The following is a 57,671-nucleotide window of genomic DNA, read 5'->3' on the forward strand; positions in this document are numbered from 1 at the left end:
TTGTATATCAGCGAACACTTATAAGTCTTTGGGTAACAGAATAGAGCTTGATACGTAGGAAAATCCGTAAGATTTACGTGATGTAAATCTAGCACATACCAACAGGACGTTGGGTTTATGTGCGTTAGGATTTTACAAGTATCAAGCTCTAATTCTGTCCAAAGCTTATATTGTGTGAGTCGGTATACAAGGTTAATGCTCTTATGTAGCTATAGTCACAAAAGTACTTCAAAGCCCTTCTCAATCCTATGAAACTTGGCTGTATATCCCTAGCCTATCCCCGTTTACCTCTAATGTACTCCTGCAGCATTTCATCATAGCCCTTCATAAGTGCCTTGATTACTTGATTGTCGGCTGAGTCAAAGTGCATATCATCAATTGTACTGATTGGGAGAAGCTTTGGAGAGGTGCCTGTCATGAAAACCCCATCCATATCTCCAAGCATAGAAGCATTTATGGGCTCTTCCACTATTTCAATTGCCAGCTTTTCGCAGAGTTCAAATACGCATACACGGGTTATCCCTATTAATACACTGCCCTTGGGAGCTGTATATACTATGCCGTTTTTGACGAAGAATACGTTGGAACGGCTTCCTTCGGTAACCTGATTTTCACGATTGACCAGCAAAGCCTCATATGCTTTAGCACTGGACAAAGCGTCAGCTACCTTTTCCTTAAAGCTTAGATTCACAACCTTTGCATTGGGGTTAGACCGCTCCTCATTGAAAAGTATGGCCGGGACTCCCCTTTTATACTCATCTGCTGCCGGATAATTGCTTTGTATGAAATATGCCATATAATCAGGGAGGATGTTTTCCAGGTTGTATACTATGATTTTTATATTCTTGTTGGGACTGTCATTAGCTTTAATCAGCTTATGGATACTGCTTTCAACATTGTCTGCTATTGAGCCAACAGTACAGCCAGTGAGCCTTGCTGAAGCCTCCAGCCTTTTCAAATGCCTTTCGAGGAAAAGCGGAACTCCGGACAATACCCTTATTACCTCATAAATTGTCTTGGAGGAACCTGCAGAAAGTGCGCCGACTTCAGATGCCGACACGATTCTACCGTTGGTTATAACATAATCTTCAATTATTTCGCTGCTCATCAATCTGGCTCCTGTCTCCATATATTTTGAATAAACTCTACAATAAAAACTTAACACTAAGTATATTATAATTCAAGAAATTATATTATATAACACAGGAATAAATGAGCAATAAGTCGAATAATGTATGAAATTGGATATTATATGATAAAGAGGTGGAGACTCATGCCTGATAATATGGAGCTGCTTTTAAGACTTACCCTTGCCTGTCTGTTCGGGGGGCTCGTCGGCATCGAAAGGGAACGGAACAGACATCCTGCCGGCTTTAGGACACATATACTTGTATGCGTAGGTTCCACCCTGGTTATGCTGTGCAATATCTTTATTTTTGAGCGCTATAAGAATTATGCCAATATTGATCCGTCACGCTTAGGAGCTCAAGTAATAAGTGGAATCGGTTTTCTGGGGGCGGGCACGATATTGAAGGAAGGGGTTACAGTAAAAGGCTTGACAACAGCGGCCAGCATTTGGTCAGTTGCTTGCATCGGGATTGCTACAGGATTGGGCTTCTATACTGGTTCGATATTTGCGACTGCACTTGTTCTTGTAACGCTGGTAGTCTTTTCAAGAGCTGAAGGTCGTTTGTATGGGAGAAGAAAAAGCACACTACTGAAAATTAAGGCCGTGGATAGACCGGGGCAGATAGGGAAGATAGGTACTGAATTGGGCAAATGTGGTCTGCAAATCTGCGACATTTCCATGGAGGTTTCGGATGAAACCTCTGTTCTGATAAAAGTCAGGATTAGCAGTGCAAGACAGGATATCGACATGGAGGTAATGGACTGTTTATCGAAAATAGATGGCATTTTATATGTTGAGGTTTGCGAATGACGTTTTTTTTCTGTATAATAATATTACGTCAAAAATAACAATGGGGGACTAGTTTTGAAAAAAGGTAGTAATTTTCGCAATTATTTATGGTTTACGATTTGGTTTGGAGCTCTATTCGCAGTTGCTTTTATTCTTTTATATCCGACCACCCATACTTTGTTTGTGACAGCAACAAAGACGCATCCTTATATCATGGGTTTTGTAAAGGTAGCAATCCTGGCTACAATGGGTGAGCTTATGGCACTCAGAATAGTTACAGGTGAATGGAAAAGGCCCGTAGGCCTACAGTACAAGGCATTTATATGGGGACTTCTTGGTGTGGCTTTTGTATTAGTATTTGATATATTTGCTACAGGCGTTGCTGGCTCTATGAGCAAGGCGCTGCTTCCATTCAGTGGAAATAAAGCGATTGATCAAGTGTTGTTCGCTTTTTTCACCAGTGCATTAATGAACCTTATATTTGCACCGACCTTCATGCTTTTTCACAGGGTGACAGATACCTTTATAGACCTTGGAAACGGCAGGCCCTCGGAGATAATGAAAGTAAAACTGAGAGGTGTAATTGCTAAGATAGACTTTCACGGCTTTATTAGCTTTGTTTTGATAAAGACAATTCCGATATTCTGGATTCCTGCTCATACTGTAACCTTCATGCTGGCACCGGAATACAGAGTACTTATGGCATCTTTCCTTTCAATTGCCATGGGAGGAATACTGGCTTTCGCTAAGAGAAGAAAACCAACAGCTGCCTGATAAAGGCAGATTTTAAATAATTATAAACAAAAGGCAGGTGGAGTATCATGAAGCTAAAGCTAGGAATAATCACTTTGCTTTCCGCATTACATGATGCTACTAAAGTTGAAAATTCCCACTATAATTTCATTTCAGGGCTAAAAAAGGGTTTTGACATCTCCTTCATAGACCCTGAAGATTCCGGCAGCGTAGATTTGTCAATTGTGTTTATTGGCTCGGGAGGTACTGAAAATTATTTCAGGAATATTTACGATAAACTCCCAAAGCCGGTGTTGATGTTGACAGATGGTATGCACAATTCCCTTGCTGCATCAATGGAAATACTGGCATGGGTCCAGGAGCTTGGGGATGAGGCTGTCATACTGCACGGAAGTATTGATGAGATGATTTCACAGATAAATTACAATTATAGAGTACGCATAACCAGAAGTAGATTGAAGGAAGCCTCTATAGGAGTTGTGGGTTTTCCGTCAGATTGGCTTATCGCAAGCGATGTTAGCTACATAGAAGCCCAAAAGAAGTGGGGCGTCTTGTTTAAAAATGTCGAACTGGATGAACTCAGTCAGAAGTTAGAGCGGATAAGCATTGATGGCGCAAAGAGAATCGCAGAGGACTTTATGAAAAGGGCTGCTGGGTTAAGGGAGCCAAATGAGAAGGATGTAATTGAAGCAGCAAAGGTTTATTTGGCCTTAAAGGCATTGCGTGAAGAATATGACTTTGACGCTGTAACTGTGCGATGTTTTGATTTACTTGCAAAGCACGGAACAACAGGGTGTATTGCACTATCCCTTCTGAATGACGAAGATGTGATCGCAGGTTGTGAAGGGGACTGCCAAGGGATGTTCTCAATGCTGCTAGTGAATTTGCTTACGGTCAGCAGGTCCTTTATGGCAAATCCGGCTTATATTGATATTGAGAAAAACGATATAGTTTTTACGCATTGTACCATCCCAACTAAAATGACGGAAAAATATATTGTAAGAAATCATTTTGAATCACATATCGGAGTAGGCATACAGGGAATTGTTGAAGAGGGTCCGGTCACAGTGTTTAAATGCGGCGGAAGTAAGTTGGACAAGTACTTTGTGACATCAGGGCAGCTTATTGAAAACCTTGAGGATGACAATATGTGCAGAACCCAGCTGAAAGTGCATTTGAACTCAGATACAGACTATTTCCTGAAGAATCCTATAGCCAACCATCATTTAGTGATAAAAGGGGATCATTCCAGCCTCATAGACCGCTTTATGCACGATATGGGCTGCAAGAAGATAATGTAAAAAAAGCTGCTAACCAGTGCTTATTAACATAACAGATATCCAGTCAATCAAAATGTTAATAATGCACTTCATTGATGTTGTGCCCTGCTGCTAGAAATGGATTCTATTACAGGGCACCTCTGAGGTTAGCAGCCTTTTTAACTTTTAGATACATATTTGTTTCCCTCTATAAAGAACCTCCAGGCCTTGTGAGTGTATTCCTCTGCATAGTCTATGTTAATCCTCGGGGAGCTTTTTATGCTGAAGGGTTCACTCTGGGCATTGCATATGTAAAGCTTGCTGCCGCAAAGGTCAAGCCCATTATCTGCCTTTCCGATACCCATCGACATGCATAGCTTCCCGGGTCCATTGCACATTCCCAGCCTCTGTTTTGGGGACAAAGAAGAGAGATCCATGCCATATCTTAATTGCGCCATATGTGCTTCACCATCAATTGGCTCAACAGCCCTCACCAACGCAGCTGAAGGTTTATCTTCCTGCTCTGTTACTACATTGAAGCAGAAGTACATGCCATAAATCAAGTAGACATAGGAAGTACCTCCAATTTGGTACATGACCTCATTTCGTTTGGTTCTTCTCCCTCCATAGGAATGGCTGCCTTTATCTTCTGGACCTATATAGGCCTCTGTTTCTACTATCCTGGCTGCAATTCTGTAATACTGGGTTTCATGCACCAGCAGCTTGCCCAGCAAGTCTTTTGCTACAATCAAAGTATCTCTGAGATAAAAATCCCTGTCGAGTTTATTCATAAGTTCTCCCTAAAGGTGAATTTGGAATTAGTAATGTTGCTACAAAAATACCACAAGCCTCTAAGGATGTCAAAGTTATAAATTTAGGAAAATGTCGATTATTTTACATATTTAGATTATTGCTATATAATAGTTTTAAGTTAAATAGGTGAAGTGCAATAGGTTAGAATATCCATGAATAGTACGGTTGCACGTTATGCACAACCAGATATTAGGAGGGGAAATTATGCAGGATAACAGTAATATAAGCTCAGAGGACAGGGATAAGTTCTATAAGATAATGCTTGTGAGATTGGAGGGCTTGCTTGCGAGTGAAACAGACTGGCTTGCAAACCTGTCAAATGCTGCGGCATTGCTTTATGCAAACCTTAAGGATATCAACTGGTCAGGTTTTTATTTTATAAAGAAGGATGAGTTGGTTTTAGGACCCTTTCAGGGCAAAACAGCTTGCACAAGAATAAAGCCGGGCAAAGGAGTATGTGGTGCTGCTGTGGTAGAAATGAAGACTCAACTCGTGCCTGATGTACATTTGTTTCCGGGACATATTGCCTGTGACTGTGCTTCAAATTCAGAAGTGGTGGTTCCGATAATGAAGGATGGAACAGTGTATGGAGTATTGGATGTAGACAGCCCGATAAAAGACAGATTTGATGAGCTGGATGCAAAATACCTTCAGCTTTTTGTGGATAAACTCAATAAATACATAGATTGGAAACAAATAAGATAAATGATGCGTCTTAAGCAACGGGGAACGGGTACCACGGTTTTCCTTCGGAAAAACACTGAAATCCACTAAACACACGGTGGGAAAAAATATTCTGAAACATAAGTAATAATCGATAAAGAGTAAGTATCAAAACTCTTTAATGTCGCTATATATTATATAAAATTAATCGTGCAATTCCGTAGGAATCCGTGGAACATCCGTGTGTTCAGTGGTACCCGTTCCTCCGTTCCCCTGTGTCACATTATTCTACTTATGCGTTATATAGCTTTTCATAATATTCCTTCAGCATTCGCTCCATTGAGAATTCATATCTTGTGGAGTTAATGCTGTTTTTCATCATTTCTACCCATTTTACCCTGTTGCTGTAGTAAGTGGGCAGCACCTCATCCAGCAGCACTTTGTAAAGTGACTGCAAGTCATGCCTATCCTGCTCTGCCACATCGCTGCTCTCGAAACCATCACCTATCTGCCAGCCGTTGATTTCATGCTGGCAGGCTTCCGGCCACCAGCCGTCCAATATGCTGAGATTCAATACACCATTCATGGCTGCCTTCATACCTGAGGTACCGCTTGCTTCATTAGGCCTCCTTGGGTTATTCAGCCATATGTCGGAGCCCCTTGTCAGCATTTTTCCTATTTCCATATCGTAGTTTTCAAGGAAGACAACTGCGTTAGGATACTTCTTAGACATAGATACAAGGTTTACTATAATCTGTTTGCCCATATCATCAAGAGGGTGAGCTTTACCTGAGAACACAATCTGCAGCTTACGGTTTTCCAATAGTGGCCCAACTATACTCTCATCACTGAAAATGAAGTTGCTTCTCTTATAGGGGGCAGCTCTTCTTGAAAAGCCTATAAGCAATATATCCGGGTCCAGTATCGCTCCAGTACGTTCCTTAACAAACTCAGCCAGATTTCTTTTATTCTTCATATGAGTGTCCCAAAGGTTTCCACTGCCATCAGCTGCAGCCAAGATCTCAGGATCCACCCAGGTAGGTACATGAATGGCATTTGTTATCCCGACTATAGGCTTGGGATAATCTACATGCTCCCACATCTTGTTGGCTGTTTCGGCATGCAGGGCTGCTACAGCATTTGACCTCTTGCATACTCTTAATGCTGCAACTGTCATATTAAAGGGATTGCCTCCGATATGCACCATTTCCTCCGAAGTAAGACCATTAAAGGCTCCCATGTATTGAAGTCTGTCCAAGTAATGCTCTTCATTCCCCTGTCTTATAGGAGTATGAGTCGTAAACACTACTTCCTTTCTTACGGTATCCAAGGCTTCTGGAAAGTTCATGCCACTCTGCTGCAGCTCCTTAATAAGCTCAAGAGCTGCAAGCACTGCATGACCTTCGTTGAAATGATATATATCAACATTTATGCCCAACATTCTCAGGGCTTTAACACCACCAATGCCGAGAACCATTTCCTGAGCTATTCTTTCTTCTCCAAACCATCCATAGAGCTGCCCGGTTATCCAGGCATCCTCATTCTCGGGAAGGTCAGTGTCCAGGAGATAGATATCGGCATTCCCAAATTTGTTGACTTTCCATACCTTGCAGGCAACATCTCTCTGTCTTATATTCACTGAGACCTTAACACCTGTGTCCTCGAGAAAGTCATAGCTGTAATTATGATATGCATCAAAGGGCTTGCTGTCCTTCCCTATTATTTGATCTCCATAGCCTTGCTTCCATTTAAGACCGATGCCGATAATAGGCATGCCGATGTCTTTTGCACCTTTCAGGTAGTCTCCGGCTAGTATCCCGAGACCTCCGGCATATATTTTAAAGTTAGTATCCAAGCCATATTCCATACAAAAATATGCAACAGCTGGAAGTTTATTGTCCATAGTCAAAATTACCTCCCTGATTATATGTTTTGCAATAAACATTTTTACATAATAATTCAATATTGCAAAATCGTATTCCTTGATTAAGGCTTCGTCGCCGAAGGGACAAAGCCCATAGGTTGCCTAATTCTTCCTTGAACCAGCTTTAATGCAACCTATATAGATAAATAAATTTAATTATTCCCATTATATACTAAGAATAAATATTGTACAAACGTTTGCACAAGAATTTTACAGAGATAATTGCAGCAAATATCTCCAATAGCATTCATATGCACTACTAATAATATTGACACTGTCATGCATTTATAATAGTATTATAACTGAATTTGCATTATTAATAGCAATAATGCGCAAACGATTGCACTTGTTTGGAGGTAATAAAATGAAATTCAATAGAGAGAGCGGGATACTTCTGCATCCTACCTCGCTGCCTTCGAAATATGGTATTGGTGAATTGGGTAGAGAAGCATATGCTTTCGTGGATTTTTTAGTAGGAAGCAGGCAAAAGCTATGGCAAATACTGCCCCTTGGACCGGTAGGCTATGGAGAGTCTCCATATCAGTGCTTCTCTGCTTTTGCAGGCAATACTATGATTATAAGCATTGAGAAGCTTATGGAACAGAAGCTTTTATTTCAGGAGGATATAGATGTATTGCCTGTCTTTAATAAAAAGCTCATTGAGTTTGAAAGAGTAAAGGTCTTTAAATCAGCTTTATATAGGAAGGCATTTGGAAGATTCAAAGCTGCTGGTGACAATGTAGAATATGACATATTTTTGAAGGAGAACAATTACTGGCTTGATGAGTTTTCTTTCTTCATGGCATTGAAGGACCATTTCGGTGGAATTGCATGGAACCTCTGGGATAAAGAAATAGCTTTCAGGAATCCTAAGGCTATGGAAAACTACAGAAATATTCTTGCCCATGAAATTGAATATCAGCGGTTCCTTCAATTCGTATTCTTCAGCCAATGGCTGGAGCTGAAAGCTTATGCAAACAATAAGGGAGTGAAAATAATAGGGGATTTGCCTATTTTCATTTCCTATGACAGCAGTGATGCATGGTCTCAGCGTTCCTTTTTTGAACTGGATGCTGCTGGGAACCCTTCAAAGGTTGCGGGAGTGCCCCCGGACTATTTCAGTGCAACAGGTCAATTTTGGGGAAACCCCCACTACAAATGGGATGAAATGGAGAAGGATGAATTTAAATGGTGGAGAGACAGATTGGATATGTTGCTCAAGGTGGTGGACATTATCAGAATCGACCATTTCAGAGGCTTTGAAAGTTACTGGGAAATACCTGGAGGGCAGAAAACCGCACAAATCGGCAGTTGGGTAAAAGCTCCAGGGAGAAAGCTTTTTCAAACCCTAAAAGCATACAAAAATGATATGCCTATTATTGCTGAAGATTTGGGCGTAATCACCAAGGAAGTGGAAGAACTGAAGAATGAGTTTGAATTCCCGGGTATGAAAATACTGCAGTTTACTTTTGGGAGAGGTTCGGAGGAAAGGTTTCTGCCGCACAATTATGAGGAGAACGCAGTTGTGTATACCGGGACGCATGATAATGATACCACTGTAGGCTGGTATCAGAAGACTAAGGAGACAGATCCCGAGTCAATTGATGAAATGAAGAGGTATTTCAGCATTACGGATGAGGTTGGGGAGAAGGCTATATGCTGGATGCTAATAGAGAATGCCTTGAGCAGCAGAGCCAATACTGCGATATTTCCTTTACAGGACATTCTTTGTCTAGGGAGCGAGGCAAGAATGAATATTCCCAGCACAATAGGCGGGAAGAATTGGGCATGGAGGCTTGAAGGGGGACTTCTGACATCAGAACTGGAGGAGAAGCTTGCAAGTCTGTCAGTGCGTTACAATAGGAATGCTGCAATTACGGAGGTATAACAATGACAGCTGGTTCAAATAAGAAGGATGTTGCATCAGCACTTTTTAGGGTTGCTTCAGTATTTACCCTTGATTTTATTATAAATATTGCTTGGTCATTTGTTGCATTAATCATTTTTGGGGCTTTTTATTATTCAAAAGGCACTTACGGTAACAGCAACGAAATTATTGACCAAATGGTAAGAAGTCCGGAATTCTTGTTCATCACCTGTATTTACAATATATTTGTTATAATGGTGACCTACCTGGTCTGGAAGTTTGTAGATAAGCGGGATACAGAGATTATTGGACTAAAGTGGAAGAAAAACAGCTTTAAGCTGTTTGGACTGGGTTTGGTTGGAGGCACTCTGGAAATTGCGCTTATTATGCTGCTGTCTCTTTTCATGGGAACCCTATGGTTCCAAGAATCTGGATTAACCATATTCAGCAGCGCTGAAATACAAAGGTCTCTATTATATGGTGTTTTGGCCTTTCTGCTGGTAGGCTTCGGAGAAGAAGCACTTTTCAGGGGCTACATACAGAAAAGGCTAATGCTTGCCATGGGTAACAGATGGGCGTTGTTTATAAGCTCACTGATTTTCATGGCGGCTCATATTCTGACCTATGGAAAGCTGCTGGATTTTATAGATGTTGCATTAGGGGGCGTAGTGTTAGGCTACCTTTACATACTGACAGATTCCTTATATATCACGGCTGCCTATCATTTCATATATGACCTTATACAGGTCAACATAGTAAAACTGCAGGATTACGAGCACTTCAAAGGCGCAGTGCTGTATGTGTTCAATAACTCTGGCGATATAGTGGTTTCAGGAGTCAATTATGGGAATATTATCGAAGTCTCTTTTATAATTGCAGAACTCATTGTTTTGATGCTGCTTTATACATTCAGGTATAAAATCAGGAAAATGAGTACAGAGAGTAGTAGATGATAATAATTGTAGCCGGGAGGGCATATAAATGGCAATAACAATAAAGGATATTGCAAGGTTAGCAGGAGTTGATCCATCAACGGTCTCGAGAGTTATTGCGGATAACCCGAGGATAAGTGTAAAAACAAAGGAAAAGGTCCTTAAAATAATGGAAGAGCTGGACTTTTACCCTAATGCCATAGCGAGGAGTCTTGCAAACAGAAGTACAAAGACAATTGGAGTTATTATGCCTCACTCCACGGAACAGGTTTTTGTAAACCCATTTTTTACCGAAGTCATGAGAGGTATAGGGGTAAGTGCCCTTAAACAAGGCTACAACGTCCTTTTCTCTACTGGCAGCAACAGCGAGGAGGAATATAAGGCTACAAGCCGCCTAGTTAATGAAAAGAGGGTGGATGGCCTTATACTGCTGACTTCAAGAATTGGGGACAAGACAATAGACAGCTTGAGGAAAAAGCGTTTTCCATTTGTTGTTGTTGGCAAACCCGCAAATATGGAAGATGTAAACTGGGTGGACAATGATAATCAAGAAGCAGGCTTTTTGGCTACTGAATACCTTGTAAAACTGGGTCACGAAAGGATTGGCTTCATTGGTGGTGAATTCACCTATGTATTTATGGGAGAAAGGTTCAAGGGTTACAAAAAAGCGTTGGATTCCTACAGTATAAAGTTTAGTAAGGAGCTTTTGAGCCTTGGTGAATTCGTAGAAGAAGGAGGATACAACGCAGTAAAAAAACTTTTAGCACAGAAAAACCGTCCTACTGCAATTGTTGTGGCAGATGACCTTATGGCTTTTGGAGCTATGAGGGCTATAAAGGAGCAAGGGCTTACAATACCTGATGATATCTCTTTAATAGGCTTTAATGATACCCCGCTTGCCAACTATGTAGACCCGCCTCTGTCCTCTATGGAGATTTTCGTATATGATCTTGGCTACAATGCCAGTGAGACTCTAATCAATCAGCTGCAGGAAACAGATGGGCATAAAAAGCACATCATCATACCAGCAGCACTGAGAATCAGAAAGTCAACAATAAGCATTAAAAAATAGGCATAAAAAAAGAAAAGCTTTGGATAGGATCCAAAGCTTTTCTTGTATTGTTTTCCCAAAATGACGTGTAGCTATAATTTGACACCTAGCTCTCGCTAGGGGGGTACCCTGATATGGGTTTCTACCTTCCTCTGCTGCTGACAGATTGTAAATGAGGCATGATATCACGTCATATACGCAGGTTCCCGTTTTGGCTCTGTAGGTTCAAATATAGGCATATCGTACATCCCAGGCTTAATACTCTTAATTTAATTTTATATTAACATAAAACATTAACATAGTCTATAGAATTATATGCCGCTGCTTGTATTTTTATCTAGAGACTGAGGATATATAGTATATAATGTTCATTCTATATGGGTATTATCTGCAATGAAAAATAGATTTATGTATATTAGAAATATTTCATTTTAACGCATATTGTTGACCGAAGCAGGTATAATTGTATATACTAAAAAAAAGGGTAATTGTGGATATGCAGGGGGGATTTCTTTGAAGCATACAATTCTGGATTTTGAAGCAATGATTGAAAGCGTGAGGAAAGACGGAAGGATACATGATTATAGGATTCAGGAACTGCGGGTTTATGAGAATTACCTATATTACAACAGGAGATATGTCGACCATAAGTATCATGAGTCTGTTGAGTACAATCTTTTTCCTAATGAGAACATCGGCATCTACAAGCTGCACCAATCCAACAAGCAGCAGTTTGATCCATCGGAAGTGTATAAATACTATGTGGATATGGTAAGTGTCTCTAAGGAAAAGAAGCTTTGGAGAGCAAAGGATTTATACATAGATTTTATTGTCAAGGGCGATGGAAGATATTATGTGGTAGATATCGATGAGTTTAATGATGCTATAAGCAGCAAAGAGCTTAAGGAAAACGAGGTAAAGGATGCCCTTAATGGTTTGGATAATATTCTTAAGGGTTATTATGAAAGCAATGATCTGGAATATTATATAAATAGTCTTAGGGAGCAATACAGCGGGATAGGAAAGCTTTTGCTGAGTAAAAAAACAGCTTGACATATATTGTAAGTTAATATATAGTTATTCTTAATAAATAATTAATATAAGTAATGGGGGTTTTATTATGGATATAAAAGGTACAAAAACAGAGCAAAACTTGTTGACAGCTTTTGCTGGTGAATCTCAGGCAAGAAACAAGTATACATACTTCTCCAGTGCAGCTAAGAAAGAAGGCCTTGAGCAGATTGCGGGAATTTTTCAAGAGACTGCAGACAATGAGAAAGAGCATGCAAAAATGATTTTTAAATTCCTCTGTGGAATTGGAGACACAAAGGAAAACCTGAAGCATGCAGCAGAAGGTGAGAACTACGAGTGGAGCTCCATGTACAAGGAATTCGAGAAGACTGCCAGAGCAGAAGGCTTTCAAGCGATTGCTGAGTTTTTCAACAAGGTGGCAGGCGTAGAAAAGGAACATGAGGAAAGATACTTGGCTCTGCTGAAGAACCTTGAAGAGAATAAGGTGTTCAAGCGTGATGAGCAGACCACATGGAGATGCAGGAACTGCGGACATATTCATGTAGGTGCTGAAGCTCCTGAATTATGCCCAACTTGCAAACATCCAAGAGCATACTTTGAAATAGCAGCATTTAACTATTAATTATATATTTCGCACTTAATCCTTTATAGTATAATTCAAATAAGTGCGAAATATTACAGTTAAAGCCCGTGAAGCACTAAGTATCCTTTCTGATAAAAATTCATACATGCATCTAGTATGAATTTACATATTTAAAAACTTAGTGAGTAACATGATCAGTCCTTGCAATTTATTGCAGGAACTTGTTTTTTTCAATATAATATGTTGCATAAAAACCTCCTGTATCCAAACAATATATATAAAAAGCAAGGAGGTGTTCATATGGCAAGAAAGGTAAGAGAGGGACTTGTACCCACAGTTCTCGGCACTGCTGTTACAGTGGCAGGTCTGGCAGCTTTTGGAGCTGCTCCGGTGGCCGCAGCTGGAATAGCTGGTTTTGGACTTGCTCACGTTGTACTTGGCGGTATAGATCTTGTAACTCATAATAAAAAGTAAAGGATGACTTTGGACTGATTGATAATCTATAAACAAAAGTGTCCCGTGGCTTGATTGCCATGGGACACTTTTTATTTATAGAAAAAATTTGAATTCAACAAGAGTAAGTATTATTTCTATTCCTATAAGTATAATAACCATCCATTCCAGCCTATTTCCCCGCCTCTGATTCGTCAACGCTCCAAACACCTGTGTAATGTCCATCAGAGTTTCTGTCTTGGCTTGGATCTTTTCGTATCTTTCTTTCAACTCATAGAACTGGGAGAGCTGGATATAAAGAGTTTCTGCATTTTGGTTTTCCCAGGTAATATCTGGTTTATCCAAAAGCATTATATATGATATGGTATCAAATTTAAAGCCTAAAATTCTGGCTGACATTTTAGCATTTTTTGCATCACTAATATTCAATATCCCCCGACCAAGCAAATCAACCATATCTTCAACCTCGTCAAGGAGGCTGTTTAAATCCTTTTCTACTTTTTCAAGGGCAACAGATTTTGACAGTACGATTGCGAGTGTCTCAAGCTGGTAGCTTTTAAACTCTTTAACTGACATGCTGTTGAAGTCTACAGAGAGTTCATCGGTTCCTATTTTTAGCATGTAGCTTTCCCAAAACCTGAAATCAGCGTTTTTTAGGTTACCTTCCAGCTTTTTCAGATAATTCACCACATCAACTATTTCATTGTGCTCCATGTCGATGAATACTATGCTTCCGAAAGGGAAAATGACAGCTGATTTTCCTTCGGGGACTGGTATGACGCCTTTTAGATGCTCCTCTTTAAGAGTAAGGTAGTCTTCCCACTTATATTTTTTATTAATTCCAAAATGGGAAGAGACTTTGTCTAAGCTTATTTCATTGCATAATGAAAAAGCTTTAATAGACTTTGCTTCCATAATATCTCTCCTCTTCGGTAATATAGTTTCATCAGCACATGTTCTTGATTTTTGCCGATTAAATGCTTTTTATACATTTATTGTACACATCAAGAGTCTCTGTGACAGTCTTGTGCCATGAATATTCTTTAGCCTTTTCGATACCCATAAGGCTGTACTTCTGCCACTCATCCCTATCAGTAAGCAGTGTGAGTATCGAGTCAGCAATGTTATCAATAGAATAAGGATTTGTCAGCATACACGCATCCCCTACAATTTCCGGTATGGAGGATACATTGGAGGTTACAACAGGGGTACCGCATTGCATCGCTTCCAAAGGAGGCAGGCCGAAGCCTTCATACAAGGAGGGATACACGAATACCTCTGCTCCATTGTAAAAATAGGGCAAATCTGCTGTAGGAACGAAATTCAGAAACTTTACATAGTCGCAAAGCTCAAGCTCCTCAGTAAGCTTCCATAGGGATCTGAAGGACCTGGAATGCTCTCCCAAGATTAGAAGGTTAATTACTTCCTCTTTTTCCATTATAACCTTCTTAAAGGCTTTAATCAATCGGGCTATATTCTTCCTTTGGCTGAAGCCTCCGAGATAAAGCACATACTTCTTATCCACGCCATATTTGTTGAAAATCACTCTCTTTGCATTATCCTTATCCAAAGGTCTAAAGATCGGATCTGCAGCAAGGTGCGTCACTGTAATTTTGTCGTCAGCTACTCCGAAGTATTTCTGGATATCCGATTTGGAATAATGAGAAACAGTTATTATATGAGAAACATCTTCAATGATGTATGGAGTATTTCTCAGGGTATAGTCCAAGTGGGGCCTGTCGACTGTTTCCGGCATTACATAAGGAATGAGATCATGGAGGGTTATGATTTTGACTCCCTTTAAGTTCTTAGGAAGTCCAATGCCATTGACGGTATTGTGAAAAATATCAATGGGATAATTGATATCCCATTTCAAATCATAGACATTACGCCAGAAATCAAGACGCCTTTCGCCAATCAGAAGGTTCTTGGGTATATCATTGATGTCAAAATAATCAGTTCTATCTTTATATGGATAGAATAAGTATATATTCTTCAATTGCTGCTGTTTGTTCAAGTTTTCCAGCAGGTTGTTGGTATAGGTAGCTAAACCGGAGCCTATATGCCAGGTTATTATTCTTCCGTCAATCCCAAGATTCATATTTTATTAACCTCCCGAAAGATATTGTGTTGCATAGGGAAGCCCTAACAATACAAAGGTAGAAACACATATATTTTCATAATATGTATAACCGGAAAGAATGTGACTGAGATACTTGTACTATATAAATAGTAATATACGAGTAATTGCCAAATTGTGCTATAATAATTATGGTTTGTATTTTGAAATTTTGGAGGGAGGAAATATATATGCGTAATGCCGACGAAACGAGAAATCTGGTTTCAAGAAAAGACAAGCTTACTGCTGTGATGAAGGAAAAAGAAATTAAAGCGCTAGTGCTTAGTCCGTCAATGGATATGCTTTATACTACAGGCTTCAATACTTTCCAGGGAGAAAGACTGCTGGTATCTGTCCTTGATGCAAGCGGTGATATAGTATTTATAGTACCAAAGATGTATGAGCATGAGGTAAGGGGAAAAGCTATATTTGACCGTATCATAGCGTGGGATGATTCACAGGATCCTAAGGAAATCCTTGATTTGTTGTGCCATGAAAAGGGTTATTCGGAAGGCGCAGTTGCTATCGAAGATACTATGTGGTTTAATATCTTTGAAAAAATATATGAAGCTTTTAAGGGCGCTCGATTTATTAAAGCGACCAGTGTAATTGGAGAGCTGAGAAAACATAAAACGACTGATGAAGCTGATAAGATGAGGAAGTCCTCAGAGCTGGCGGACAAGGCTGTAGCAAGGACTATTCCAAGGATTAAGGCAGGTATGAGAGAGACTGAAGTAAGGGATATTTTGGAGGCAGAGCTCAAAATGCAGGGCATGTCAAGTCCATCCTTTGAAACAATTATAGGCTCCGGACCTAACAGCGCTCTTCCGCATTATACTGCAGGGGATAGGATTCTACAGGCTGGAGACAGCATCGTTATGGACTTTGGCGGCGTACACCAGGGTTACTGCTCCGATATGACCAGAACTGTAATGCTTGGTAAGGCAACATCGGAATATAGAGAGGTATACGAGACTGTCAAGGAAGCTCAGAGAAAGGCTATAGAAGCAGTAAAGCCAGGGGTGAAAGCTTCTGAAGTAGATGCTGCTGCAAGAAGCTATATTACTGCGAAGGGCTATGGGGATTATTTCATACACAGGACAGGACATGGGATTGGTATGGAAGTCCATGAGGAGCCGTACATATCAAATATTAGCAAATCTATACTTCAACCTGGAATGGTATTCAGCATAGAACCGGGAGTATACCTGCCAGGCAAGTTCGGAGTGAGGATAGAAGACCTTGTAATGGTGACAGAGACTGGAGTGGAAGTGCTGAACAAGTATACAAAAGAATTGATAGAGATATGAAAAAAAGCCTGTTGCTTGCGCAACAGGCTTTTTGTTTGAACTTATTAAGCTGAAACGCCTTTATTCTTTGCTTTTGGTCCCTTGTATTCCGGAGCTGATGGGTCATCTTCCAGCTTCATCATTGTGATTCCTGTGAAACCGAATACGATGGATACTATCGGGTTAACAAGATTCAGGAAGCAGTATGGAAGATATTCTATTGTTGGAACACCAAGGTATGTTGACATTGTAGCACCGCAAGTATTCCATGGAACAAGCGGTGAAGTAAGTGTACCGGCATCTTCCAAGCACCTTGAAAGGTTTCTTGGAGCAAGGCCTCTTTTTCTGAACTCATCCTTATACATTTTGCCAGGAAGAACTATTGAAAGGTACTGGTCGCCAGCAAGAACGTTTGCGAATATGCTTGTGAAGATTGTTGCTGTAACCAGCGAGCCTGTGCTTTTTGCAAATTTCAGGATTACTTTTGCAACAGCTTCGAGCATACCTGTCTTCTCGAGTATTCCGCCGAAAGTAAGAGCTGCCAATATAAGTGATATAGTCCACATCATGCTCTGGTAGCCGCCTCTTGTGAGGAGGTCATCAAGCACCTGGTTTCCTGTTTCAGAAACAATGCCGTTCTGCATTGCATTCATAATATCGGCAAGGTTTGCACCCTGGAACAAAACAGCAGCAACTCCGCCAAGGAGTGTGCCTATGAAGAGACCAGGTACAGCAGGAACCTTTTTAGCAACCATTACGATTACTATTATAGGTATAAGCAGGAGAAGGGGATTAACATTGAAATTCTCCTTCATTAGACTCATAACTTGCTGTATGTTGGAAGCGTCAAGAGCTGTGCTGGCAAATCTTGCGCCTAAGATGCCAAAGCCAATGAGTGCTATTACTAAGCTGACACCTGTGGTATATACCATATGTCTGATATGGTCGAAAAGAGTAGCACCAGCCATAGCAGGAGCCAAGTTGGTTGTATCGGAAAGAGGTGACATTTTATCACCGAAGTATGCACCGGATATTATAGCACCAGCTGTCATTGGAGCGGGTATTCCAATACCTGCGCCTATGCCCATGAGAGCTATACCTATTGTACCTGCTGTGCCCCAGGAAGTACCTGTCGCAAGGGATACAATACAGCAAAGCAGACATGCAGCTACAAGGAAAAAGCCAGGTGAAAGCACCTGCAAACCAAAGTAGATAAGTGTGGGAACAACACCACCGAGTATCCATGTACCTATTATCATACCTATGATTGCAAGAATTAAAATAGCCTGCATCGTACCTGATATACTGGAGATTATTCCTTCTTCAACCTCACCCCAAGTATAACCGAGTCTGGTTATTGCAACAATTGCTGCCACAAGAGCTCCCAACACCAGTGGGATATGCACATCTCCGTTTACACCGAAGAACGGAAGAACCATATACATTAAAAGGCCGATTGTAATTACAACTGGAATCAGTGCTTCGAGTAGTGTTGCTTCTCTTTTTGTTTTTTGTGCCATTTATATTGCTCCTTTCGTATTTTACTGACTATACCTGTGTAGTTAACATAATTCACGACTCACCCCATGCTTAGAAAACATAATATGTTGCACAGATAAAGCGGTATTAATTTATATTCATACATTATTGTTAATAGCTATAAGTACTGGCTTTGTAAGCATGGAGATGCGTATATTATCTCAAGAAATTTACATTATGTAAATAGAAAAAATATGCAATTGAAGAGATAAATGTGAGATATTTTAGGTCAAGTAAACTTCCTCCTAATATTTTTTATCAAATGCATAATAAATATTGAAAAAATGCTTATAATATGAAAAACGAATATTTTGCATTTTTATCAGATTCTGGATATATAGATTTTGCGAAATACCCAATATGAAAGCTTAGTGCGTTCAAAAAGATTTATCAACTTATTTGAGAATATTTGAAATATAGGGATTGAACATGCTAAACTTCTAAAAATACAGAATATTTAGAAGTTTGCAGCTATATTTAGATTGAAAAAGTTATCATATTATAGTATCTTTATATTAATCTCCAACAATTTATTTTGCGAAATATCAATTTGTATATATTCAAATTTCGCAAAATATTTCATTACAGTTATTGAATTCGCACTTTACCCTTGATTGGGCTAGGGGCGTTCAATATAAAAACATATAAGGGGGTAATTATTATGGTTAAGTTTATTCTGGGTGTAAAGGGCTCAGGTAAGACAAAAAGAATGATCGACATGGCTAATGAGTCCGTCAAAGCATCAAATGGAAACGTAGTTTATATCGACAGAGACAGAAACCACATATATGACCTTAACCGAAACATTAGACTAATTGAGGCTGGCGAGTTTCAATTGGAAAACCTCAAATCCTTTTATGGCTTTATTTGCGGCGTGATATCACAGAATTTTGACATAGACAGAGTATTTATTGATGGGCAGAAAATAGTAAGCAGTGCAGAAGACGATTGTCTTGAAAAGTTTGTTAAGAACCTTGAGAATCTCAACGAAAAGTTTGGTGTGAATTTCACGGTAAGCTGCAGCAGGAGTGCAGATGGAATACCGGAATTCCTGAAAAGTTACCTTATTTAATTAATCTAGAAAACAATTTAAGTTCATATACAATATAGAAGACCCTTTTGCGGGTCTTTTATTTTTTTCGAACATAAAATAGTTAATTACAATATTGTATTATTTTGATAAAATAAGTATGAGAATGAGAACATATGTTTATGTACAAACTCAGAATGATTATCGAAATGAACAAATGGATATATAAATATCCCTTCCGGGCAGAGTATTGCCTGTCATCGATGCAGTTTCACTGCACGATTGGATTACATTAGGTATGCTTTAATAAATTAAAGCAAGGGGGATTAACTGTGAACTTTTTAAACCTGGGTGAATTTAAAAACAGGATAATATCAACCAAGACTATAAATGCCAGAAACCCAATTTCAACAGATTTTCCAGAGGCTTTGTCTCCGGAGCTCTGCGAATACTTGAGAGGCCAAGGGGTAGACAAACTCTACTGCCATCAGAGTGAGATGTTTGAAAAAGCTTTACAGGGAAAAAATCTGGTCATAACAACCGCCACCTCCAGTGGAAAGACACTGAGCTTTCTATTGCCTGTGGTGCAGAAGATACTTGAGGACCCTACCACAAGGGCGATATTCCTGTATCCTACAAAGGCATTAGCCCATGACCAGTATAGGAACCTGGTTCCGATATTGGAGCACTTCGGTCCCAAAAGGATACAGGCAGGGATTTACGATGGGGATACCCCCACAAGCGAGAGGTCAAGAATCAGGAAAAATGCCAACATTATACTGACAAACCCCGAAATGCTTAATTCATCTTTTTTGACCAACCACAGCGTCTTCGGCTTCAACCATATATTCTCACGGTTGAATTTTCTTGTGATTGACGAGCTGCATTATTACAGGGGTGCTTTTGGTTCTCATATGGCAAATATCATGAGAAGGCTGGGGAGAATATGCAGCTATTACAAGAGTTCGCCGCAATTCCTCTGCAGTTCAGCCACTATAGCCAATCCAGTGGAGCTGGCCTCAAACATTTGCAGCAGGGAGTTCATACAAATAGATAAGGATGGTTCGCCTTCCAGTGAGAAAACAGTGTATTTCTGGCAGCCTCCCCTGGTAAGGGATACACAGTATAGGCGGACGCCGGAAGCGGAAGCCTCAGAACTGATACCGACATTGGTGGAGCAGGATGTAAAATTCATTACCTTCTGCAAGACCAGAAGAGAGGTAGAGGTTGTATTGAAGGAGGTAAGGGATAAGCTGTCCAATCTTGATGACAAGCCTACACTGGGAAGAAATCTATCTCACCTGGTAGCCGGATACAGAGGCGGCTATACCCCTGAGGAGAGAAGGGAAATTGAGTCCAGGCTGGCATCCGGCAAGCTGGCTGGAGTGGTGTCTACCAACGCACTTGAGCTGGGCATAGACATAGGAAAGCTTGATATAGTTGTCGAAGCCGGATTTCCCGGTACCAAGGCATCTTTTTGGCAGCAGCTGGGCAGAGCTGGGAGAAGGGGCGGAAAAGCGTATGGAATACTGATACTTGATGTCACACCTAACGACCAGTATCTTGCAATAAACAGCGACTGGCTCTTTGATACCGGCGTGGAGAACGCGGTAATTGACAAGGATAACCTTTTTATTCAGCTGGCTCATGTAAGGGCTGCGGCAGCCGAGCTGCCTTTATCTCTTGATGATGCAGCGATTTTTCCGGATCTTGGTGAGATAGTACCTGTACTTATACAGGCCAAGGAGCTTAGAAATGAAGGCGGGAGCTATATCTGGACGGGAAACGAGTTCCCGGCAGGGGACTTTAATCTAAGGAATATTAATAATAAGACCTATAAAGTAGTAAACAAGCTGAACGGCATGGTGATTACCGAAATGGATGAATACCTCGCATTCCATGAGGTGCATCCCAAAGCTATATATATACACGACAGCATGCAGTTCATGGTAGAGAGCCTGGATATTGTGAACAGGATAGCACATGTATTTCCTGTGGATATGAACTATTTCACAGTTCCTTTTGTTGAGACCGATGTAAATGTACTGAGGGAATTCAAGGCTCAGACTGTGAAGAGGACTGAAGCACGTTTCGGAGATGTGAAGGTGAAAGAGGCGATACCTGCATATAAGATGGTGCAGTTTCACAACCATCAGAACCTTGGTTTTGAGCGCATAACGCTTCCTCTTTTTCAGGAGATAGAGACAGAAGGTTTGTGGTTTACGGTGGATGACGAAGTAGACAGAGTTTTCAATGCCTATACGCAGCATAACTACTATAACGGCTTAAAGCATAGTCTGCTTAACGCTTCCATGAGAAGGACAATGTCCACACATGAGGATCTTTCGGCCACTGTATTCAACACAAAAACTGAGCAGGGGGAGGTCAAAAAGTCTCATATACTCATATATGACCTTTATCCGGGAGGGCTTGGTTTTTCTGAGAAGGCTTATGATTATGCGCAGAACATCCTGGAGGAAGCAATACTGCTGGTGGAAAACTGCGGCTGCGAGGATGGCTGTCCTGCCTGCGTAGGAGACTATCACCTGGATAAGAAGCTGGTGCATTGGGGGCTTCAATCCATGCTAAAGGAAGCGAAGACTCCCGAAAACATAAAAAAGGCAGAGCTGGCTCCAAGGATAGTGATTGAGCATATGTGCAAGCTTTCTGAGCTGCCTGCAAGATGGGATGAGTTCGTACGCTTCCTGAGGTCGAAGGGTGAGTACATGAACAGCTTCCTGAGCACAATAGACAATGTTGAAGTGTCTGGTTCCCTTCTAAATATAGTAACGGACTTCAAGTTTTATGAGGAATGGATATTGGACCCATCCAATAAGCGAAAGCTTGTGAATACAATCAAGAGATATGTAGAGGTGCCATCGGGGTTTGATATAAGCGTTAAGGTCTTAAGCAAGACCCCGGGAGATATAGGCGAGAAGATAATGAGAAGGTATGACGATTTAGTGAAGTAGGTGAGTCCTTATATGGAGGATTTGTATAGAAAGCTTAAGGGACAGGAGAAGCCTGAGCTTCAAGAGCTGCTGCAGGACCTGGATAAGCTTAATGAATATCAGAGAGCCGCTGTATTGGATCACAGCAGGGTAATGCTTCTGAATGCCCAGGTAGGCAGTGGAAAGACTACAGTATTGATAAACAAGATACTTTATCTGCACTTTGCCAAGGGGATTCCTCTTGAAAGCATGGTAGTGCTCACCTTTACCAATAAAGCTGCGGAAGAGATAAAGATACGCATAAAGGAAAAGAACAAAAGCATAAAGGAGGAGGAGCTGCGTTTCTTCGGGACCTTTCACGGAGTATGCAGAACACTTCTCTCTTCTGTGCTTCCGGTAAAAGAGCTAGGATATACCAGCGGGTTCTCAATCTATGATGCTGATGAAATGCTGGAGCTGTATGAACGGGTAATAAATGAAAATGATCTGGCTTTGAAATACAAGAATAAGATAAGAAAAAGGATCGAACAGCACAGGCAGGGAAAGCTTCTTTATGGCAATATGAAGCATGATGATGACCTGACTGAATTCATCAAGCTTCTAGAAGCAGAAAAGAAACGCTGCAACGCAATGGAGTTTGATGATCTTATAGAGAATGCCACAGCTCTTCTGCGAAACCATGAATATGCCCCGGAATGGATAATTGTTGATGAGTTCCAGGACAGCGATGACAGACAGCTTGAGCTTATTGAGTGTATGAAGAAGGAAAAAACGCACGTTTTTGCTGTAGGGGATCCAAACCAGGTTATATATACATGGAGAGGCAGCAGAAAAGATATTTTTGGGGAGTTCAGAAAAGCATACAATGGGAATGAATTAACCCTTCCCATAAGCTATAGGTCCACCACAACTATTTTGGATGCTGCCAGAGTATTCCTTGAACCGGGACAGCTTATCAGGGGCATAAGGGACGAGGGTAAGCCCATAGTGGTGAAAAAACACCATAACACCTTCAATGAAGCCTTATACCTTTGCGACAGGATTAGGAAGCTTGTGAGCGAGGGTTTTAAGTACAGTGATTTTGCTGTACTATACAGAAAACAGAAGCAGTCGGAAGTGTTCACGAATGTATTTGAAAAAGGCGGAGTACCCTATGAGGTTTCTTTAAAGCGGACGCTCAAGGACATACCTGTATTGTATTGGCTTGTGAGGCTGTTAAAGGCAGCAGCTAATCCTAACGACAGGGATAGCGTTGCATACATGCTTAGGGATAACAGATACGGCTTGGGTATGGGGAAAAAGCAGATAAAGGAGATTATTTGCACCGTTGAGGCGGGTGACACCCCGGGTAACGAGCTGATGAAAAGGACCATTGAATTTAAAGCTTGGTGCGGCACTGATAATGAAATAGATGCTGTACGCATTTTCGAATATTTCGATCTTGGCGTATATCTGATGCCCACCTCCATAACCTATGAGGAGGATAGGACAAGGGTACTGAGTTTTCTTGGGGATATAACCAGGTATGCAGCTGACACTGGACAAGAGCTATATGCCAGTATTAAGGATTATCTGAATAACTCTGCACTGTATGGAAGTCAGTTGCTTAGTGAAAGAGCAGGGAAAAGCAGCGATTCAGTCAAGCTTATGACACTGCATGCCTCCAAGGGGCTGGAATTCAAGTGTGTGTTTATTTCTGCCGCCAATCTGGGGTTGATACCTATTCCGGCAAGAAAACCGGGAGAGGAAGAAGAGGAGAAGCGGCTGTTTTTCGTGGGTATAACCAGAGCTAAGGATTTTCTTGAGATATCCTATCATACAAACCCCGATGAGTTTGGTGTATACGGAATACCAAGCCCATACCTGAGGATGATTCCTCCTGAACTAATTGACAGTGAGGATTTTGTAAGCCGTGGAGCGAACCTTTCAGAGCTTCGCCGTGAGATAAAAGCAAATATCGACGTCAAGAGGATAGAGCACGATGCCCAGGCAGCAATACCTGAAATCAGTGATATAGTGAAGGTATACCATGAAAAGTATGGTCAGGGTATAGTAATTAGTGAAGATGAAGCCAATATTACGGCAGATTTCGAAGTATACGGAACAAAAGTGTTTTCCAAAGCATTTTGCCCGCTTACTTATGTTTAAATATGCTATAATAGTAGGAAAAGAAATTTGAAGGAGCTTACATGTTTGGATATATAATGCCGGAAAAGCCGGAGCTAAAGATGAAAGAATATGAGCTGTTCAGGGGTTATTACTGCGGCTTGTGCAAATCAATGGGCAGAAGCTTTGGGACCTTTTCAAGATTTGCACTTAATTATGACTCTGTTTTTTTGGGATTATTGCTTTCCTCAGTTCATAATGAGGTGCCTGTGCTTAAGAAAGAAAGCTGCATAGCCAATCCGGTGAAAAGAAAATGGATAGTAAAAAACAGCAGGCATATTGATTTTGCAGCAGACATTAATGTGCTGCTTACGTATTATAAATTGAAGGATAACATAAGGGATGAGGGCGGTTGGCTTCCGCGGATAGCACAAATGGCTTTCCGAAGAGGTTATAAAAATGCTGCCTCAAAAAACAAGAAGCTTGACGAAATCATAGCTGCTTCAATTTCGACACAGGTACTATTGGAGGAGCAGAAATGCAGTTCGATGGATGAAGCGGCGGAGCCCTTTGCAAATATGCTTAGCCAGTTGCTTGCCGCAGGCTACAGTGGTGAAGATCAGTCAATATCAAGGATTCTGGGCTGGATAGGCTACAATCTGGGAAAATGGGTTTACTTAATAGATGCATTTGATGATATGGAAAAGGATATAAAAAGCGGAAGCTATAATCCTCTTTTGCAGCAATACAAATATGAAAATCAGGATATTAAAGCTTTTAAGACGGGAATTGCAGATGAGGTTAGGATAAATCTTCTGCAGGCACTGTCACAGACCACGAGTTCTATAGAGCTATTGAAGCTGAGCAATAAAGGGATAATTGATAATATCTTATATGAAGGCCTATACGGCAAGACTGAGAAAGTATTGAGCTGCATAACCAGCGAAAAAAGGAGTTGCACGAGAGATGAGAAATCCATACGAAGTATTGGGAATTAGAGAAGGCACAGATGCAGAGGGAATAAAAAGAGCATATAGGGAGCTGGTTAAGAAGTACCACCCGGATCAGTACCAGAATAACCCCCTGTCAGATTTAGCTGAAGATAAGCTTAAGGAGATAAATGAGGCTTACGATTACCTTATGAAGAAGGCGGAGACACAAAAAGGGAGCAGGAGCTACAGTGCACAGGAGGGGCCAAGATACAGAAACGATCAGGAGGAAGCAGGCAGAGCCTACTATGACCAGGTAAGGACATATATAAATATGGGCAATGTTGCTGCTGCCGAGCAAATATTGGATGGAATCAGTTTCAGGGGTGGCGAGTGGCATTACCTCAAGGGACTTATCTTTATGCGACGAGGCTGGTACAATGAGGCAGTTACGAGCTTGAAGACCGCTGCGGATATGGAGCCCAGCAACTTTGAATTCAGAGATGCTCTGAACAGGGTAATGAATACAAACGGGCAGTATCAGTCAACGGTATATAACAGGAGAGGCTATAACAATGGACCTGACTTATGTGGCTTATGCCAGTGCATGGTCTGTACAGACTGCTGCTGCGAGTGCATGGGCGGGGACTTTCTTAGCTGCTGTTAACATAAGAGATGTAAAAATCATAGTTCTCTTATAATCTTTATAGGCGGTGACATTATGAGCAGGAAAATAGCTTTTATTGGTATATTTACCGGTGCAGCGGTGGTGCTTTTGTATATGGATTCAATAATGCCTACCGGCAAGCTGACATTATATTTTTTGGCATCTTTGCCCGTAGCCTTTGCGGTAATTGAGTTTGGGACAGGAGCAGGAATTGCACTATATTTCACTACATGTGTCCTGTCTGTACTGGTGACAGGCAATATATTTGGAATAGTGCCTTTCATGTTGTTTTTCGGGCATTACCCAATATCCAAGTATATAATAGAAAGGGGAAGGCAAGCGGCGGCTGAAATACTGCTTAAGCTTGCGGTCTTCAATATATCAGGACTTTTATGGTATTTGCTTTTCAAGAGTCTTTTCATTGCAGCTCTTCCTCCCCAATTCACCAAGAACAGCGTACTGTTGGTAGGTTTCATAGCGGCTTTGCAGCTGGTATTCTTTATATATGACTATGCATTTTCGAGACTGCTTTTTTATTATAAGTCCAGGTTGAGCATATTCAAGAGCAGATAGATAAATTCATAAAAGTCAGGGGGGATTATATGCTGGAAGAGAAAGTCGGGGGCAGGTACATAAGGGAGTGGAAGAGGGAAGACAACTCGGCAAACTAAAGAACTAATCTTAATTTACATTAGGGGGAGAATCGATAATGGGAAAATATGAAGAGACTCAGGCTAAAGTATTGAACTACTTTAACGACGGCTATAACTGCTGCGAATCAGTTGTAATGGCTGTATGTGATCATTTGGGTTTGGACAAGGAAATACCACAGAGAATCGCAACTCCTTTTGGAAGCGGAATGAGCAGGAACGGCAGCAACTGCGGTGCACTGAATGCAGCCTTCATCTGCATGGGCTTGGTGGGTGGAAGGAAGTCCAGCGAGGACAGCCGTGACACCTCATATATACCGGCAGACAGAGTATTTGCTAAGTTCAAAGAGAAATATGGCTCGGTCAGCTGCTATGATATAACAGGCGTAAATCTCAGAGATCCTGAGGTAGCTGCCAAGAACAAGGAAAGAATGCACAATGAGCTTTGCGGACCTATTGTGAAGCAAGTTACGCAGTGGGTGCTGGAGGAATTGGATAACAAGTAGAATAAAAGGCTGTAACCGTTTGGTTATAGCCTTTTTATCCCATATTTACATTTTGCCGCTGCAGTTCAGCACATTCTTTATCTTATGCTTCACCATGTTCGTTATAGCTTCTCTTGCCGGCTTCAGATACTGTCTCGGGTCGAAATCTCCTGGGTTTTCTGCAAAGTGCTTTCTTACAGAAGCAGTCATTGCAAGTCTCAGGTCTGTATCTATGTTTATTTTGCAAACTCCGAGCTTTCCAGCCCTTAAGAGCATATCCTCAGGAACACCTTGTGCTCCTGCAACGTTTCCACCGTACTTATTGCAAAGCGCCACAAACTCAGGAAGCACTGTTGAAGCTCCATGTAGAACTAATGGGTAGTTTGGCAGCAGCTTCGATATTTTCTCGAGTCTTGCAAAATCCAACTCAGGTTCGCCTTTGAACTTATATGCACCATGACTTGTACCTATAGCTATTGCAAGGGAGTCAACCCCTGTTCTTTGAACAAATTCAACTGCCTGATCAGGATCTGTATATGTAGCATCTTTTGCGGAAACCTTCACAGCATCCTCAACGCCTGCCAGCTTGCCCAGCTCAGCCTCTACAACCACACCTCTCGCATGAGCGTATTCAACAACCTTCTTTGTAACTGCTATGTTTTCTTCGAAGGAATGCTTGGAGCCGTCAATCATTACGGATGTGAAACCCCCATCTATGCAGGATTTGCAAATCTCAAAATCATCACCATGATCCAAGTGCAGGCAGATCGGGAGACCACTGTCTTCAACCGCTGCTTCAACCAACTTCATAAGATACACATGCTTCGCATATTTTCTTGCACCTGCAGAAACCTGGAGTATAAGAGGAGCTTTCTCTTCCTTTGCTGCATCAACGATACCCTGGATTATCTCCATGTTGTTGACATTGAACGCACCTACTGCATATTGACCTTCATATGCATTCTTGAACATTTCCTTTGTTGTTACTAATGGCATGATAATACCTCCTTTGATATATATAAGTATATCTAATATTTATAGTAGTCATTCACATTAGAATGAAACTATATTACATAGAAAACCATATAATGTTGCATTATATGAGATATATAATAGTATGGGTCAATATAAGTCCCGCTACATTAAAATGTGTCCATACCACTTTTTTATTATACCAGATATTTTCTCATTTGTACCAAAAAATTCAATAAAAAAAGAACTAATTTCGGGTGGAGTGCAGCTTACAGCTGAATACCCTAATTAGTTCAATTATTACAGCATTTCTACAATTTTCAGGTCAAGTCTGCTGCTAAGGTCGATTATCGAGTCTTTCGATTTTACAAGAGGCTTGGAAATCCTGTTGGAATTAATATATATTATCTCCGCTGTGGAGCCATCGCTCAGTTTGACCATGTTTCCAACATAATAGCTTGATATATGCTTTAAGAATGTAAGCATTATACCTGTATCACACTTGGTCAGATATTCACTTTCATACATTTCCAGCACGTCAAATGGCGGCTGACGCTTCTTGTATACACGGTTGGAGGTCATTGCGTCATATACGTCAACAACGGCGAGGACCTTCGCATAATAATGAATCTGGTTTGAGCGCAGTCCGAAGGGATATCCTGAGCCATCCTCTCTTTCGTGATGCATCAATACGCCAAGAGCAACATCCTTGCTTATGCTCTCATTTTGCTCCAGCATCTTATAGGCAGTCACCGGGTGTTTCTTAATCTCATCAAATTCTTTATTCGTAAGTGCGTCAGGCTTGTTCAGGATTTCCGGCGGCACCTTTGATTTTCCTATATCGTGCAATATCCCGCAATAAGAAAGCTGCTCAATTTGAGTATGACTGAGGTTCAGCCAGGAACCCAGCAGGGAGCAGAGCAGGGATACATTCAAGCTGTGAGTATATGTATATTCATTGATTGATCTTACCTTGCTCAGGCAATTAACCAAGTCGTTTATTGAATCGAAGTTATTGCTAAGGCTCTTGGAAACTTCATGTATGCGTTCCATTTCCAAGCCTCTACCGCAGCTTATATCCCATATCACTTGTTTGAACTCTTCAAGATTGTTGTTGTATTGTGCTTCAATAACAACCTGCTTCTTCTCCTTAAACTCATAATCCTTATAGACCTTAACAAAATTCAGGCCAAGTTTCATCAGCTTATTTATAGAGTACTCGTCCAATACGGAGTTCTGGTATAATATTACAGCTCCATAGTCGTTTACAATGTCTGATGCCAATACCATACCAGGTTCACAATCTGAAGTTTTCATTACTCGTACTTCGGCCATTATATCACCTGTTTCTTAAATTTGAAATGTAGGGTGAACAAAATCGCATTTACATAATAATTATAACAGAATTACATAATTATAGTAATAATAAATGCGGATAATAACTTGTCAGGTGCTGTCTGAATTTTTAGATTTACTGAAATATACAAAAATATACTTATAATTATGATTATATATAAAATATTCGCAAAGTAAAGATAATTAGAAATAATGTATAAAAAAGGGAATATTAGGTGGATTATGCAGAAGCGTCTAGAACTAGCCTGTTACAGTGTTTTATTGGGGTCAAAGGAGGAATTCATTGTGTTATGTAGAATATATAAATATCAAATATGATACTGAAAAGGTGAAAAAAATGCTTACTCTAAATATTCAATTGGATAATTTGATTTTTAAAGATATAACCAAGGATGATCTTGGCGATGTCTTGGATTTATATAACCAGAATGAGCAGAACATATATGCTACAGGTATAGATAGAAGGATGTCCCTGGAGGATATCAATGAGAAGTATCTGGAAGTGCTGGTTAACAGCCATGAATTTTTTACGGGTATTTTCCTCAGGGAGGGTGCTGGACTGCAAATGGTTGGTGTTATAAAAGGAAGGATAGATTATGAAAACAGTGAGGAAGCATGGATATCCTCAGTTCTTATTGACAACAGATACCAGAGGCTGGGTATAGGAACTAAGACTGTCGACATTTTGACTGACATGCTGAATAAGAGCTATGATGTTAAAAGATTCTATATAGGCATAATATCCGGAAACAATGTAGGAAAGTGTTTCTGGCAGAAGCTTGGGTTCATATATTTCAGGACTATTGAACAGTATATCAAGCTTAAGAACCTGGCAGCTGACTTTATAATAATGAAAAAGGAAACCACATAAAAAAAACTCCTGGTTCAATCCAGGAATTTTCATTATGTCTTGTTTTTCAAATTTGACATTATACTTCTTACGTAATTCTGAGTTTCTTTGTAAGGTGGTATCCCACCGTACTTTTTAACACTTCCGGGGCCTGCATTGTATGCCGCGAGAGCGTACTCAAGATTGCCGCCGAATTCAGACAGCATATCCTTCAGATATTTTACGCCTCCATCTATATTTTCCTTGGGGTCAAAAGCATTTCTCACGCCTAAAGCTTCTGCGGTTCCAGGCATTAACTGCATGAGTCCCATGGCCCCTGTGCTTGATACTGCCGTTGAGTTAAAGCCTGATTCTGCTTTTATAACTGCCCTTATTATATTGCTGTTGATATTATATTTTTTTGAAGCAGCTTCAATTAATTGACTATAATCGCCGCTCAACTGGCTTTGATCATCAGTTGTTCCAACAATCTCATTCTCAAGCATTTTCTCGAAGCTTGGGGGGGGTTCTTTTAGAAGCTTCACAAAAGGTGGAAGCTGACTTTGTATTTCTGAAAGCTTTTGACGAAGAAGGCCGGATAAAATAGAAGACAACTCAATCAACTCCTTCTGAGATATAGGTTGCATTAAAGCTGGTTCAAGGAAGATGTAGGCAACCTATGAATTCAAGGAATATGATTTTGCAATATTGAAATCGTAATATAAAATGTTTATTGCAAAACATATTGGTACAAGCCTTTATTTCATTTTAATACAAAATGCAGTACTTATCAACAAAAGAGGAAAATTGACAGAATTTATAACGAAATTGATATCGTTTTTATTTTCCATATACAGTATAATTGTATCGAGGTGGTTGGTTTGAGGATGACTAGGTTTGAGAGAAATAGAAATAGAAAGGCTTTGAAGAAGGTTGTCCTTGTTTTATTTCTTGTAATTGTTCCACTGACAGCAGTTGCTGCTTCAATATTCTTTATGAATATATACAATAAAGGAAGCAGTATGGAGGCTTTAGGCGGGACACCCTCAAACAGTGTGGTTGCCTTCAAATACAACTATGAAATAAATAGCAAAGCTCTTTACAGAATAGAGCTTCAAAGCTCAGAGAGCTTCGAAGAAGCAGGAGCCTATCTAAAGAGCATTAAAGCCAAGAAGTTAAATGGCTTTATAGTTAAAGAGAAGGGCTATAAAGTCATATACGGTGTTTTTGTCAGCCAGGATGAGGCAGACAAAGTGCAGGACAGTATAGCAGTAAAAGTAAAAGGCAGCATAGTTGAGACCAGACTCCCAGGCTACAGCTTAAAATATAATGAGACGGACAATACATTTATACAGCTGGTACAGGCAACAGACAAGCTTATCTGGGAGACTGCGAAGTCAAAGTCCATGATTAGCCAGGAAATCGCTTTAAAGTCGAATGTCGATCTTGCGCCTGCGCTTGAAGAAATCTCAAAGGGTGAGGTTAAGCTGGAGAAATACCTGGGCTATGCGGAAAATATAAATGTGTCCAAGGAGCAGATGGTTTTCAGGGAAAATTTCGTAATACTGCTGAAAGAGGTGCTTGCTCACAAGCTTGACAATGAGAAGGATTATTATAGAATTCAGGATGGTATGATGAACCAGCTTGAAGCGTACAAAAAATTTATAGGAAAGCTTTTGATATAGCGAGATTGGAAAGTAAAAGGGGGTATATTCATGAAAATATGCGACGTTAGCAACATATTGAACGCAGAGGTGTTGTGTGGAGATAAGAATTTGAACAAGGAGGTTTCCTATGCCTTCGGTTCTGATCTTATGAGCGACGTTCTGGCTTTTGTAAAAGGAAAGACGATTCTCCTTACCGGACTTACCAACCAGCAGGTGGTAAGAACAGCTGAAATGGCTGATTTAAGCGCCATAGTTTTTGTCAGGGGGAAAAAACCTGAAGAGGATATTATAAGTCTGGCTTGCGAGAATGAGATTGTGCTTCTCTCGACCAGGGATACTTTGTATACGGCTTCAGGAAAGCTATACAGCAACGGGCTTGAAGGAGTAAGCATAGGCCTGTAGGGGACTGCACCCTCGCGGTTCTGTTTTGGTTAGATGCCCTCGTTGTACTGTTTGTAATTTATAGAGTCAATTTATGGAGGAAATACTAATGCAAGATATAAATTATGCATTTACTGTTGAAAAAGATGATTTTGTCAGAGCAGGAGAAGCATCCAGCAATATAAAAAAGATTTTGAGACAGTTGGGGATTGATTCTGCTGTCATAAGAAATATATCTATTGCTACTTATGAAGCAGAGATGAATATTGTAATTCACTCCATGGGCGGTCATATTGAACTGGAGATCACCCCGGGGTTTATAAAAATAACAGCAAGTGATAGAGGTCCTGGCATAGCTAATGTTGAACTCGCTATGCAGGAGGGTTATTCAACAGCTACAGATAAAATCAGGGAAATGGGCTTCGGAGCTGGTATGGGTTTGCCAAATATGAAAAAATGCTCCGATAGATTTAGTGTGGATTCTTCTGCAGGAAAAGGTACGGTAATTTCTATGGAAGTTGATTTGAAAGCAGGTGATTGAAATGGGAGGGAAGTACTTTCACTCGGTTGTGCTGAATGATGACAGATGTGTCGGCTGTACAAGCTGTCTAAAAATATGTCCAACTGAAGCAATAAGGCTGAGAGAGGGAAAGGCTCGGATAATAGGCGAAAAATGCATTGACTGCGGCGAATGTATTAGAATATGCCCCAACCATGCTAAGAATGCAGTCACAGATACTCTTGACATCATGAAAAGGTACAAATACACTATTGCTATACCTTCTCTGGTGCTTTACGGGCAATTTCCCGGGAATGTCGGAATAAATGAGATGCTGGCAGCAATAAGGAAAATAGGGTTTGACGAGATATACGAAGCATCGGTTGGCACGGAGATAATAACCAATGTATTAAAAAACCACATACTTAAGAATCCGGACAAGAAGAGACCGATAATAAATGCTACCTGTCCCGCAATACTTAGGCTTATACAGATCAGGTTCCCTGAGCTGCTGCCTAATGTGGCCGATATAGAAACTCCTATGGAGATAGCAGCGCGGTTGGCAAAGATAGAAGCTGTAAAAAAGACTGGCTTGTCCATAGCTGAGATAGGAGTTGTTTTCATTTCACCATGTACTGCAAGGATGACAAGTGTGACAAATCCATTGGGCATTAAGAATTCTTATATCGATGGGGTATTGTCAATGAAGGCGGTTTACGGTGAAATATTGCGGAATATTAGCAGCAGCAAAGCTGAAGATATTACCAGAAGTAGCAAGGAGTCACTGCTCTGGCCTTTAGTTGGAGGTCAGGGGGAACCGCTGGGAATAGAGAATTATCTTGCTGTTGATGGGATACATGAGGTTATCAAGGTGTTGGAAGAAATTGAGATGGATAAGCTGGACGGACTGGAGTTCTTTGAGGGCATGGCTTGTATAGGAGGGTGTGTAGGCGGACCGCTTACCATTGAGAACCCCCATATTGCCAAAAACCGTATGAAGGCACTGTCAAAAGGGCTATCGAGCTCGAATACCTGTGAAGAAGAGATAAAAGCACAAATAGAAATGTATAAGGATGGTTTGATAAGGCTTACAGAAAAAATTGAGCCTAGAGCAATAATGCGTCTGGATGACGATATTTCCAAGTCAATGAGAAAAATGGAAATGATAAAGGAAATATTAAAATACCTGCCAGGTATTGATTGCGGCGTTTGCGGAGCACCAACCTGCAGGGCTTTTGCAGAAGATATTGTAAAGGGTGAGAATCAAAAGGCCATTTGCATAGTTAAGACAATGGAAAGCTTCAAAAATAAGTAAAAGATAAATTAGCAGGAGGTTTAGATATGATAATAAGAGAATGCAGTGAGAAAATGGGATTAAAGCTGTTGGCCGGAACTAACGGCATAGATAAGGAATTGGGAGGAGCTTATATTTGTGATCTATTAAGCTGGGTCATGGCCCATGGCAAGAAGAATGATGCATGGATAACTGTTCAAACTCACTCAAACATAATAGCAGTGGCAGCATTGTTGGAGCTGGGCTGTATTATTGTACCGGAAGGCATAGAGGTTGAAGAGGATACTTTACGTAAGGCTGAGGAAGAGAACATTGCAGTTTTTCAATCAAATCTGAGCGCTTACGAGCTTGCAAAAGAACTTTACAAGATGGGAATTGAATAGCATGGAATTTGCGGTGGATTTTCACATACACACGGCATTATCACCGTGTGGTGATGAGGACATGACACCAAGTAATATAGTGAATATGGCTCTTCTAAAAGGACTCGATATTATAGCCGTTACGGATCACAACTCCTGCGGCAATCTTCCGGCAGTTATGGAAGTGGCAAGAGAAAACGGGCTGATGGTTATCCCGGGGATGGAAGTCCAGACAAAGGAAGAAGTCCACGTAGTCTGCCTTTTCAAAAAAATAGAGGGAGCTTTAAAATTTGCTGAGATAGTATATAATTCCTTGCCAGATATAAAGAATAATGAGGAAGTGTTTGGGCGCCAACTGCTTTTCAATGCAAGAGATGAAATAGTTGGAAAAGAAGAGAGACTTCTGCTGTCTTCGGTCGCTCTTTCGGTCAATGACGTTTTTATATTGGTCAGAGGACTTGGAGGAATTTGTATTCCAGCTCATGTGGACAGACCAAGTTTTAGTATTATTGCAAATCTTGGCTTCATCCCTGCCAATCTCAAAGTAAAAACAATAGAGATATCAAAAAAGTTCACTCCAGAAGCTGCTTTTAAAAAATACCCATTCTTAAGTAAGTTCAATTATATAGTATCCTCTGATGCTCATTATCTGGAAGATATAAGTGAGAGAGAATTCTTTATCGAGCTGGATTGCCTGAGTATAAGTGAGATTTTTGATAAGCTTGAGGTCAAGGAAGAGGCTATGTAACTATTTAATTTGCTCAATTTTTAATAAAATATGCGAAAAAATAAAAAAAATTCAAAATAATTGTTAAAAAATTATCTAGTTTGTGTTACAATATTGGAGGGCATAAATTGACAAATTTATATCAATCGAAATTAATAATTTCCAATTCTAAATATTTGAAGGAGGGAACTCTTTAATGTCTGACGCTGCAATGAAAGAAAAGATGGAGAAACTGGAGCATGTACTTATAGAGCACAAGGATCAGCAAGGTGCTTTAATGCCAGTTCTTCATGAAACTCAGGAATTATTCGGGTATATTCCTGAAGAAGCACAGAAGAGAATCTCAGAGGTATTGAACGTCTCATTGGCTGAAATATATGGCGTAGCCACTTTTTATTCAAGGTTTACCTTGAAGCCAAGAGGTAAGAACACAGTAAGTGTGTGCCTTGGAACAGCATGCTATGTTAAAAACGCACAAGGAATACTGGATAAGCTCAAAGAAGAGCTTAAAGTAGCGGCTGGAGAAACAACAGGAGATGGAATATTCACACTTGAGGCAACCAGATGTCTTGGCTGCTGCGGACTTGCTCCGGTAATGATGATAAATGAAGAAGTATATGGCAAATTAGTACCTGAAGATATTCCAGACATATTGAAGAAGTATCAATAGTATTTACTTATGAAAGATTTATCGCTGCATATTCTGGACTTGTCCCAAAATTCAGTTTCAGCAGGGGCTAGTCTTGTGAAAATTACTATTCATGAAGATATAGAAATGAATAAACTTACTATATATATAGAAGACAACGGAGCAGGCATGGATAAAGATTTTCTAGAAAGGGTCAAAGATCCCTTTGTTACTACGAGGACCACCAGAAAAGTCGGTCTTGGCATACCGCTTATGCTGGCGTCTTGCACTAGATGTGAGGGAGACCTTGTGATTGAATCACAGAAAAATGTTGGAACCAAGCTTACAGCCACATTTAAGCACAGCCATATTGACAGAGCTCCCATGGGCGACATGTCTGAAACCATGTTGAGCCTTGTCCTCGCAGGCAATGATAGTAGTAAAGCTGTTGATTTTGTATATAGGCATATTATAGGCCATAGGGATTTTTGCTTTGATACAAGAGAGATAAGGACTGCGTTGGGTAATGATGTGCAGCTTTGTGAACCTGACGTTCTGATGTGGATAAAGGATTATATTAATGAAGGTTTAGTGAATTTACGCGGAGGTGTGTAAAATGAAAACAATTCAGGAATTAGAAGCGATTAGAAAGAAAACCCTTGACACAATCAATGTTAGAAAGGATAGATCTGGCACTAGAGTAGTGGTAGGGATGGCAACCTGCGGCATAGCTGCAGGAGCAAGACCAGTGCTTCTTTCGATAATGGATGAAGTAAAGAAATACGATTTGGCGGATGTAGTTGTTGCACAGACAGGCTGTATAGGCATGTGCAGGCTGGAGCCTATTGTAGAGGTATACAAACCCGGAGAAGATAAGGTAACTTATATAAAAGTTAATGCTGCAAAGGCCATAAGAATTGTAAACGAACATATTATTCAAGGCAAGGTTGTCGATGAATATACAATCGGAGTCGGAGATAAATAGGCGAAGGCTTGCAGAACAGAAAGCAATTACAGTAATCTGTTAGGAGGTAAATAAATGGAAATGTATCGTTCCCATGTCATGATTTGCAGAGGTACTGGCTGTACTTCAACAAATTCGGAACAAATTGCAAAGAACTTTGAAGAAGAAATTAAGAAGCATGGTCTGGATGGTGAAGTTGTCGTAGAAAGGACTGGCTGCTTTGGACTTTGTGCCCTTGGACCAGTAGTAATAATATATCCTGAAGCTTCTTTTTACAGTATGGTTAAGCCTGAGGATGTTGAGGAAATTGTAAAAGAGCACCTGGTAAAAGGAAGAGTTGTAAAGAGACTGCTTTATGCAGAATCTGTTGAGGGAAACAGAATAAAAGCAATTGAAGAGGTTGACTTCTATAAGAAGCAGGTCAGAGTTGCTTTAAGAAACTGTGGTATTATAAATCCTGAGAATATAGATGAATATATAGCTTTTGACGGCTACAAAGCTCTTGCCAAGGTACTTACAGAGATGACGCCGGCAGAAGTAGTAGATACAGTGAAGAAATCAGGACTTAGAGGAAGAGGCGGCGCAGGATTCCCTACCGGTATGAAATGGGATTTCGCTGCAAAGTCACAGAACGATCAGAAATATGTTCTGTGTAATGCGGACGAAGGAGATCCGGGAGCATTCATGGACAGAAGCGTGCTTGAAGGAGACCCGCATTCAGTGTTGGAAGCAATGACTATTGCAGGCTATGCAATAGGTGCCAATCAGGGATATATTTATTGCAGAGCGGAATATCCAATAGCTGTTAAACGTCTTGCAATAGCAATAGGGCAGGCTAGGGAATATGGACTTCTAGGTGAAAACATAATGGGAACAGGCTTCAAATTTGACCTTGAAATAAGACTTGGAGCTGGAGCCTTCGTATGCGGAGAGGAAACCGCTCTGATAGCTTCGATTGAGGGGCAGAGAGGTATGCCAAGACCAAGACCTCCGTTCCCGGCAGTAAAAGGATTGTTTGGAAAGCCAACAATACTGAATAATGTAGAAACCTATGCAAACATAGCTCCAATATTCAATAAAGGTCCGGAATGGTTTGCCAGTATGGGAACTGAAAAGTCAAAGGGTACAAAAGTATTTGCACTTGGCGGCAAGATAAACAACACAGGACTTGTTGAAATCCCGATGGGAACAACCATGAGGGAAGTTATATATGAAATAGGGGGAGGCTGTCCAAACGGCAAGAAATACAAAGCTGCTCAGACAGGTGGGCCTTCAGGCGGCTGCATACCTGCAAGCGAGCTTGATGTAGCTATAGATTATGAGAACCTTATTGCGCTCGGTTCCATGATGGGTTCCGGAGGACTCATAGTTATGGATGAAGACAACTGTATGGTTGACATAGCAAGGTTCTTCCTAGACTTCACAGTTGACGAATCCTGCGGTAAGTGTACTCCATGCCGTGAAGGTACAAAAAGAATGCTCGAAATATTGGAAAGAATCACAGAAGGCAAGGGCGAAGCTGGCGATATTGAGAAGCTCGAAACACTTGCAAAGAATATTAAAAACTCGGCTCTGTGCGGGCTTGGGCAAACAGCGCCAAACCCAGTGCTTTCTACATTGAGATATTTCAGGGATGAGTATGAGGCACACATAAATGAAAAGAGATGTCCGGCAGGAGTATGCCAAGCGCTTCTAAACTATACAATACTGGAAGATAAATGCAAGGGCTGCGGAATATGTGCAAAGCAGTGTCCGACATCCTGCATCTCAGGACAGCCAAAGAGCGCTTATAGCATAGATTCCAGCAAATGTGCAAAATGCGGGGTTTGCCTGCAGAAGTGCCCATTCAAGGCGATTATAAAGAAATAATTATAAATAAAAGGCCGGCTCAGTTGAAAACACTGAGTCGGCCTTTTACATCTATATCGAGGACCAGGCATTCATTGGATTTTTCACGACAGATTTCCTTTGACTTTTCGACCAGTTTTGTTATATTATAATATGTCTGCTGTGCACCTTTCGCAAGGAGGGGAACTCCGATAAAGTTAATATGGAGACCTCTGGAAAAAAAACCGCCCATAGTCATTAAAGGGGGTACGGTAGGTGAGCAGTTTATAAATAAAAAGTGCTCGTCTATACCATTATCCTTGCACAAAGCGATTGCCAAATTACGCATTGCAGGCACCAAAGCTCTTGAAGTACCTCGTCCTATGGTATATACACAATTACCTTCATCGTCGACCCCGTGGAATATAAGGCGGCCCATATCACTATAGGTCAGCCTGTTGAAGTGTTCTATACCTAATATTTCTTGTTTTGTAGGAATTCTGTCCATGGGCAGCTTTTTTAGATGTATAGCGGAGGCAAGTATCGAGGAATGCGTCCCTCCATAACAGTTATAAATAATTACCATACGATGTATTCACCTCAATAATATTATTGGCAGATTGAGAAATAATATATGCACCAGAGCTTATTAACATCAAAGTTTTCAGGCTATCATCAAATTATGATATATGTGTAATGCTTGAAAATGTTGGCATTTGCCCATTTGTGTTAAAATATTATCTAGTAAATTAAAATTATTCCAAAAGGATTTTGTATACAAGCGTCGAATAGATACTAATTGTGAGTTTACACGGTCTCAATTTCTACACTTAAAATATTTATATAAATTAAGGGGTGAGCTAATTGGATATAAGAACATTGACGTTTAAGGGCGGAACTCATCCACCACACAGTAAAAAAGCTACTGAAAATCTGGCAATTGAAAGAGCAAATGAACCTAAAGTTGTTGTAATTCCTATGCAGCAGCATATAGGTGCTCCATGCGACCCTATTGTGCAGATTGGTGATGAGGTAAAGGTAGGGCAGAAGATAGGAGAAGCTAAAGGCTTTGTATCAGTTCCGGTACACTCTAGTGTATCAGGAAAGGTTGTGGCTGTGGAGCCAAGACTTTATTCAGGAGGAATGGCTGTTCCATGTGTTGTTATTGAATCTGACATGCAGAATACCGTTTCGGCTGAAGTTACTCCTAAGGGAGACCTTTCAAAGCTTTCAGCAGAGGATGTAAAAAACATAATAAAAGAAGCTGGTATAGTAGGAATGGGAGGCGCGACCTTCCCGACTCATGTGAAGCTGGCTCCGCCACCTGATAAAAAGGTGGATACAGTAATTTTAAACGGTGCTGAATGTGAACCGTACCTGACTTCAGACCACAGGCTGATGCTTGAATACCCGGATGATGTTGTATTCGGATTACAGGCGCTTATGAAAGCATTGGGAGTGAAAAAAGGGTATATTGGTATTGAGACAAACAAACCCGATGCGATAGAAAAAGTCTATGAAGCAGCTAAAGGAATTGAAGGTATTGAAGTAGTTGCATTAAAAACAAAATATCCACAAGGTGCTGAAAAACAGCTTATTTTTGCATGCACAAAGCGCGAAGTTCCATCAGGCGGGCTGCCTGCAGATGCGGGAGTCGTCGTCAACAATGTCGGAACAGCTGCTGCTGTGGCTCAAGCAATAAAGACAGGGATGCCTTTGATTGAGAGAATAGTAACTATTACAGGTGCTGGAGTGAATAATCCTAAGAACCTTTTAGTAAAGATAGGAACGTCTTTCAGGGAGGTAATAGACCAATGTGGAGGACTTAAGGGCAATATAGGGAAGATTATTGCAGGCGGACCTATGATGGGTATAACCCAATTCTCATTGGATATACCGGCAATAAAAGGCACATCAGGAATTCTCGTGCTTTCTGAAGAGGAAGCAAGGCTGCCTGAGCCTTCAAATTGCATAAGGTGTGGAAAGTGTGTAGAAACATGTCCAATAAATTTAATGCCTGTAAATATCAGTGCATGCTCGCTCGCAAACAAGCATGAGCAGGCTGAGGCATTAAATGCAATGGATTGTATAGAATGTGGATCGTGTTCTTTTGTATGCCCTGCCAAAAGACCGCTTGTTGATTCTATAAGGGTATCAAAACGCGAGATACTGGCTAGGCGCAAAAAAGCCCAGTCTAAGTGATGGGAGGGAAAAGCATGGAAAATACTAGATATTTGGTATCTTCATCGCCGCATATCAGATCTGGGGAAAGTACCCAGAGGATAATGCTGGATGTAATAATTGCACTTATGCCCGCGCTTTTTGCCGGGATATTATACTTTGGGTTCGGAGCACTGACCCTTACAGTTACTGCTGTTGCGTTTGCCGTGGCTACTGAAGCTGTTATGCAGAAGATAATGGGCAAGCCCATTACAATAAATGACTTAAGTGCTGTAGTTACAGGAATGCTTATTGCTTTCAACGTACCGGTTACACTTCCTCTTTGGATAGTAGCTGTTGGATCGGTATTTGCAATCTCAGTCGCAAAACAGTGCTTTGGCGGATTGGGTTTCAACTTTATAAACCCTGCATTGGCAGCGAGAGCTATGCTTCTGGCTTCATGGCCGGTGAGAATGACTACCTGGGTTGCGCCTGGACCAGATGCTGTTTCAACAGCAACACCACTTGCTATCATAAAGGGTGGAGAAGCGGCAGGACAGGCATTGCCAAATGTCATGAATCTCTTTTTGGGCAATGTAGGTGGATGTATAGGTGAGACATCAGCACTTGCACTTATAATTGGCGGAGCTTATCTGTTGTATAGGGGAGTAATAAGCCACAGAATACCTGTTGCTTTTATAGGAACGGTAGCGGTACTTTCATTCCTCTTCGGAGGCTTTGATCCCTTTGCTATGATTTATCATGTATTTGCAGGAGGACTTTTCCTCGGTGCAATATTTATGGCTACAGACTACTCATCATCTCCAATGTCTGCAAGAGGTCAGATAATTTTCGGCGTAGGCTGCGGTATCTTAACTTCGGTTATAAGATTCTATGGAGGCTATCCGGAGGGCGTTTCCTATTCAATACTTCTGATGAACCTTGCAACTCCTCTTATTGATAAGTATACAATGCCCAAGAAATTCGGGGAGGTGAAGAAAAGTGCGTGATTATATTAGATTGGCCGGTGTCTTGTTGCTAGTATGTGCTATTGCTGCTGCAGGTCTAGGTTATACAAATGCAGTAACCTATGAAAAGATACAGGAACAGCTTGTAATTGCAAGCGATGAAGCAAGAAAGACAGTACTTCCCGGAGCGGATGCATTTGAGAAGCTGGATGATAGCACTTTTTCCGCTTTGAAATCCAATGATAAATATAAATTCGTAACAGAAATATATACAGCAAAGGCTGGAGGAAGTATTATAGGCTATGCTGTCAAAGTGGCTCCTAAGGGTTATGCCGGAGCAATAGATGTAGTTGTTGGTGTTACTGCAGATGGCAGTGTACAGGGAATTAAAGTCGGAAACAACAATGAGACTCCAGGACTTGGGAAAAATGCAGCAACTCCGAAGTTCCAGGATCAGTTCGGCGGTAAGACCTGGGGCAATCCAATCAACGTTATAAAGAGCGGTACTCCAAAGGATAATGAAATTGCTGCATTGGCAGGTGCGACAATCACATCAAGGGCAATTGCGGACGGAGTTAACCAGGCCCTTGAAGCGGCAAAGGAATTATCAGGTAAGTAATAAGGTGTTTCGCAGAAAACAATTATAAATTCAAACAAATTCTGCGAAACGGTTACATTGATTGTTATTGAATTCGCACTATACCCATTATGGATACTTGTGTGCGTTCAATATCCGAGAAAATTTGGAGGTGAAAATAATGAATCTTTGGAAGGATTTCAGTAATGGACTCTTAAAAGAGAATCCTACATTCAGGTTGGTCCTTGGAACCTGTCCTACCCTTGCTGTTACTACTGCTGTGTTTAATGGTATTGGTATGGGAATAGCAGCAGCTGCGGTTCTTATAGGCTCAAACCTTATAATATCACTTATAAAAAAGATAGTGCCAAATGAGGTTAGAATTCCGATATATGTTGTAGTTATTGCTACATTTACTACAGTAGTTCAGATGCTTATACAGGCGTTTTCGCCGGAGTTGGATAAACAGCTGGGAATATTTATCCCTCTTATAGTTGTTAACTGTATAATACTTGCCAGAGCAGAAGCTTTTGCAGCAAAGAACCCGCCATTGAATTCTGTTATGGATGGTATTGGAATGGGTCTTGGATTTACAGTTGCTCTTACAGTAATAAGTTCAGTCAGGGAAGTTCTTGGAGCTGGTACATTCTTCGGAATGCAGTTATTCGGAGCAAATTTTGAACCAGCATTGATAATGATACTGCCCCCAGGAGGCTTCATGGTATTTGGACTTTCAATTGCTGCATTTAACAAAATTATGAGCTTGAAAAAGAGCTAAGGAGGAGGATAAAGATGAGACTGGGATTAATAATAATTAGTGCAATATTTATAAATAACTTTGTCCTCTCCAGGTTCTTGGGTATTTGCCCGTTCTTGGGAGTGTCAAAGAAGGTAGAGACTGCAGTAGGAATGAGCTTGGCAGTTACTTTCGTTATGGGTCTTGCATCTGTAATATGCTGGATGGTTCAGTACTTTATTCTTATTCCTCTTGGGATAGGATATATGCAAACCATCGCCTTTATATTGGTTATTGCAGGACTTGTTCAGTTTGTTGAAATGGTTATTAAAAAGACAAGTCCTACACTATATCAGGCACTTGGTGTGTATCTGCCTCTTATTACTACCAACTGCGCAGTGCTAGGGGTTGCTATATTAAATATTCAGAGTAATTACAATCTTATCGAAACCCTTGTAAACGGAGTAGGCGGGGGTCTGAGCTTCACACTTGCAATAGTACTCTTTGCAGGAGTGAGAGAGAGACTTGAGTTTGCACCCACTCCAAAAGCCTTGGACGGATTCCCGATAGCAATGTTGGCAGCCAGCCTGTTTTCCATTGCTTTCCTTGGATTCAGCGGCTTATTTAGTGGATTGCTGTAGTTATTATAGAAAGTAGAGGTGACTACCTTGATTAATAATATAATCTGGCCTGTCATAGTCTTGGGGGGAATCGCAGTTTTCTTCGGTATTGTACTTGCGTATGCATCAAAGAAATTTGCTGTTGAAGTTGACCCTAGGGTTACAGAAGTCAGAGAAGTTTTACCTGGTGCTAACTGCGGCGGATGCGGCTATGCTGGCTGCGATGCTCTAGCAGAGGCCATCGCAAGAGGCGATGCAGCAATTACAACTTGTCCTGTAGGAGGAGCTGAGCTTGCGGCAAAACTTTCTGTGATTATGGGTGTAGAAGCAGGCAGCATGGAACGCGAAGTAGCAAGAGTAATTTGCTGCGGAGATAAGAATAATGCTAAAGAAAAATATGAATATCAGGGCATAGAGGACTGCAAGGCAGCCGAAATGCTCGCAGGTGGATCCAAGAGCTGCCGTTACGGCTGTACTGGACTTGGCACCTGTGTTAGAGAATGTCCATTTGATGCTATTCACGTAGTCAATGGCGCTGCTGTTGTAGATGAAGAAAAATGTACTGCCTGCAAAAAGTGCATAGCAGTATGTCCTAAGGGAATAATCGAACTGGTTCCAGTATCAAATAAGGTAAGAGTGCTTTGCAAGAATCTGGATAAAGGCAAATCTACAATGGATGTTTGCAAGATCGGTTGTATAGCTTGCCAGAAATGCGTAAAAGCATGCAAATTTGATGCAATCAAGGTTGAGAACAATGTAGCGAAGATAGACTACAGCAAATGCGTCAACTGTATGATGTGCGCGGAAGTGTGTCCTACAAAGACCATATACGCAAATTTTGCAGATAGAAAGAAAGCTTTCATTAGTGATGATAAGTGCATAGGCTGCGCAATTTGTAAAAAGCATTGCAACTTCGAAGCAATTGAAGGCGAGCTTAAAAGCAAGCATAAGGTACTGGACGACAAATGTGTCGGCTGCAGTCAATGCTCAGTTAAGTGCCCTAAAGATGCTATTGAAATGAAATAGAATAATATGGTAAACAAGGGTTAACGTAAAGTCGTTAACCCTTGTTTTGTCTATATATTATATAAATTGTCGATTTTTGGATGTTAAATGGGTTCCAAATAAGTTGAAGTCTAGTATTTAAAATGTTAAACTTAAACTTGAGGCATTGTATGAATTACTGGATTCTCACCAATAAAAAACAGATATCGACATTTTACACCTCACAGTTTACAATACATAAGAAATGCTAATAATAAAGGAGTTGAACTTGTTGAGAAGAGAGAGCAGTAGAAGTGGTTTGGTGATGCTTTTAATGGTGATATGCGGTCTAGTTGTAGGAGGCTTCTTAGGTGAGCTGCTGGGCAAGTATCTTCCAATACTGAAGTATGGATATAACTTGGGTATTTCCACACATGAGTGGAATTTTCATGTGCTTAGACTTACATTAGGATTGAACTTTGATATCAATATGTTTAGTATACTTGGTATTGTACTCGCGATTTTTTTATACAAAAAACTTTAGATTCTTAGTATTTAACCGAACAGGGGAGACTTATGAGAATAATACTGGCATCAAATTCACCAAGGAGAAAAGAATTATTATCACAAGCTGGAGTTTTATTTGAAATAATTCCGTCTGAATTTGAGGAGCAGGTAATTGAGCTGCCACCGGAAAAGCTTGTGGAGTATTTTGCCTATATGAAGGCAAAGGATATAGCAGGAGCAGTACAGGGGGAAGCATTGGTAATAGGCTCTGATACAATTGTATACCTTGATGGGATTATGGGAAAACCCAGGGATAAAGAGGACGCCTTCAATATGCTGAAAAACCTTAGCGGGAAGCAGCACCTGGTGTTTTCAGGTCTCAGTATAATCAATACTGCTTCAGGAGAAAGCCAGACCGAGTATGAAAGCACCAAGGTAAAAATGAAGGAACTGAGCGATGCTGAGATTACGGCTTATATAAATACCGGAGAACCGATGGATAAAGCAGGAGCTTACGCAATACAAGGCATGGGTTCATTATTTATTGAAGGAATAGAAGGGGATTATTTTAATGTTGTGGGACTTCCACTGTTCCGACTTGGGAAAATGCTGAATTGTTTTGGGATTAGGCTTATATAGGAGAATGTGCATATGAAGATACAGGATGGTCATGCTACAATTAAAGATCTCCCGGCTGAGGAAAGACCCAGAGAGCGTCTTATAAGACACGGCGCTGCTGTTCTCTCAAATGCAGAACTCCTGGCGGTACTATTAAGGGTTGGCACCAAGGAAGAAAATGCTATTTCACTGGCGCATCGAATATTGAAACAAGAGCAAGGACTCAGGTACTTGGTTGACAGTAAAGTGGAGCAGATGTCTTGCATCAAAGGAATAGGCCAGGCTAAGGCTGCACAGATAAAAGCTGCAATTGAACTGGGCAAACGTTTGAGTACATTTGAGCTCGGGGTGGACAAGCCTGTAAAGAGCCCCAAGGATGTTGCGGATTTACTTATGGAAGATATGAGATATCTTAAAAAGGAACATATGAAGCTAGTACTTTTAAATATAAAATGTAATCTTATATCAGTAGAGGAAATTTCAATAGGGAGCTTGAATGCTTCAATCGTGCATCCGCGGGAGGTTTTCAATCCCGCAATTAAAAAATCGAGTGCAAGCATAATTATGGTGCATAATCATCCGAGCGGTGATCCATCGCCAAGCAGCGAGGATATAGGAATAACTGCAAGGATTTCTGAAGCGGGGAAGCTCATAGGTATTGAACTTGTTGATCATATAATTATTGGAGATGGTAAGTATATAAGTATGAAGGAAAAAGGTCTGTTTTGATATGATAAAGCCCATAGACCGGCAAATTAACAAAAAAATGTAAATCTGCTTGGTGCGGTGAATAACTTGCACTGGACTTGTAAAACATATAAAAAAGACTATTTCTATAATTGCACCCTATAAGTAGTAAATTATAATACAAATGATATGTGTATTTTGTTAAGGAGGACATTTTTATAATGGGTTTATTTAATTTTTTTTCAAAGGATATTGGTATAGATTTGGGTACTGCAAATACCCTGGTATATGTGAGAGGAAAAGGGATTATTGTTAGGGAGCCTTCAGTTGTCGCTATGAAGCTTGACACCAATGCAGTCATGGCAGTAGGTGACGAGGCGAAAAAGATGATAGGGAGAACCCCTGGCAATATCGTAGCAATAAGGCCCATGAGGGACGGCGTGATAGCTGACTTCAATATCACGCACAGAATGATCAAATATTTCATAGGAAAAGCATACGGCGGTTCCACTGTTGGAAAACCCAGGGTTCTTGTCAGTGTGCCGTCAGGTATCACTGAAGTAGAAAGAAGAGCAGTTGAAGAAGCGGCAATGCAGGCGGGAGCACGTACTGCGAGGCTTATTGAAGAGCCAATGGCAGCTGCTATTGGAGCTGGCCTTCCTGTTGGGGAGCCTACCGGAAGCATGATAGTCAACATGGGTGGAGGCACTACAGAAATTGCTGTGATTTCCCTGGGCGGAATAGTTACAAGCAAATCTATAAGAGCAGCTGGGGATAAGCAGGACGAAGCAATAGTGCACTATATCAAGAGAACTTACAATTTAGCAATTGGAGAGCGTACCGGTGAGGATATTAAAATCACTATCGGTTCTGCATTTCCCCACGCTGTTGAAGGTTCAATAGATATCAAAGGAAGAGACCTTGTAACTGGTTTGCCGAAGACTATAAAAATTACTTCAGAGGAAGTGCTTGAAGCTTTAAGAGAGCCGGTTGCAACTATTCTGGATGGTATTAAGAGTACTTTGGAGAAGACACCCCCTGAGTTAGCTGCAGATATCATGGACAGAGGAATAATGCTGTCCGGAGGTGGAGCTCTTCTGCACGGCCTGGATGCCTTGGTAAGACAGGAAACAGGAATGCCAGTTCAGGTAGCTGAGAATCCTCTGGATTGCGTTGCTATGGGTACAGGAAAGGCTTTAGAGCAGTATGATGAAATCAGCAGACCATATTCTATAAGGCATAAGAATTCAAGTAATTATTAATAAGAAAAAAATTAGATATAAAAAGTATTAGTGTGAGGTTATATATATATGAGGATTAGAAATAAGCTTTTTATTTCTGTAATAATAATATCAATACTATTAATAGTATTGATTACTATTACTTCTCAAGGTAGGACAAGACCTGATGTTTTGGGGGGATTGTTCGGGAGAATAATAACCCCGGTACAGAGGGTGTTCTACTCCTCAGGGGAGTTCTTTGAGAATACCTTTAAGAGCTTGTATGATTTAAGGAACCTTAAAACTGACAACGAAGCACTTAAGGTTGAATTGGAGACGCTAAAGGACCAGAACAGACAGCTTATCCAGATGGCACTAGAGAACAACAGACTGCGCAGTCTGTTGGAGTTTAAGGAATCAAATACGCAGTTTAATTATATAGGGGCTAGCGTAACAGGCCGGGATCCGGGCAATTGGTATGATGTCTATACAATAAATAAAGGCTCCAAAGACGGAATTGAAGTCAATGATGCGGTAATAGTCAGTCACGGTTATCTTGTAGGGAAAATAATAGAGGTAGGCGCTAATTATTCTAAGATTATGGCAATCATTGATGAAAGAAGCTCTGTAAGTATAGTTGTAAATAGGACAAGGGATATGGGTATTGTATCAGGGAGCTCTGACTATGATGTCACAGCAATTATGGAGCTTGAAGCAGATATAGTCAAGGGCGATGACATTATAACCTCTGAATACAGTACACTGCCAGAGGGACTATATATTGGAAAGGTAAAAAGTGTAGAAAAACAGGAGCGAAAGCTGCAAAAAATGGTTGAGATAGAACCTTCAGTTGATTTTAAAAGATTGGAAGAAGTATTTGTTATAAAGACGGTAAAATAAATATGTGCCTCTTAACAGGAAGGATTCCTTATCCTGCAGAGGCACAACACCAAGGAAATGTATTTTCAACACTTGAATAGTTGGAAATATGTTGTGTTGAAAAACATTAAAGTGAGGGGTAGCTTGTGAGGATAGCAGTTATTTGCACATTGGCAGTTGTAAATGTCATACTTGAATCGACTCTGTTTCAGTATACGCGCATATATGGTATAAAGCCGGACTTCTCCATAATGATTATTGTAGCTTATGCGATTATGAGGGGAAGCTCCTATGGCGCTTTTACGGGTCTGGGAATAGGGCTGCTCATAGATATGATGTATGGACGAGCCATAGGTATAAATGCTCTGTCCTATATGGTGACAGGGTATGTTATTGGGCAGGCTCATGAAAACGTATTCAAGGACAGCTTCATACCCTCCTTTATTTTCAACTTTATTGCAATAATTATATTTCAGCATAGTTTCATGCTGCTCGCTTATTTCTCAAATAATATTTCCAGCACAGGAGTCTCATATATGTACATGCTCTTGAAGGTGATATTTCCACAGGCTATTTATAATGCAGCAGTGGGTTCGATTTTATACAGGTATATTTACAAGTTGGATGAAGCCCCGTTCATGAACAGGAGAATATACTAAAGGAATATCAGGTATTCCTGAATAGTATGGTTTCGCGTTACGCATTTCGAGTTTCGCGATTTAAGAATGGCTATGGAGTAGGAAACAAGAGTATGGAGATTAGATTCTCGACTAGTGGTCGTCCAGATAGGCTTCGTAGAACGAGCTAAATACGCATAACACGCAACACGAAACGCGTAACCAGTTATATCACTATGAGAACTTTTGTTTAGATGAGCAGCTATTTAATAATTATAAGGTATTGTCGGGTGATTATATGTTTAAAAAATATTTTAAAGATAGACTTGATATTGTTCGGGTAGTCACAATTTTAATTTTTTTTGTTATTGCTTTCAGGCTGGCGGATTTGCAAATAGTAAAAGGTGATTACTATTGGAAAAAATCTGAGACCTTAAGGACGAGGAATATTTCGGTTACTGCTCCCAGAGGTCCAATCGTGGATAAATTCGGACGCACTATAGCGGGGAACAAGCAAAGTTATTCTGTTAATATTATGAAAACCGAAATACCACAGGAGACTCTGAATGACATAGCGCTTTCCACGATTAACATAATCGAGCAAAATGGAGATACCTATAGGGATGAAATTCCCATACTTATTAACCCCACAAGGTTTTCCTACCAGGATGATGAGAGCAACTGGAAAAAGAAGTATGGTATCTCAGCAAATGCTACAGCTCGAGAAGCATTTGCAAAGCTCAGGGTGGACTATGGCATTCCGGTGGATACTATTGACCTGGAAGCTTATGAGCTGCTGAAGGATGAGAACAATGTTGAGCTTCCTTTTGATATTACTGAATTCCAATATGACTTTAGGAAGTCAGAATTGAAATGGAAGCAAAGCAATGGCTTTAGTGCTGAGAAAAGTGCCCAGGAAGTATTTGATGCTCTTTGTATAAAATATAAGATACCCAGAGATATATATGATGACCAAAAGGCTAAAAAAATACTGACGGTTAAATATCTGGTTGGACAGAACAAATATAAGGCCTATGAGCCTGTGGAAATCGCCACAAACATAAAAAAAGAGACAAGAGCGAAAATTGAAGAGAATAAGATATTCCTGCCTGGTGTAGAAATAATTCAGAAGCCGCTAAGATATTACGCTAATAAAGATTTTGCAAGTCACATCGTAGGATATATGAGCAAAATAGGAACTGAGCTCGAAGAGCTTTCAAAGCAGGGATATACACCTCAGGATCTTATTGGCAAATCCGGCATTGAGAGCTCAATGGAAAAGTATCTTAAGGGTAAGGATGGGTCGAAGCAAATCGAGGTAGACGTAAACGGAACATTGATAAATACAATAGATGAAATAGATCCGATTCCAGGTGATACAGTTTTCTTGACCATTGATAACAAGCTTCAGAAAATAGCGGAGGATTCACTGACAAAAACCATGGAGGAAATAAGAAACGGTGTAGGGAAGGACAAGACTTATCCCAACGCAACCTCCGGTGCAGTAGTAGCTATTGATGTGAATACCGGGAAGATACTGGCTCTTGCAAGTGAACCTAAATTTGACCCCAATATTTTTGCGGCGGGAATAACCAACGAAGCCTGGAAGATGCTTCAGCCTACAAGTAAGGATGTGTATGCACCAAAGCCGCTTATAAATAATGCAATTTCAGCCACTCTTCCTCCGGGCTCAACCATGAAGCTGGTTAGTGCCGTAGCCGGCTTGGAGACTGGGGCAATCACTCCTACAGAAAATATATTTGATAAAGGTCATTATACTGCGATACCTGGGGTATCTCCTTCCTGTTCAATATTTAAGTCAACAGGTATACCTCATTATAATCAAAATGTGTCGTTGGCAATTAAGAACTCATGCAACTACTTTTTCTTTGAGGTTGGAAGAAGAATAGGCGGAGAGACATTTGAAAAGTATGCCGAGAGATTCGGCTTTGGAGAGAAATCAGGCATAGAGCTTCCCTCAGAGTACAAAGGCAGCGTAGAAGGGCCTGAGCATAAAAAGGACCAGTATAAGAGATATCTGGGAAACTACATTGTAAACAATTTGAAAATAAATGATCAGAAAATACTTGATGAGATAAAAGGATATATAGACAATAACCCTGGCACCAGGCAGATAAGAACAAGACTTAAAGAGCTTGGCATTACCGATGCCAAAGCAGTGGAAAGAGTATTGAGGTATATAAGTGAGAGCAAGTACCAGCCGGGGAATGTGCTAAATGCGACAATAGGCCAGGGGCTGAACGATGTTACCCCTCTTCAGCTTTTAGATGCCACTGCGGCCGTAGTAAACGGTGGTACGAGATACAAACCATACCTTGTAGATAAGGTCATAGGCTATGATGGTACTGTGAAGCTCGCAAAGCAGCCGGAAGTGGCGGAAAAGATAGAGATTTCATCAGCCAATCTTGAAGCAATAAAGCAAGGCATGTACGCTGTTACCAATGAAGCAGGAGGAACAGCCAGAAGTGCTTTTGTAGGCAGCAAGGTTGTAATTTCCGGTAAGACGGGTACTGCCGAAGCGGGTAAGGGTTTAGACAGCCATGCTTGGTTCGTTGCTTTTGCGCCTTATGAAAAACCTGAGATTGCAGTTGCAGTTCTGATATTCCAGGGCGGACATGGAAACTATCCTGCACCGATTGCCAGGGCAATAATTGAAGAGTATCTGGCTCCTGAGGCGGCGAAGGACAACATATTAATGGATAATGATATAATTCCATAACAAAAAGTATGTTTGACTGTGTCAAACATACTTTTTTTCGCGAAAAAGAAGGATTTATGCTAATTATGAAGAAATTTATAATGCATAGGAAAGCTATTTTTATAATATAGAGCTTATATGCACTTATTTAACGAAAGCGACCGGGGGTACTGTCATGGCTGAAAACGCAGTTATTTTTAAAGGTACAAAAGATGGGTTATACATAATACTAAAAGAAGAAATGGATTTGGACACAATAAAGGCCAATCTTGACAAGAAAATCAAACCTTCCAAACGTTTTTTCGAAGGTGCAAAGATAATGAACTTCAAGGGGAAAAAACTGACTCAGGAAGAGTTTGATGATCTTAAGGAAGTCATAGAACAAGAATATGGAATGACAGTGGTTGGGAGCTTTAATGAAAAAAGCTTTGAAGCAAAAGCTGAAAGTTTTGAAATAAAAAAGCCCGACATGCTTGAGCAGCTTCCTTTCGAAAACGTGCATAAAGGAGAAGCACTGTTAATTAGGGCTACTCTCAGATCAGGACAGTTGATTCAGTATAAAGGTGATGTAGTGATTGTCGGCGATGTGAATCCCGGAGCACACATTAAAGCAGGCGGGTCGGTCATCATTATGGGCACAATGAGAGGAATTGTTCACGCAGGTGCCAACGGTGACTACGGAGCATTCATTGTTGCATATAAAATGCAGCCCACACAGCTTAGAATAGGCGATATAATAACACGTTCTCCTGATGGGCTGGGCAGCAAGTACAATAATCCTGAGATCGCGATGGTAAAGCAGGGGATGGTAGTTGTAGAACCATATTTACGGAACAAGTAATAAATACGGAATAATTCGGGTAGGTAATAAATAATGGAGGTAGTATAATGGGTGAAGTAATTGTTGTTACATCAGGAAAAGGTGGGGTTGGCAAAACAACTACTACGGCAAATATAGGCACCGGCTTGGCACTTAGAGGCAAAAGCGTTGTTTTGGTTGATGCAGATATCGGGCTGAGGAATCTGGACGTTGTAATGGGTTTGGAAAATAGAATAGTATATGACCTTGTTGACGTTGTTGATGGAGTTTGCAGAATGAGACAAGCGCTGATTAAGGATAAAAGATACCCTAACCTGTATTTGCTTCCAGCTGCGCAGACAAAGGACAAGAATTCAGTTAATCCTGAACAAATGCAGAAGCTTGCTGCAGAGCTTGCAGAAGAATTTGAATATGTCATATTTGACTGCCCTGCAGGAATAGAGCAGGGGTTTAAAAACGCAATAGCGGGTGCAAACAGGGCAATTGTAGTTACTACACCTGAAGTATCGGCTGTAAGGGATGCGGATAGGATAATAGGGCTCCTGGAAGCAAACGGACTGAGAAATCCTATGCTTATAATAAATAGAATCAAGATGGATATGGTTAAACGCGGGGATATGATGAATATTGATGATATGATTGACATCCTTGCCATAGACCTCATAGGAGTGGTTCCTGATGATGATTTCATTGTTGTTTCGACCAACAGAGGGGAACCTGCAATTTCTGTAGAGCAGTCTTTGGCCGGACAAGCCTATAGGAATATTGTAAGAAGGATAATGGGAGAAGATGTTCCGTTCATGAACCTGGAATCAGACGACGGCTTTTTCAATAGGGTGGCAAAGCTGTTTGGATTGAGTAAGAAAAGATAGGAGGAGGAGGTGTAAGTGATGGACTTGTTTAAAATGTTTAGCAAGAGTGACAGTAGTAAGGATATAGCCAAGGAAAGACTTAAACTGGTTTTAATCCATGACAGGGCCAATGTATCTCCTCAATTCCTTGAAATGATAAAGGGTGAACTGATAAAGGTAATATCAGATTATATGGAGATTGACGAAAAGGGGCTTGAAATCAAACTTACCAGAACCAAAAGGGAGTTTGACGATTCCACTGTACCTGCACTTGTTGCCAATATACCCATAAAGAGAATGAAAGATAACGGAAAGTTTTAGCATGTTTACTAAACCCGGAGCAGTTTGCTCCGGGTTTTTTGTGTTTATTGGACATAAATCTCCCTGGTCAATAATATAGATATACAAGATATACAAGATATACAAGAACTATGGGGGAGAGAATATATGAATAACAATAATTTCGAAAATATTCCAAGACCAAAGTACATAAAGGAATATAGAAAAGTCGGCAGTATGTTCAAATCAAAGAAATACGGAGAGAAGAGCTACTTGGACAGGTTTCTCATGCAGTCCTTCATATCCCTCGTAACCATAGCAGCAGTACTTTTGATAAATAATATTAATATGAATCTGACAAATACGATATCTGACGGAATAAAAACAACTATAAACTGGAATATGAATTTCTCCAAGGCTCTTGGAACATTTTCAAATATAAAGAATATAATACCAGAAGCAAAGAAAAATCTTGGGGTAATAGGGGCAGTACAGGAAAGCTTTGAGGATAATCCAAGCTTTATAATGCCTGTAGAAGGGGAGATAACTTCAGAGTTTGGTGAAAGAGTCCACCCGGTATTTAAAACAGTGAAAATGCATACTGGAGTAGATATTGATTCGAAAATCGGCACTCCGATAAAATCCTCCACGGCAGGCAAAGTGCTTAAGGTGGGTGAGGATGCTATAAATGGCAAGTACGTGAGAGTTAAGAGCGGTAATTATGAGGTAGTCTATGCACACTGCTATAAGATAAGCGTCAAAGAGGGTCAGAGTGTAAAGCAGGGGGATATACTGGGCGAGGTAGGAGATACAGGGGTTACATCGGGCCCTCACCTGCATTTTGAGGTGCAGGAGAATGGAACAGCACTGAACCCCATGGATAAGCTTATGGGAGATTGAACGCACAAGGGCAAATGACTTGGGTATGGTGCGAATTCAATAACACTAAGGAAACATTTACGCGAAATTTGAATTAATTTTACAATATGAATTTCGCGAAATGCATTGTACAGTAAAAGGGCAGATAAAATAAGCAGATATTGTATTCATGTTCGGAATTGCTGGAGGTTCACATTGTGAGGATAAAACTTAATGCGTTTTTTATCCTTTTTTTATTTGCAAGCTATTTTGCGGGTTGGCTGCAGCAATCATTGATATTGTTTGCAGGTGTGCTCCTCCATGAACTTGGACATGTATTCACCGCAAAAAAAATGAGAATACAGGTGTTCGAGATTGAGCTGCTGCCATATGGGGGAGTTGCCAGGATGGAGGAACTGTCAAAATTCGGTGGCGCTGCAGAAGCTATTGTCTCGGCTGCAGGACCTGTCACAAGCTTACTCGTCGCCGGAGCATGTTACCTCTGCAGAAACTTTTCTGGATTGATGGAGCTAGGTTATAGATACAATCTGGTCATCTGCATTTTTAACCTTCTGCCTATAATTCCATTGGATGGAGGCAAGATTGCAAGAAATCTGCTGATTTTCTTTATGGGTTACAGGCAGGCAACAAGGATTCTGGTATTGGCGGGAAGAGCAGCCGCCTTTATACTGCTGGGATACAATATATATATGCTTGCGACCGGGAGCAGAAGTGCTGCTCTTATTATTGCAGCTGTCTTCATATACATAGGCACTGTAAAAGAGGAGAAGTTCAGCTCATATTACTACCTTTTCACTGGGAACAGCACCAAGAACATGCTTATCACCCGGGGGCATATAAGAAAAAGGTTTATAAAAGCCAGGGAGGATGCCCGGATAAGCTCGGTTGTTAATCGCTTCAGTCCTGTGACTCTGTGCTATGTGCAGGTAGTGGATGCCTCAGGAGCAATAAAAAGAATAATCAGTGAGGATGAAATTATGAAAGGCTTTCTAAAATACGGTTATGACGGAAGAATCAGGCAAATTATAAACATTTAGTAGAATTTTATACTACAATTATGTAATAATATGAGTGTGACAATTTTACTATTATGCAAATAAAGCTATAGCAAAATGTTAAAAATTATCTGGTTGCGAGTTACGAGTTACGAGTTGCGAGTATTGAGTAAGTTTTCGAAGAATTTGCTTAAGCGCGAAACGCGAAACGCGAAACGCGAAACTGAAAAGCATCGGAGGAACAAATGATATACGATAATACAAAGGAATACATATATGAGGAGCTGCTTCCCAGAGTGGAAAAGCCAGGAAGATATATAGGGACGGAATGGAACAGTATACATAAAGATCCCTCAAAGGTAGATATAAGATTTGCCTTTTGTTTTCCTGATGTTTATGAGGTAGGAATGTCTCATTTGGGAATGAAGATATTGTACCATCTTTTAAACGAGCAGCAGGACATTTTTTGCGAGAGGGTCTTCGCACCATGGCCTGATATGGAAAAAGAAATGCGTAATAACAATATAAAGCTTTTTGGACTGGAAAGCAGGGACTATATTGACAGTTTTGATTTTATAGGTTTTACACTCCAATATGAGATGAGCTATACAAACATTGTGAACATGCTTGATTTGGCGGAGATACCCATAAGATCCAGCGGAAGGAATGAAAATCATCCTTTCATAGTTGCTGGAGGACCATGTGCCTTTAACCCGGAGCCCCTACACGACATTGTGGACTTTTTCATGCTTGGAGAAGGCGAGGAACAGCTGCTTGAGGCAATGGAAGTGTATAGGAAGTGGAAAGAAGCGAAGGGTACAAGGAATGAATTCCTGCAGATGATTGCCGGCATCAGAGGCGTATATGTGCCCAAGCTTTACAATGTTGACTACAACGAAGATGCAACAATAAAAGCAATTATGCCTGTAAACGAGGATATGCCGCAAAAGGTAAAGAAGAGGGTCATAAAGAGCCTAAAAGGCGCTTATTTCCCTGACAAAATAATAGTGCCTTTTATAGACATTGTCCATGACAGGATAATGCTTGAAATATTCAGAGGCTGTACAAGAGGCTGCCGTTTCTGCCAAGCAGGGATGATATACAGGCCGGTTAGGGAAAGAGAGGTAGAGGAGCTTGTAGAAATTGCCGACAAGCTTATACAAAGCTCCGGCTATGAGGAGATATCATTGTCATCCTTATCAACCAGTGATTTCTCAAAGCTCCACCAGCTGGTAGAAAAGCTGGTATCCAAATATCAGAGCAGGAGGATAGGACTTTCGCTTCCATCTCTGCGTATTGACTCATTTTCTTTGAAGCTTGTACAAGAGGTGCAGAAGGTGAGGAAAAGTGGTCTTACCTTTGCTCCGGAAGCAGGTACCCAGAGGATGAGAGATGTCATTAATAAGGGTGTGGATGAACAAGACCTTATTAATTCTGTGGGCGCGGCTTTTGAGACGGGCTACAGCAGCGTCAAGCTGTATTATATGATAGGCCTTCCAACGGAGACTATGGAAGATATTCAGGGAATAGCTGATTTGACCTTTAAGGTTGTGGATAGGTATTATCAAGTGCCTAAGGAAAAAAGAGGAAGAGGTCTGAATGTAACTGCGAGCGCTTCCTCCTTTGTTCCCAAGCCGTTTACTCCCTACCAGTGGGAGCCGCAGGACTCGATAGACACTCTTATAGAAAAGCAGAGGTATCTGCAAAAAGCCATAAAGAAAAAACAGATTACCTTCAATTGGCATGAGCCTTATGTAAGCTATATGGAAGCTGTATTTGCAAGAGGTGACAGGAGGCTCTGCGATGTCCTGATAAAGGCGTGGGAGCTGGGCTGTAAATTTGACGGCTGGGATCAGCATTTTAAATTTGATGTTTGGATGAAGGCTTTTGAAGAAACCGGCATTGATCCTAACTTTTATGCCATAAGGCGCAGGGACTTTGAGGAGATTCTTCCTTGGGATCATATCGATGTAGGGGTAAACAAGAAATACTTGAGAAGTGAGTATAAAAAGTCCCTTAAGGCTGAGCTTACAAGA

The 57,671-nt window shown here is 40.7% G+C and carries 57 protein-coding genes, 1 other RNA gene and 1 pseudogene (1 of these 59 running past the window's edge); 48 read left to right on the forward strand and 11 right to left on the reverse strand.

What is annotated here, in order from left to right; translation table 11 throughout:
• Positions 1-274: 274 nt before the first annotated feature.
• The gene (locus VEB00_05820) at positions 275-1,108 is read right to left on the reverse strand and encodes an aminotransferase class IV (GenBank protein ID HYF82527.1); all 834 of its coding nucleotides are present in this window, start codon (positions 1,106-1,108) and stop codon (positions 275-277) included.
• 165 nt (positions 1,109-1,273) lie between these two features.
• Between VEB00_05820 and VEB00_05825 the strand changes: the two genes are divergently transcribed.
• The 3 genes from VEB00_05825 to VEB00_05835 are packed head-to-tail and all read left to right on the forward strand — an operon-like array spanning position 1,274 to position 3,972.
• Positions 1,274-1,939: an MgtC/SapB family protein gene (locus VEB00_05825; GenBank protein ID HYF82528.1), complete on the forward strand. Its 666-nt coding sequence runs from the start codon at positions 1,274-1,276 to the stop codon at positions 1,937-1,939.
• Between the two features lie 54 nt (positions 1,940-1,993).
• Positions 1,994-2,692: a hypothetical protein gene (locus VEB00_05830; GenBank protein HYF82529.1), complete on the forward strand. Its 699-nt coding sequence runs from the start codon at positions 1,994-1,996 to the stop codon at positions 2,690-2,692.
• Between the two features lie 47 nt (positions 2,693-2,739).
• Positions 2,740-3,972, forward strand: a complete 1,233-nt coding sequence (locus VEB00_05835; GenBank protein HYF82530.1) for a fucose isomerase — start codon at positions 2,740-2,742, stop codon at positions 3,970-3,972.
• A gap of 137 nt (positions 3,973-4,109) precedes the next feature.
• Here the strand turns inward: VEB00_05835 and VEB00_05840 are convergent, their stop codons facing one another.
• Complete coding sequence (locus VEB00_05840; GenBank protein HYF82531.1) at positions 4,110-4,721, reverse strand: DNA-3-methyladenine glycosylase; 612 nt, start codon at positions 4,719-4,721, stop codon at positions 4,110-4,112.
• Between the two features lie 226 nt (positions 4,722-4,947).
• Between VEB00_05840 and VEB00_05845 the strand changes: the two genes are divergently transcribed.
• The gene (locus VEB00_05845) at positions 4,948-5,448 is read left to right on the forward strand and encodes a GAF domain-containing protein (GenBank protein HYF82532.1); all 501 of its coding nucleotides are present in this window, start codon (positions 4,948-4,950) and stop codon (positions 5,446-5,448) included.
• Positions 5,449-5,698: 250 nt separating this feature from the next.
• On the opposite strand, the gene glgP is transcribed toward VEB00_05845, so the two are convergent.
• Complete coding sequence (gene glgP, locus VEB00_05850) at positions 5,699-7,309, reverse strand: alpha-glucan family phosphorylase (GenBank protein ID HYF82533.1); 1,611 nt, start codon at positions 7,307-7,309, stop codon at positions 5,699-5,701.
• 385 nt (positions 7,310-7,694) lie between these two features.
• Here glgP and malQ point away from each other — a divergent pair, with 385 nt between their 5' ends.
• From malQ to VEB00_05865, 3 genes are read left to right on the forward strand one after another with little or no spacing between them, the layout of a single operon-like run.
• Positions 7,695-9,218, forward strand: a complete 1,524-nt coding sequence (gene malQ, locus VEB00_05855) for a 4-alpha-glucanotransferase (protein ID HYF82534.1) — start codon at positions 7,695-7,697, stop codon at positions 9,216-9,218.
• Between the two features lie 2 nt (positions 9,219-9,220).
• Positions 9,221-10,150 (forward strand): CPBP family intramembrane glutamic endopeptidase, encoded by a 930-nt coding sequence (locus tag VEB00_05860; protein HYF82535.1) that lies wholly within the window; start codon positions 9,221-9,223, stop codon positions 10,148-10,150.
• A gap of 28 nt (positions 10,151-10,178) precedes the next feature.
• Positions 10,179-11,201, forward strand: coding sequence for a LacI family DNA-binding transcriptional regulator (locus tag VEB00_05865; protein ID HYF82536.1), 1,023 nt, complete (start codon positions 10,179-10,181; stop codon positions 11,199-11,201).
• Between the two features lie 48 nt (positions 11,202-11,249).
• Here VEB00_05865 and ssrS read toward each other — a convergent pair.
• Positions 11,250-11,439, reverse strand: a non-coding RNA gene (gene ssrS, locus VEB00_05870) — 6S RNA.
• Between the two features lie 254 nt (positions 11,440-11,693).
• On the opposite strand from ssrS, the gene VEB00_05875 reads away from it, so the two are divergent.
• The 3 genes from VEB00_05875 (at position 11,694) to VEB00_05885 (ending at position 13,269) form a co-directional block, all read left to right on the forward strand.
• The gene (locus tag VEB00_05875; protein HYF82537.1) at positions 11,694-12,233 is read left to right on the forward strand and encodes a DUF402 domain-containing protein; all 540 of its coding nucleotides are present in this window, start codon (positions 11,694-11,696) and stop codon (positions 12,231-12,233) included.
• A 67-nt stretch (positions 12,234-12,300) separates the two neighbouring features.
• Positions 12,301-12,834 (forward strand): rubrerythrin family protein, encoded by a 534-nt coding sequence (locus VEB00_05880; protein ID HYF82538.1) that lies wholly within the window; start codon positions 12,301-12,303, stop codon positions 12,832-12,834.
• A gap of 261 nt (positions 12,835-13,095) precedes the next feature.
• A complete protein-coding gene (locus tag VEB00_05885; protein HYF82539.1) occupies positions 13,096-13,269 on the forward strand; it encodes an asparagine synthase in 174 nt (57 codons plus the stop codon).
• 75 nt (positions 13,270-13,344) lie between these two features.
• On the opposite strand, the gene VEB00_05890 is transcribed toward VEB00_05885, so the two are convergent.
• Positions 13,345-14,163: an RMD1 family protein gene (locus VEB00_05890; GenBank protein ID HYF82540.1), complete on the reverse strand. Its 819-nt coding sequence runs from the start codon at positions 14,161-14,163 to the stop codon at positions 13,345-13,347.
• A gap of 58 nt (positions 14,164-14,221) precedes the next feature.
• Positions 14,222-15,349 carry a glycosyltransferase family 1 protein gene (locus VEB00_05895; protein ID HYF82541.1) on the reverse strand — a complete coding sequence of 376 codons (1,128 nt, stop codon included), beginning with the start codon at positions 15,347-15,349 and terminating at the stop codon, positions 14,222-14,224.
• Between the two features lie 209 nt (positions 15,350-15,558).
• Between VEB00_05895 and VEB00_05900 the strand changes: the two genes are divergently transcribed.
• Entirely contained in the window at positions 15,559-16,677 is a 1,119-nt protein-coding gene (locus VEB00_05900; GenBank protein ID HYF82542.1) for a Xaa-Pro peptidase family protein, read from the forward strand.
• A gap of 44 nt (positions 16,678-16,721) precedes the next feature.
• Here VEB00_05900 and nhaC read toward each other — a convergent pair whose 3' ends face one another.
• Positions 16,722-18,176 (reverse strand): Na+/H+ antiporter NhaC, encoded by a 1,455-nt coding sequence (gene nhaC / locus VEB00_05905; protein ID HYF82543.1) that lies wholly within the window; start codon positions 18,174-18,176, stop codon positions 16,722-16,724.
• A 680-nt stretch (positions 18,177-18,856) separates the two neighbouring features.
• Here nhaC and VEB00_05910 point away from each other — a divergent pair.
• The 7 genes from VEB00_05910 to VEB00_05940 all read left to right on the forward strand — a co-directional run bounded on the left by VEB00_05910 (position 18,857) and on the right by VEB00_05940 (position 27,034).
• The gene (locus VEB00_05910; GenBank protein ID HYF82544.1) at positions 18,857-19,267 is read left to right on the forward strand and encodes a twitching motility protein PilT; all 411 of its coding nucleotides are present in this window, start codon (positions 18,857-18,859) and stop codon (positions 19,265-19,267) included.
• A gap of 290 nt (positions 19,268-19,557) precedes the next feature.
• Positions 19,558-22,197 carry a DEAD/DEAH box helicase gene (locus VEB00_05915; protein ID HYF82545.1) on the forward strand — a complete coding sequence of 880 codons (2,640 nt, stop codon included), beginning with the start codon at positions 19,558-19,560 and terminating at the stop codon, positions 22,195-22,197.
• 12 nt (positions 22,198-22,209) lie between these two features.
• Positions 22,210-24,324: an ATP-dependent helicase gene (locus VEB00_05920; protein ID HYF82546.1), complete on the forward strand. Its 2,115-nt coding sequence runs from the start codon at positions 22,210-22,212 to the stop codon at positions 24,322-24,324.
• 41 nt (positions 24,325-24,365) lie between these two features.
• Positions 24,366-25,280 (forward strand): DUF5685 family protein, encoded by a 915-nt coding sequence (locus tag VEB00_05925; protein HYF82547.1) that lies wholly within the window; start codon positions 24,366-24,368, stop codon positions 25,278-25,280.
• Positions 25,249-25,878 (forward strand): J domain-containing protein, encoded by a 630-nt coding sequence (locus VEB00_05930; protein HYF82548.1) that lies wholly within the window; start codon positions 25,249-25,251, stop codon positions 25,876-25,878. Before VEB00_05925 ends, VEB00_05930 begins: the two co-directional genes overlap by 32 nt.
• A 54-nt stretch (positions 25,879-25,932) precedes the next feature.
• The gene (locus VEB00_05935; GenBank protein ID HYF82549.1) at positions 25,933-26,451 is read left to right on the forward strand and encodes a hypothetical protein; all 519 of its coding nucleotides are present in this window, start codon (positions 25,933-25,935) and stop codon (positions 26,449-26,451) included.
• A 136-nt stretch (positions 26,452-26,587) separates the two neighbouring features.
• On the forward strand, positions 26,588-27,034 hold the full coding sequence (locus VEB00_05940) for a C-GCAxxG-C-C family protein (GenBank protein ID HYF82550.1): 447 nt from the start codon (positions 26,588-26,590) through the stop codon (positions 27,032-27,034).
• Positions 27,035-27,079: 45 nt separating this feature from the next.
• Here VEB00_05940 and fba read toward each other — a convergent pair whose 3' ends face one another.
• Positions 27,080-28,009 carry a class II fructose-1,6-bisphosphate aldolase gene (fba, locus tag VEB00_05945; protein HYF82551.1) on the reverse strand — a complete coding sequence of 310 codons (930 nt, stop codon included), beginning with the start codon at positions 28,007-28,009 and terminating at the stop codon, positions 27,080-27,082.
• A gap of 276 nt (positions 28,010-28,285) precedes the next feature.
• Positions 28,286-29,302 carry an HD-GYP domain-containing protein gene (locus tag VEB00_05950; protein ID HYF82552.1) on the reverse strand — a complete coding sequence of 339 codons (1,017 nt, stop codon included), beginning with the start codon at positions 29,300-29,302 and terminating at the stop codon, positions 28,286-28,288.
• 322 nt (positions 29,303-29,624) lie between these two features.
• Here VEB00_05950 and VEB00_05955 point away from each other — a divergent pair, with 322 nt between their 5' ends.
• Positions 29,625-30,212, forward strand: coding sequence for a GNAT family protein (locus VEB00_05955; GenBank protein HYF82553.1), 588 nt, complete (start codon positions 29,625-29,627; stop codon positions 30,210-30,212).
• A 50-nt stretch (positions 30,213-30,262) separates the two neighbouring features.
• Here VEB00_05955 and VEB00_05960 read toward each other — a convergent pair.
• Positions 30,263-30,628: pseudogene (locus VEB00_05960) on the reverse strand (lytic transglycosylase domain-containing protein).
• A 429-nt stretch (positions 30,629-31,057) separates the two neighbouring features.
• Between VEB00_05960 and VEB00_05965 the strand changes: the two are divergent.
• The 10 genes from VEB00_05965 to nuoF all read left to right on the forward strand — a co-directional run bounded on the left by VEB00_05965 (position 31,058) and on the right by nuoF (position 38,561).
• Positions 31,058-31,855, forward strand: a complete 798-nt coding sequence (locus VEB00_05965) for a hypothetical protein (protein HYF82554.1) — start codon at positions 31,058-31,060, stop codon at positions 31,853-31,855.
• A gap of 30 nt (positions 31,856-31,885) precedes the next feature.
• Complete coding sequence (locus tag VEB00_05970) at positions 31,886-32,239, forward strand: DRTGG domain-containing protein (GenBank protein ID HYF82555.1); 354 nt, start codon at positions 31,886-31,888, stop codon at positions 32,237-32,239.
• Between the two features lie 88 nt (positions 32,240-32,327).
• Complete coding sequence (locus VEB00_05975; GenBank protein HYF82556.1) at positions 32,328-32,759, forward strand: ATP-binding protein; 432 nt, start codon at positions 32,328-32,330, stop codon at positions 32,757-32,759.
• A 1-nt stretch (position 32,760) separates the two neighbouring features.
• Positions 32,761-34,032, forward strand: a complete 1,272-nt coding sequence (locus VEB00_05980; GenBank protein ID HYF82557.1) for a [Fe-Fe] hydrogenase large subunit C-terminal domain-containing protein — start codon at positions 32,761-32,763, stop codon at positions 34,030-34,032.
• A 26-nt stretch (positions 34,033-34,058) separates the two neighbouring features.
• Positions 34,059-34,394 (forward strand): AraC family transcriptional regulator, encoded by a 336-nt coding sequence (locus tag VEB00_05985; protein HYF82558.1) that lies wholly within the window; start codon positions 34,059-34,061, stop codon positions 34,392-34,394.
• 1 nt (position 34,395) lies between these two features.
• Positions 34,396-35,121 (forward strand): PHP domain-containing protein, encoded by a 726-nt coding sequence (locus VEB00_05990; protein HYF82559.1) that lies wholly within the window; start codon positions 34,396-34,398, stop codon positions 35,119-35,121.
• 175 nt (positions 35,122-35,296) lie between these two features.
• On the forward strand, positions 35,297-35,770 hold the full coding sequence (gene nuoE, locus VEB00_05995; GenBank protein ID HYF82560.1) for an NADH-quinone oxidoreductase subunit NuoE: 474 nt from the start codon (positions 35,297-35,299) through the stop codon (positions 35,768-35,770).
• Positions 35,771-35,779: 9 nt separating this feature from the next.
• Positions 35,780-36,343 (forward strand): ATP-binding protein, encoded by a 564-nt coding sequence (locus VEB00_06000; protein HYF82561.1) that lies wholly within the window; start codon positions 35,780-35,782, stop codon positions 36,341-36,343.
• Between the two features lies 1 nt (position 36,344).
• Positions 36,345-36,713 (forward strand): (2Fe-2S) ferredoxin domain-containing protein, encoded by a 369-nt coding sequence (locus tag VEB00_06005; protein HYF82562.1) that lies wholly within the window; start codon positions 36,345-36,347, stop codon positions 36,711-36,713.
• Positions 36,714-36,767: 54 nt separating this feature from the next.
• Positions 36,768-38,561, forward strand: a complete 1,794-nt coding sequence (nuoF, locus tag VEB00_06010) for an NADH-quinone oxidoreductase subunit NuoF (protein ID HYF82563.1) — start codon at positions 36,768-36,770, stop codon at positions 38,559-38,561.
• A 19-nt stretch (positions 38,562-38,580) separates the two neighbouring features.
• Here nuoF and VEB00_06015 read toward each other — a convergent pair whose 3' ends face one another.
• Positions 38,581-39,105, reverse strand: coding sequence for a DUF3189 family protein (locus VEB00_06015; protein HYF82564.1), 525 nt, complete (start codon positions 39,103-39,105; stop codon positions 38,581-38,583).
• 284 nt (positions 39,106-39,389) lie between these two features.
• Here VEB00_06015 and rsxC point away from each other — a divergent pair, with 284 nt between their 5' ends.
• From rsxC to VEB00_06110, 19 genes are all read left to right on the forward strand, one after another.
• The gene (rsxC, locus tag VEB00_06020; GenBank protein ID HYF82565.1) at positions 39,390-40,721 is read left to right on the forward strand and encodes an electron transport complex subunit RsxC; all 1,332 of its coding nucleotides are present in this window, start codon (positions 39,390-39,392) and stop codon (positions 40,719-40,721) included.
• 14 nt (positions 40,722-40,735) lie between these two features.
• Positions 40,736-41,689, forward strand: a complete 954-nt coding sequence (locus tag VEB00_06025; protein ID HYF82566.1) for an RnfABCDGE type electron transport complex subunit D — start codon at positions 40,736-40,738, stop codon at positions 41,687-41,689.
• The gene (locus VEB00_06030; protein HYF82567.1) at positions 41,682-42,266 is read left to right on the forward strand and encodes an RnfABCDGE type electron transport complex subunit G; all 585 of its coding nucleotides are present in this window, start codon (positions 41,682-41,684) and stop codon (positions 42,264-42,266) included. The genes VEB00_06025 and VEB00_06030 overlap by 8 nt, the downstream gene beginning before the upstream one ends.
• A 139-nt stretch (positions 42,267-42,405) precedes the next feature.
• Positions 42,406-43,002 (forward strand): electron transport complex subunit E, encoded by a 597-nt coding sequence (locus VEB00_06035; protein ID HYF82568.1) that lies wholly within the window; start codon positions 42,406-42,408, stop codon positions 43,000-43,002.
• Between the two features lie 14 nt (positions 43,003-43,016).
• Entirely contained in the window at positions 43,017-43,601 is a 585-nt protein-coding gene (gene rsxA, locus VEB00_06040; GenBank protein ID HYF82569.1) for an electron transport complex subunit RsxA, read from the forward strand.
• 30 nt (positions 43,602-43,631) lie between these two features.
• Positions 43,632-44,606 carry a Fe-S cluster domain-containing protein gene (locus VEB00_06045; protein ID HYF82570.1) on the forward strand — a complete coding sequence of 325 codons (975 nt, stop codon included), beginning with the start codon at positions 43,632-43,634 and terminating at the stop codon, positions 44,604-44,606.
• Positions 44,607-44,853: 247 nt separating this feature from the next.
• On the forward strand, positions 44,854-45,108 hold the full coding sequence (locus tag VEB00_06050; GenBank protein HYF82571.1) for a DUF4321 domain-containing protein: 255 nt from the start codon (positions 44,854-44,856) through the stop codon (positions 45,106-45,108).
• 32 nt (positions 45,109-45,140) lie between these two features.
• A complete protein-coding gene (locus VEB00_06055; protein HYF82572.1) occupies positions 45,141-45,710 on the forward strand; it encodes a Maf family protein in 570 nt (189 codons plus the stop codon).
• Positions 45,711-45,722: 12 nt separating this feature from the next.
• The gene (gene radC, locus VEB00_06060) at positions 45,723-46,418 is read left to right on the forward strand and encodes a DNA repair protein RadC (GenBank protein HYF82573.1); all 696 of its coding nucleotides are present in this window, start codon (positions 45,723-45,725) and stop codon (positions 46,416-46,418) included.
• A gap of 179 nt (positions 46,419-46,597) precedes the next feature.
• Positions 46,598-47,638, forward strand: a complete 1,041-nt coding sequence (locus VEB00_06065; GenBank protein ID HYF82574.1) for a rod shape-determining protein — start codon at positions 46,598-46,600, stop codon at positions 47,636-47,638.
• Positions 47,639-47,686: 48 nt separating this feature from the next.
• Positions 47,687-48,496 (forward strand): rod shape-determining protein MreC, encoded by an 810-nt coding sequence (mreC, locus tag VEB00_06070; GenBank protein HYF82575.1) that lies wholly within the window; start codon positions 47,687-47,689, stop codon positions 48,494-48,496.
• A gap of 125 nt (positions 48,497-48,621) precedes the next feature.
• Positions 48,622-49,134, forward strand: a complete 513-nt coding sequence (gene mreD, locus VEB00_06075; GenBank protein HYF82576.1) for a rod shape-determining protein MreD — start codon at positions 48,622-48,624, stop codon at positions 49,132-49,134.
• A gap of 256 nt (positions 49,135-49,390) precedes the next feature.
• Positions 49,391-51,832, forward strand: coding sequence for a penicillin-binding transpeptidase domain-containing protein (locus VEB00_06080; GenBank protein ID HYF82577.1), 2,442 nt, complete (start codon positions 49,391-49,393; stop codon positions 51,830-51,832).
• A 154-nt stretch (positions 51,833-51,986) separates the two neighbouring features.
• Positions 51,987-52,652, forward strand: coding sequence for a septum site-determining protein MinC (gene minC, locus VEB00_06085; GenBank protein ID HYF82578.1), 666 nt, complete (start codon positions 51,987-51,989; stop codon positions 52,650-52,652).
• Positions 52,653-52,699: 47 nt separating this feature from the next.
• Positions 52,700-53,503, forward strand: coding sequence for a septum site-determining protein MinD (minD, locus tag VEB00_06090; GenBank protein ID HYF82579.1), 804 nt, complete (start codon positions 52,700-52,702; stop codon positions 53,501-53,503).
• An 18-nt stretch (positions 53,504-53,521) separates the two neighbouring features.
• Entirely contained in the window at positions 53,522-53,803 is a 282-nt protein-coding gene (gene minE / locus VEB00_06095) for a cell division topological specificity factor MinE (protein ID HYF82580.1), read from the forward strand.
• Between the two features lie 126 nt (positions 53,804-53,929).
• Complete coding sequence (locus VEB00_06100; GenBank protein HYF82581.1) at positions 53,930-54,661, forward strand: M23 family metallopeptidase; 732 nt, start codon at positions 53,930-53,932, stop codon at positions 54,659-54,661.
• A gap of 176 nt (positions 54,662-54,837) precedes the next feature.
• Positions 54,838-55,677, forward strand: coding sequence for a M50 family metallopeptidase (locus VEB00_06105; protein ID HYF82582.1), 840 nt, complete (start codon positions 54,838-54,840; stop codon positions 55,675-55,677).
• A gap of 203 nt (positions 55,678-55,880) precedes the next feature.
• Positions 55,881-57,671: the 5' portion of a TIGR03960 family B12-binding radical SAM protein gene (locus VEB00_06110; GenBank protein ID HYF82583.1), read on the forward strand. The gene runs 66 nt beyond the window's last position; 1,791 of the gene's 1,857 nt are visible here — the first part of the coding sequence; it begins with the start codon at positions 55,881-55,883; its stop codon lies off the right edge, out of view.

Source organism: Clostridia bacterium, assembly GCA_035628995.1.
Classification (GTDB): domain Bacteria; phylum Bacillota; class Clostridia; order Lutisporales; family Lutisporaceae; genus BRH-c25.

What these genes read in the sequence shown, in the direction of transcription:
- VEB00_05820 (HYF82527.1), bottom strand. Translation starts at nt 1,108, where the DNA reads ATGAGCAGCGAAATAATTGAAGATTATGTTATAACCAACGGTAGAATC.
- VEB00_05825 (HYF82528.1), top strand. Translation starts at nt 1,274, where the DNA reads ATGCCTGATAATATGGAGCTGCTTTTAAGACTTACCCTTGCCTGTCTG.
- VEB00_05835 (HYF82530.1), top strand. Translation starts at nt 2,740, where the DNA reads ATGAAGCTAAAGCTAGGAATAATCACTTTGCTTTCCGCATTACATGAT.
- VEB00_05840 (HYF82531.1), bottom strand. Translation starts at nt 4,721, where the DNA reads ATGAATAAACTCGACAGGGATTTTTATCTCAGAGATACTTTGATTGTA.
- VEB00_05845 (HYF82532.1), top strand. Translation starts at nt 4,948, where the DNA reads ATGCAGGATAACAGTAATATAAGCTCAGAGGACAGGGATAAGTTCTAT.
- glgP (HYF82533.1), bottom strand. Translation starts at nt 7,309, where the DNA reads ATGGACAATAAACTTCCAGCTGTTGCATATTTTTGTATGGAATATGGC.
- malQ (HYF82534.1), top strand. Translation starts at nt 7,695, where the DNA reads ATGAAATTCAATAGAGAGAGCGGGATACTTCTGCATCCTACCTCGCTG.
- VEB00_05860 (HYF82535.1), top strand. Translation starts at nt 9,221, where the DNA reads ATGACAGCTGGTTCAAATAAGAAGGATGTTGCATCAGCACTTTTTAGG.
- VEB00_05865 (HYF82536.1), top strand. Translation starts at nt 10,179, where the DNA reads ATGGCAATAACAATAAAGGATATTGCAAGGTTAGCAGGAGTTGATCCA.
- VEB00_05880 (HYF82538.1), top strand. Translation starts at nt 12,301, where the DNA reads ATGGATATAAAAGGTACAAAAACAGAGCAAAACTTGTTGACAGCTTTT.
- VEB00_05885 (HYF82539.1), top strand. Translation starts at nt 13,096, where the DNA reads ATGGCAAGAAAGGTAAGAGAGGGACTTGTACCCACAGTTCTCGGCACT.
- VEB00_05890 (HYF82540.1), bottom strand. Translation starts at nt 14,163, where the DNA reads ATGGAAGCAAAGTCTATTAAAGCTTTTTCATTATGCAATGAAATAAGC.
- VEB00_05895 (HYF82541.1), bottom strand. Translation starts at nt 15,349, where the DNA reads ATGAATCTTGGGATTGACGGAAGAATAATAACCTGGCATATAGGCTCC.
- VEB00_05900 (HYF82542.1), top strand. Translation starts at nt 15,559, where the DNA reads ATGCGTAATGCCGACGAAACGAGAAATCTGGTTTCAAGAAAAGACAAG.
- nhaC (HYF82543.1), bottom strand. Translation starts at nt 18,176, where the DNA reads ATGGCACAAAAAACAAAAAGAGAAGCAACACTACTCGAAGCACTGATT.
- VEB00_05910 (HYF82544.1), top strand. Translation starts at nt 18,857, where the DNA reads ATGGTTAAGTTTATTCTGGGTGTAAAGGGCTCAGGTAAGACAAAAAGA.
- VEB00_05920 (HYF82546.1), top strand. Translation starts at nt 22,210, where the DNA reads ATGGAGGATTTGTATAGAAAGCTTAAGGGACAGGAGAAGCCTGAGCTT.
- VEB00_05925 (HYF82547.1), top strand. Translation starts at nt 24,366, where the DNA reads ATGTTTGGATATATAATGCCGGAAAAGCCGGAGCTAAAGATGAAAGAA.
- VEB00_05930 (HYF82548.1), top strand. Translation starts at nt 25,249, where the DNA reads ATGAGAAATCCATACGAAGTATTGGGAATTAGAGAAGGCACAGATGCA.
- VEB00_05935 (HYF82549.1), top strand. Translation starts at nt 25,933, where the DNA reads ATGAGCAGGAAAATAGCTTTTATTGGTATATTTACCGGTGCAGCGGTG.
- VEB00_05940 (HYF82550.1), top strand. Translation starts at nt 26,588, where the DNA reads ATGGGAAAATATGAAGAGACTCAGGCTAAAGTATTGAACTACTTTAAC.
- fba (HYF82551.1), bottom strand. Translation starts at nt 28,009, where the DNA reads ATGCCATTAGTAACAACAAAGGAAATGTTCAAGAATGCATATGAAGGT.
- VEB00_05950 (HYF82552.1), bottom strand. Translation starts at nt 29,302, where the DNA reads ATGAAAACTTCAGATTGTGAACCTGGTATGGTATTGGCATCAGACATT.
- VEB00_05965 (HYF82554.1), top strand. Translation starts at nt 31,058, where the DNA reads ATGACTAGGTTTGAGAGAAATAGAAATAGAAAGGCTTTGAAGAAGGTT.
- VEB00_05970 (HYF82555.1), top strand. Translation starts at nt 31,886, where the DNA reads ATGAAAATATGCGACGTTAGCAACATATTGAACGCAGAGGTGTTGTGT.
- VEB00_05975 (HYF82556.1), top strand. Translation starts at nt 32,328, where the DNA reads ATGCAAGATATAAATTATGCATTTACTGTTGAAAAAGATGATTTTGTC.
- VEB00_05980 (HYF82557.1), top strand. Translation starts at nt 32,761, where the DNA reads ATGGGAGGGAAGTACTTTCACTCGGTTGTGCTGAATGATGACAGATGT.
- VEB00_05985 (HYF82558.1), top strand. Translation starts at nt 34,059, where the DNA reads ATGATAATAAGAGAATGCAGTGAGAAAATGGGATTAAAGCTGTTGGCC.
- VEB00_05990 (HYF82559.1), top strand. Translation starts at nt 34,396, where the DNA reads ATGGAATTTGCGGTGGATTTTCACATACACACGGCATTATCACCGTGT.
- nuoE (HYF82560.1), top strand. Translation starts at nt 35,297, where the DNA reads ATGTCTGACGCTGCAATGAAAGAAAAGATGGAGAAACTGGAGCATGTA.
- VEB00_06000 (HYF82561.1), top strand. Translation starts at nt 35,780, where the DNA reads ATGAAAGATTTATCGCTGCATATTCTGGACTTGTCCCAAAATTCAGTT.
- VEB00_06005 (HYF82562.1), top strand. Translation starts at nt 36,345, where the DNA reads ATGAAAACAATTCAGGAATTAGAAGCGATTAGAAAGAAAACCCTTGAC.
- nuoF (HYF82563.1), top strand. Translation starts at nt 36,768, where the DNA reads ATGGAAATGTATCGTTCCCATGTCATGATTTGCAGAGGTACTGGCTGT.
- VEB00_06015 (HYF82564.1), bottom strand. Translation starts at nt 39,105, where the DNA reads ATGGTAATTATTTATAACTGTTATGGAGGGACGCATTCCTCGATACTT.
- VEB00_06025 (HYF82566.1), top strand. Translation starts at nt 40,736, where the DNA reads ATGGAAAATACTAGATATTTGGTATCTTCATCGCCGCATATCAGATCT.
- VEB00_06035 (HYF82568.1), top strand. Translation starts at nt 42,406, where the DNA reads ATGAATCTTTGGAAGGATTTCAGTAATGGACTCTTAAAAGAGAATCCT.
- rsxA (HYF82569.1), top strand. Translation starts at nt 43,017, where the DNA reads ATGAGACTGGGATTAATAATAATTAGTGCAATATTTATAAATAACTTT.
- VEB00_06055 (HYF82572.1), top strand. Translation starts at nt 45,141, where the DNA reads ATGAGAATAATACTGGCATCAAATTCACCAAGGAGAAAAGAATTATTA.
- radC (HYF82573.1), top strand. Translation starts at nt 45,723, where the DNA reads ATGAAGATACAGGATGGTCATGCTACAATTAAAGATCTCCCGGCTGAG.
- VEB00_06065 (HYF82574.1), top strand. Translation starts at nt 46,598, where the DNA reads ATGGGTTTATTTAATTTTTTTTCAAAGGATATTGGTATAGATTTGGGT.
- mreC (HYF82575.1), top strand. Translation starts at nt 47,687, where the DNA reads ATGAGGATTAGAAATAAGCTTTTTATTTCTGTAATAATAATATCAATA.
- VEB00_06080 (HYF82577.1), top strand. Translation starts at nt 49,391, where the DNA reads ATGTTTAAAAAATATTTTAAAGATAGACTTGATATTGTTCGGGTAGTC.
- minC (HYF82578.1), top strand. Translation starts at nt 51,987, where the DNA reads ATGGCTGAAAACGCAGTTATTTTTAAAGGTACAAAAGATGGGTTATAC.
- minD (HYF82579.1), top strand. Translation starts at nt 52,700, where the DNA reads ATGGGTGAAGTAATTGTTGTTACATCAGGAAAAGGTGGGGTTGGCAAA.
- minE (HYF82580.1), top strand. Translation starts at nt 53,522, where the DNA reads ATGGACTTGTTTAAAATGTTTAGCAAGAGTGACAGTAGTAAGGATATA.
- VEB00_06100 (HYF82581.1), top strand. Translation starts at nt 53,930, where the DNA reads ATGAATAACAATAATTTCGAAAATATTCCAAGACCAAAGTACATAAAG.